Source organism: Azospirillum sp. A26 (assembly GCF_042604635.1).
Classification (GTDB): Bacteria; Pseudomonadota; Alphaproteobacteria; order Azospirillales; family Azospirillaceae; genus Azospirillum; species Azospirillum palustre.
Genome location: NZ_CP170473.1, coordinates 405968 through 461974, shown reverse-complemented (window position 1 = coordinate 461974; position 56007 = coordinate 405968). Strand labels below are relative to the sequence as shown.

Genomic DNA, 56007 nt, shown 5'->3' with positions numbered 1-56007 from the left:
ACGAAGGCGGAACAGATCGTCGCCGCCGCGCGGGAGGTGTTCCTGGAACTCGGCTATGCCGCCACGTCGATGGATCAGGTCGCGCAACAGGCACGGGTGTCCAAGACGACGCTCTACACCCGCTTTCCATCGAAGGAGGAGCTTTACACCGCGGTGATCTCCGCCGAATGCGAGCGGCGCGGCCTGCGCTTTGCGCCGGAGATGTTCGACGGGATGCCGTTGCGCGATGTCCTGATCCAGGTCGGCCGCCGTTTCACCGACCTGCTGTGGTCGGATGCGGCGATCCGCGTCCATCAGGCGGTGGTGGGGGAGGCGACGCGGATGCCGCTCGCCGCCCAACTCTATTTCCAGGCGGGGCCGGAGCAGGGGATCGCCAATTTCGTCGCCCTGTTCACCCGGCTGAACGACCGCGGTGCGATCGCCACCGACGATCCGGCCTTCGTCGCCCGGCAGTTCCTGTCCGCCATGCAGGGCGGCGCTTATTGCCAGCTGGTACTCGGCCTCTGTCCCGTACCGACGGAGGAGGAGCGCCATGCCTTCGTCGACAAGGCGGTTGACCTGTTCCTGCGCGGACTCGCCGCGTGACTCTGTTTACGCCAGCTTGAAATAGCGCGTCACCAACCCGCGCAGCTCCTCCCGAACCCCATCGTCGCCAAGGGCGGTCAGCCGCTCGTGCAGGCCGGCGGCGATGGCGGTGAAGCGGGCGAGCACCGCCGGGTCGAAATGCCGGCCGGCGCCCTCGGCCAGAATGTCCATGGTCGCGGCGTAGGACATCGGCTCCTTGTAGGGGCGGCGCGAGGTCAGCGCGTCGAACACGTCGGCGACGGCGAAAATGCGGGCGGCAATCGGGATCGCCTCTCCCGTCAGACCGTTGGGATAGCCCGACCCGTCGAATTTTTCGTGATGGCCGCCGACCACATCGGCCGCGTCGGCCAGCCAGTCGGACGAGCCGACGATGTCCAGCCCATGGACGACATGGGTCTTCATCACCGCGAACTCCTCCGCATCCAGCTTGCCGGGCTTCAGCAAGATGCTGTCGGGAATGGCGATCTTGCCGACATCGTGCAGGAAGGCGCCCTTCACCAGCTTGCGGATCGCCGCGTCCTCCACCCCCAGCGCCTCGGCCAGACGGATGGCGAGGACCGTCACCCGGTAATTGTGGGCGTTGGTGTCGCTGTCGCGCTTGGCGATGGCGCTGCCCAGCGCGCTCAGCATGCCGATGTTGGCATCGAGCAGGCCGCGCGACAGCCGCAGGATGCCCCGGTTGTAGGAGCTGAAGATCGGCAGGAGGACGAGCGCGGTCACAAGAACCGACAGGGAAGAAACGGCGACGACGGTGGCGGTGTCACGCAGGATCTCATGGGACCGGCGGGATGAAAGCTGGAAAACGCTTTCGAAATAACCGAGCAGCCGGCCGTCGGAATCGAGCAGCGGTTCCATCGTCTGGATGAAGATCTGTCCGTCCATCGTGAAGCGGTCGTAAATGGAATCCCCGTCGGTTGGGAAGCCATGCCGGGTGGCGGACATCCGCTGTTCCGCCCACTCCGCCCCGGACGCGATGTATTCGGCCGTCTTTCGCTGTTCCGGGGTGTAAAGCTCCGCGACGATGAAGCGGCCGTCACCATGGTTCAGGCGCAGTCCGTTGCGGCTGGCCATGAAATGTTGCAGCGACGCCTCCAGATCGGAATCGGCGACACCGGCGGCCAGCGATGTGCGGGTTTCGGTGAGAAACGCCGCCGATTCTTCCCGCGCCAGTTCTACCACCCGGTTATCGGCAATCTCGACTTCGACCAGAAAGGCGATGCCGCCGACCGCGAGCGCCAGGAACAGGGCAATGCCGGCCAGACGCAGCAGAACCGCGCCGGGGGTGGGCAGGCGCATCGCCGCCACGTCGGAATGGCGGTCGGGCACTGTTCTGAAAAGCAGGCTGAGACGCCGCCGCTCGCCCTTTGCCGTCATCGTCATGCCCGTCCGCAACTTTCCTGTCTGCAACGTCTCTGTCTGCGCGCTCATCGCCATAATCCGTTTGCGGCATATCCAGGTCGCAAGGCAGGCCGATCTGGACGATGCCGATGCCAAGCGTCACTATTGCCGGCCATGCCGTGCAGGGATCGAGACCTGGTTCCCCCTGCGCGAATCCAGCCTCCGCCCCAGAATCCGGCGGGAAATGTTGAGACGGCGTTAAGTTTTGCCGGGCACTGTGCCGCAGGCCGTTTCTCGATGCTCATGGAAGGAGCCGTTTCGTGATGTCCGTCTGCCCCTGCGGTTCCGGTCTGGCCTTCGACCGCTGCTGCGGCCCGATCCTGGCGGGGGAGCCAGCCCCCAGCGCGGAAGCGCTGATGCGGTCGCGCTACACCGCCTTCGTCCGCCGCGACATCGACCATATCGAGCAGAGCTGCGTGCCGGAAACCCGTGCCACCTTCAGCCGTGCCGATGTGGAGCGGGTGGCGGACGAATGCGACTGGGGTCCGCTGACCGTCATGAAGGCGGAGGAGACCGGCGACGACGGGATGGTCGAGTTCTTTCTGACCTTCCACCGCGATGGCGAGGAGTGGCCGCTGCACGAGCGGTCGCGCTTCCGCCGCGTCGACGGCCGCTGGTTCTATGTCGACAGCGTCCTGAACCCGAAGGACCCGCCGCGCCGCGTGGTGAAGGTCGGCCGCAACGATCCCTGCCCTTGCGGCTCGGGGAAAAAGCACAAGGCCTGCTGCGGGCGCTGACCCGACGCCCGCAGCGGTCACCCCTCAGCTGATGCCGAGATAGCGGCCCGGCTTGTGGTTGATCGCCAGCGTGACGTTGACGATGGTCGCCCCCAGCACCGACAGCAGAAGCCGATCCGGCGCCAGGACGAAGAAGGCGCCGGCCAGGATCGCGAAATCGACGCCCAGCTGGAAATAGCCGGCGCGGATGCCGTAGGTCTCCTGCAGATAGATCGCCAGGATGTTGACGCCGCCCAGACCGGTGCGGTGGCGGAACAGCATCAAGAGGCCGGTGCCGCACAGGCCGCTGCCCACCACGGTGGCATAGACCGGGTCCAGATGGGTGAAGCCCACCCACTGGTCGGTCAGGCGTGAGAACAGCGTCACCAGCGCCACGGCGATGAAGGTGCGGGCGGTGAATTTCCAGCCCAGTCGCTTCCAGGCCAGCCAGTAGAAGGGCAGGTTGATCGTGAAGAAGATGATGCCGAACTGGACCTTGGTGACATAGCTCAGCAGCAGCGCCAGCCCGGCGGTGCTGCCGGTCAGCAGCATCGTCTTGGAATAGATCAGCATGCCCAGCGCGATGAACAGCGTGCCCATCAGCATGGCGAGCGCGTCTTCATAGAGCTGGTGACGCTCCGCCGCGGCGGGCGGAGCCTGGAGGGTCGCGGCCATCGTCGTCTGTCCCCGGATCAAACCACAGGGCTCAACGGAGAGCGGCGAACTTCGCGACCACATCGTCCACCTCGGCCGTCTTCAGGCCGGCGATGTTGATGCGGCCGGAGGTCGGCATGTAGATGGCGTGGTCGGCGCGCAGACGCAGCACCTCCGCCTCGGTCAGCGGCAGCAGCGAGAACATGCCCTCCTGCTCCGCCACCGCGGCCAGGGCGGGGAAGGCGCCGGCCAGGCCGGCGGCCAGCTTGCGGCGGATGCCGGCGATGCGGGCGCGCATGACGTCCAGTTCCGCAATCCAGTCGGCGGTCAGGGCGGCGTCGCTCAGGATGGTGCGGACCACGGCGGCGCCATGGTCGGGCGGCATCGAATAGCTGGTGCGGGCCAGCGCCATCAGGTTCGATTTGGCGAGGTCGGCGGCCGCCGGTGCCGCAGCGACGGCGAAGATGGCGCCGGTGCGCTCGCGGTAGAGGCCGAAGGACTTCGACGACGACACGGCGACCAGCGTTTCCGGCACGACGCCGATCAGGTGGCGCAGCCCCTCGGCATCCTCGTCCAGACCGCGGCCGAAGCCCTGGTAGGCAAGGTCGACCAACGGCAGGACGCCGCGCGTCTCCAGCACCGTCGCCAGTTCCTTCCACTGGTCGAGCGACAGCGGCGCGCCGGTCGGGTTGTGGCAGCTGCCGTGCAGCAGGGCGACGTCGCCGGGCTGCGCCGCCTCGAACGCCGCGATCATGCGGTCGAACAGCACGGTCTGGCCGGCGGTGTCGAAGAAGGGATAACTCACCACCTCAAGGCCGGCGGCGGCGAAGATGCCGACATGGTTGGGCCAGGTCGGCTGGCCGACCAGCATCCGCTTCGACCCGCCGCGCAGGACGAGGTCGGCCGCCAGCCGCAGCGCGCCCGATCCGCCGGGGGTCTGCACGCCGGCCGTGGCGACCTTGGTGCCGGCGCCCCCGCCGACCAGCGACCACAGCCGCTCCAGATAGCCGGCGTCGCCTTCCAGCCCCAGGTAAGCCTTGCTGTCCTGCCCGTCGAGCAGCAGCCGTTCCGCCGCCTTCACCGCGCGGAAGACCGGGGTGCGCCCTTCCTCGTCCCGGTAGACCCCGACGCCGAGATCGACCTTGCCCGGCCGCGGATCCTGCTTGTACAGCCCGATCAGGGCGAGCAGGGCATCGTCGGGCTGGCGGGAAAGCGCGTTGAACATGGCGGTTCGTCCGGTCCTTGGTGATGGGGAAGGCAGGGGTGCGGCCGGCTGGTCCGGCCGGTGCGATCCTCCACTTTCGCGGCCGCCGGGACAATGATGAATTCATATCGTCTGATACGCTTAAGCATCGCAACAATTTGCAATGGCAGCGATGGGCGGGCATCCTTTGCCGGGGAAGGAGCAGTCAGATCGATGACCGATTTTCAGAAGACCCGTGCCCGGTTCCGCATTCCCGACGGCGTGATCTATCTCGACGGCAACTCGCTGGGACCGCTGCCCATCGGGGTGGAGGAGCGGGTGGCCCGCACCCTCGCCCAGGAATGGGGCGGCCAGCTGATCCGCGGCTGGAACGGCGCCGGCTGGATGGTGCAGCCCGGCAAGGTCGGTGACCGCATCGCCCGGCTGATCGGCGCGCCGTCCGGCAGCGTGGTGGTCGGCGATACCCTGTCGATCAAGGTCTATCAGGCGCTGGCCGCGGCACTGGCGATGCGACCCGACCGCCGGGTGATCCTGTCCGACAGCGGCAACTTCCCCACCGACCTCTACATGGCCGAGGGGCTGATCGAGACGCTGGGCCGCGGCCATGTCCTGAAGACGGTGGCGCCGGAGGAGGTGGAGGCGGCAATCGGCGAGGACGTCGCCGTCCTGATGCTGACCCAGGTCGATTACCGGACCGGCCGGCTGCATGACATGGCGGCGCTGACCGCCAAGGCCCATGCGGCGGGGGTGGTGACGGTGTGGGACCTCGCCCATTCCGCCGGTGCGCTGCCGGTCGATCTGGCCGGTGCCGGAGCCGACTTCGCGGTCGGCTGCACGTACAAATATCTGAATGGCGGACCGGGAGCGCCGGCCTTCATCTATGTCGCTGCGCAGCATGCGGCGACGGCTCGGCCGGCCCTGTCCGGCTGGATGGGGCATGAGGCGCCCTTCGCCTTCGATCCCTCCTACCGTCCCGGCGCAGGGGTGGAGCGCATGCGCGTCGGCACGCCGCCGGTGATCGCGCTGGCGGCACTCGACGCAGCGCTGGATGTGTGGGGCGAGGTCGGGATGGCCGACATCCGCAGCACCTCCATTGCGCTGTGCGACCTGTTCATCGAACTGGTCGAGGCGCAGTGCCCGATGCTGGAGCTTGTCTCCCCGCGCGACGGCAACCGGCGCGGCAGTCAGGTGTCGTTCCGCCATAGCCAGGGCTACGCCATCATGCAGGCGCTGATCGACCGCGGCGTGATCGGCGACTTCCGGGCGCCGGACGTGCTGCGCTTCGGCTTCACCCCGCTCTATATCGGCGAGGCGGAGGTGCGCGGCGCCGTCGCCGTGCTCAAACAGGTGATGGATGGCGGGCTTTGGGACCGGCCAGACTACCACAGGAAGGCGATGGTGACATGAGCGGGCAGGATACGAAGAAGCCCTACGATCCGGCGGCGGAGGGGGCAGAGATGGCCTTCGACGGGCGGATGTCCTATGGCGACTATCTGCAGCTGGACCGCATCCTGGGTGCGCAGGCTCCGCGCTCCACCGCCCATGACGAGATGCTGTTCATCGTCCAGCATCAGACGTCGGAGCTGTGGATGCGGCTGGCCGTCTACGAGATCCGCGCCGCCCGCGAGGCGGTCCGCGAGGACAGGCTGTCGCCCGCCTTCAAGATGCTGACCCGTGTCGCCCGCATCTTCGAGCAGCTGAACTCGGCCTGGGACGTGCTGCGGACGATGACGCCCAGCGAATACACCCGCTTCCGCGACGATCTCGGCCAGTCCTCCGGCTTCCAGTCCTACCAGTACCGGGAGATCGAGTTCCTGCTGGGCAACCGCAATCCGGCGATGCTGCGCCCCCATGCCCACCGGCCGGACATCCATGCCCTGCTGGAACAGGAGCTGTCGCGACCCAGCCTGTATGACGAGGCGCTGCGCCTGCTCGCCCGCAACGGCATTCCGGTTCCGGCCGACGTGCTGGAACGCGACGTGTCGCAGACCCACCAGCCCCATGACGGCGTGACCGAGGCATGGCGGATCATCTATCAGTCGCCCGAAACCCATTGGCCGCTCTACGAGCTTGCCGAGAAGCTGGTCGATTTCGAGGATTACTTCCGGCGTTGGCGCTTCAACCATGTCACGACGGTGGAACGGGTGATCGGCTTCAAGCGCGGCACCGGCGGGACCGGCGGCGTGTCCTATTTGCGTAACATGCTGGCGGTGGAGCTTTTCCCGGAACTCTGGCGGGTGAGGACGGTGCTGTGACGGATTTGCGCAGGATCACTGATTGGGACGACGCCTACAGCAACGGTGCCCACATCCCCGGCGGCGACGCCTACCCCGCACGCTGGGCGGAGCGGGCCGCGGCCTTCCGGACCGAACTCGCCGCCGATGGACGGGCGGAACTGGACCTGCCCTATGGCGAGGGGGAGCGGGAACGCTACGACCTGTTCCGGCCGGAGGGGGCCGCCAAGGGCACCGTGGTCTTCGTCCATGGCGGCTATTGGATGGCCTTCGACAAGGCGCGCTGGTCGCATCTGGCCGCCGGGCCCCTCGCCCAGGGGTGGGCGGTCGCCATGCCCAGCTACACGCTGTGTCCCGAAAAACGGATCGCCGGCATCACCCGGCAGATGGCGCAGGCGGTGGAGGCCGTCGCGGGGGCGGAGGCCGGGCCGTTGCGCCTGACCGGCCATTCCGCCGGCGGCCATCTGGTCAGCCGGCTCGTCTGTGCGGACGCCCCGCTGTCGGATAAGGTTCGGGCGCGGGTGGAGCATGTCGTCTCCATCAGCGGGCTGCACGACCTGCGCCCGCTGCTCAACACCCGCATGAACGCCACGCTGCGCCTGGACGAGGCGGAGGCCGTGGCGGAAAGCCCAGCGCTGCTGCGCCCGCAGCCCGGCATCGGCATCACCTGCTGGGTCGGGGCGGACGAGCGGCCGGAATTCGTCCGCCAGACGGAGCTGCTCGCCAATGTCTGGCTCGGGCTGGGAGTGGCGACCGGGTTGCAGCTGGCCGTGGGGAGGCATCACTTCGACGTCATCGACGATCTTGCCGATCCGGAGTCCGATCTGGTTGCGGCGTTGCTTGGCCTTTAACGCATTCCGCCGGGGCGGAGAGAAGCCGGGCTATCGCTCCAGCCCCCATAGCCGGTAGCAGTCCTTGATCGCGCGGATGGAGGGCAGGCGAATTTTCGGCAGGTCGGCCTGATCGAACCGGGCGGCATTGCGGCTTCGGTTCCGGGGGGTAACGACGGCGATGTGATGGATCATGTCCCATTTGACGCTGTCGCGCCCGCCATCCAGTGCGCCGAGCCGTTCGCGCTCGAACCAGGTTCGGCGGAAATACCGCAGCAGGCTGGCCGGCATGGCGATGTCCAGCATGATCAATCCGGTCGCCCGCGCGAAACGCTGCTGCATACAGACGGAGTAGTTTCCATCCATCACCCACCGGTCGCCGCAGATGGCGTCGTCGTGCAGGCGGACGAACTCTTCCCTGGGGCGGGGCTCCCAGTCGGTGCCGGGTCGATGGTAAAGCTGATCGAGGTGAATGACCGTCAGGCCGCACTTCCGTCCGATGGCCGACGCTAGGGTGGATTTGCCGCTGTTGGACGGTCCCAGGATGCAGATGCGCTGTCCCAAATCCTCAAGCTGCATCATTTCCGCTTTTCCCGCCCAACGCCGATCCGAACCGGCGATCTTACGCATACGGATCGTCGGGTCCAGCGTGGACGATGGCGGGCGGGTTCCGATTATTGGGTGAAGAACATCGCGGCGAACACGGCGGCGGTAGCGGCGATCACCGTCACCAGCCCGTTGCGTCCCAATGCGCGCTGGCGGTAGAGCGCCACCGCCATGGTGATGACGGCGATGCTGGTCAGGATCAGGCCGAGCTTGGCTTCGGTCATGGCGGCTTCCCCCGGTCTTTGTTCAGTGCTGGCCGACCCAGCCCAGGGCGCCGGCGGCGGTGATCAGCAAGATGGCTCCGCACAGCAGGACCAGCCATCCGGTCATCAGAAACCGCCAGCCCGGACCGGCATGGTCCAACTCCAGATAATGCAGCAGGATTTCCCGCCCCTTCGTCACCGCCAGCGCCAGCAGCAGCGCCGTCCCGGCGATGCCGACGCTGCCGCCCGCATCGCCATGGCGCGCGAACAGCAGGGTGACGGCGGTCAGCCCCATCAGGATCAGCCAGGACAGCGTCAGCCGGTCGATCTTCTTGAGAAATGTCATGGCCTGTCCTCTCAGCGGATCAGATAGACGAGCGGATAGAGGATCACCCAGACCAGATCGACCATGTGCCAGAAGGCCGCTCCCGTCTCCAGATTCTCCACCAGCGTGTCGGGGCCGGAGCGGCCGACCAGCAGCAGGATGACGATGCCCAGCACCACATGCAGGGCGTGGAAGCCGGTCAGCAGGAAATAGAGGGTGAAGAAGCTGTCGGTGTCGATGGTCAGCCCGGCGCCCAGCGTCGCCGAATATTCCACCGCCTTCACCGCCAGGAACACCGACCCGACGGCCGCCGCCATCAGCATCGCCCGGCGGGCCTGCGGTACGGCACCGCACCTGCCGGCGGCAACCCCCTTGGCGGCCAGATAGCCGCTGGTCACCAGAACCATGGTGTTCAGCGCACCGGCGGTTCCGTTCAAATGGGCCTGACCGGCGGCAAAAATCGCCGGATCCAGCACGCGGGCGACAGCGAAGCCCAGGAAGGCGACGCCGAACACAGCCAGTTCGCTGAAGATCAGGATCCACATCATCAGGTTGCCGGGCAGGGCGGCAAGGCCGCTTCCCCGCACCATCGGACCCGCGGCTTCCGCACCGCCGGTCTCCAGGCCCGTCATCTCAACGTCGGCCATGTCCACTATCCAAAGCTTGTCATCATGTACGCGAATGATAAAGCGGCGATCCGCGGACCGGCTTGACCGCGGTCAAGGAATGCCCTCCTGCCACGGTCAATTATTCGCCCGACCCGTGGCGGTAGGACGCTGCGACGCCCGGCTTCCCGCCTCCGGCTTCGCGCACCCGACGCCCTTCCGAACCGACCCCCTCTCGACCGACAGATCGAGATTTCCAGGGATCCCGAGCGATGACCGAACGCTTCACCAAGGCGGCCGCGCGAAACATCTTCTATGGCGGATCGCTGTTCTTCTTCGCGACCTTCGTCGCGTTGACCGCGCTCAGCCACAACTACATCGTCAATACCAGCACCGATAAGAAGACGCTGTCCGAAGCGGTCGTGCGCGGCAAGCATGTGTGGGAGAAGAACGCCTGCATCAACTGCCACACGCTGCTGGGCGAGGGCGCCTATTTCGCCCCCGAGCTGGGCAATGTCTGGCTGCGCTACGGCGGCGACAAGGATCCTGAGGGTGCCGTGATGGCGCTGAAGGGCTGGATGGCGGCACAGCCGTCCGGAATCGAAGGCCGGCGCCAGATGCCGCAGTTCCACCTGACCGAAGGCGAGGTCGAGGATCTCGCCGCGTTCCTGGAATGGACCAGCCGGATCAACACCCAGAACTGGCCGCCCAAGCTGTCGGGCTGAGGAGATTTCCGTCATGAAGTACGAATCGCAAAAAGTCGCCATCTATTACTTTGCGGCGGCCATGGGGCTGTTCGGTGTGCAGATCCTGGTGGGTCTCCTGGCCGGTACCGTCTATGTCCTGCCCAACACGTTGTCGGAGCTTCTGCCCTTCAACATCATCCGGATGATCCACACCAACTCGCTGATCGTCTGGCTGCTGATCGGCTTCTTCGGCGCCGCCTACTATCTCGTGCCCGAGGAGGCGGAGACCGAGCTGTACAGTCCGAAGCTGGCGCTGATCCAGCTCGGCCTGTTCGTGTTCGGCGCGCTGGCGGCGGTCGTCGGCTATGTCTTCCGCATCCATGAGGGGCGGGAGTTCCTGGAACAGCCGCTGTGGATCAAGGCCGCCATCGTCGTCGTCGCGCTGATGTTCCTCTACAACATCACGATGACGGTGATGAAGGGCCGCCGCACGGTCATCACCAACATCCTGCTGGTGGGCATGTGGGGCATCGCGCTCTTCTTCCTGTTCTCCTTCTACAACCCGGCGAACCTGTCGCTGGACAAGATGTACTGGTGGTACGTCGTCCATCTGTGGGTCGAGGGCGTGTGGGAACTGGTCCTGGCCTCCATCCTCGCCTTCCTGATGATCAAGATGACCGGCGTCGACCGTGAGGTCGTCGAGAAGTGGCTGTACGCCATGGTCGGTCTCGCTCTGTTCAGCGGCATCCTCGGCACCGGCCACCATTATTACTGGATCGGCACGCCCGGCTACTGGCAGTGGATCGGCTCGCTGTTCTCCACGCTGGAAGTCGCCCCCTTCTTCACCATGGTCGTCTTTGCCTTCATGATGGTGTGGAAGAGCGGCCGCCGTCACCCGAACAAGGCGGCGATGCTGTGGTCGCTGGGTTGCGCGGTCTTCGCCTTCTTCGGCGCCGGGCTGTGGGGGTTCCTGCACACGCTGGCCCCGATCAACTACTACACCCACGGCACCCAGGTCACCGCGGCGCACGGGCACCTCGCCTTCTACGGCGCCTATGCGATGATCAACCTCGCCATCATCACCTACGCCATGCCCTATCTGCGCGGCAAGCAGCCCTACAACCAGATCCTCAACATGTGGAGCTTCTGGCTGATGAGCGGCGGCATGGCCTTCATGACCTTCGCCCTGACCGTGGCCGGCGTGGTGCAGACCCATCTGCAGCGGGTCCTGGGCATGAGCTACATGGAGGTTCAGGAGCAGATCGCGCTGTTCTACTGGATGCGGCTGGGTGCCGGTTTCGCCGTGGCGGTGGGCGTCGCGCTCTACCTCTACGCCGTCTTCGGCCCGGCCCGCGAGGAACGGCCCGCTTCGATCCCGGCCAGCTACCAGCCGGCCGAGTGACGTTCCCTCCGGCCCCTGCGACCCACCGGATGTCCGGTCGGCGCAGGGGCCGTCTCTTTTACGGAGTTCCCTCGCGATGCCCGACAGCGCCGTCCCCATCCTGCCGTCCCTGCCGTTCTACCAGCCGACCGCCGACGAGTGCGCGCTGTTCGAGCATGCCTACACTCACCGTCTGCCGCTTCTGCTGAAGGGGCCGACCGGCTGCGGCAAGACCCGTTTCGTCGCCCACATGGCGGCCAAACTCGGCCGGCCGCTCTACACCGTGTCCTGCCACGACGATTTGACCGCCGCCGACCTGACCGGCCGGTATCTGCTGAAGGGCGGCGACACCGTCTGGGCGGACGGCCCGCTGACCCGTGCCGTGCGCGAGGGCGCCATCTGCTATCTCGACGAGGTGGTGGAGGCGCGCAAGGACGTCACCGTCGTGCTGCACCCGCTGACCGACGACCGCCGCATCCTGCCGCTGGACCGCACCGGCGAAACGCTGGAGGCGCCGCCGGGCTTCATGCTGGTGGTGTCCTACAACCCCGGCTACCAGAATGTGCTGAAGGCGCTGAAGCCCAGCACTCGCCAGCGCTTCCTGGCCGTCGAGTTCGATTTCCCGCCGCCGGAGCGCGAGATTCCCATCGTCGCGACCGAAAGCGGCCTGCCCGAGAACCGCGTCGCTCCGCTGGTCCGCCTCGCCAATGCGCTCCGCGCCCTGAAGGGCCAGGATCTGGAGGAGGGCGTTTCGACCCGCCTGCTGATCTACTGCGCCACGCTGATCCGTTCCGGCATGAAGCCCGAGCGCGCCATTCGTGCCGCCCTGATCGAGCCGCTGACCGACGACCCGGACATCCGCGCCGCCCTGCTGCGCGTCGCCGAGGTCACGCTGGGCTGATCGGAAAGGGCGGAGGGCAATCGCCATGCTGGAGTTTTTCGAGCCGGAAGAGACCGTCGGCCGTTTGTGGCACCGCCTGATCGGCGGGCGGTCGAGCTATCCGCACCATCCCGACGCCGCGGTAACGCTGGAAGCGATGCGTCCACGGCTGGCGGTGTTCTTCCGGGCGCTGGGCGGCGACCGCGGCGTTCGGCTTGCCGCCGGAAGCGCGTCGGTGTCGGGGCACCGGCTGTCGCTGCTCGGCCGCATCGGGCTGGGGGAAGAGCGGGTGGAGCGGGCGGCACTGGACGGCAATGTGCTCCAGTTGCCCACCGCCATCGACCTGTTCCCCGACACCGCCCTGAACGAGCGGCTCTATGAATGGCTGGCCGCCTTCTTCGCCCATGCCGAGGCCGAGCCGGCCCCCGCCGACCCGTTGCAGGCCGATGTGCAGGCGCTCCGCAGCGCCGCCGCCGCCACCGCACGGGTTCTGACGCGCTGGCCCGGCCTTTCCCGCATGCATGCGGAACTGGCCGCCGCCGTCGCTGCCATCCGCCCCGCCCGCCGCCTGCCGCCGGTCGAGGCCGATGTCGAGCGCGCCGTCCTGGCGCTGCTCGGGGCCAGTGCTGTCACCGGCGACGGCGCACGCATGCTGGCGCCGGGCGCTCCGCTGTCGGATTTCACCGCCCCTTACGGCTATGCCCGCATGTTGCCGGTGCCGCTGTGGGGGCTGGTGTCGCCAAGCGTCGGCCGTGACGCTTCCGCTGCCGTCGAAAGCCCCGGCGAGGGCGGACAGGCGGCCGAGGGCGACCAGCGCCGCCGGGCCGCGACGCGCCGGCAGACGGACCAGATACAGCGCAACGACCCGCTGATCCTCAACCGCTTCGAAAAGATGCTGAGCCTCGCCGAGGCGCTGAACATCCCGCGTGCGGTCGATGACGACGATGCGGAGAATGCCCGCAAGGCCGCCGACGATCTGGACGAGATCGCCGTCGGCGCCCACCAGCGCAAGGCATCGACCACGCTGAAGCTCGACCTCGACCTCGGAGCGCCGGTGGTCGACGACACGCCACTGGCGGCGACCCTGACCTATCCGGAATGGGATCATGGCCGGCAGGCCCATCTGCCCAACCACTGCCGGGTGATCGCTGAAACCGCACCGGCCGACGGCGAGTCCTGGCAACCCGATGCCGCCGCCCTGCGCCGCATCCGTCAGGTGCGCCGCCAGTTCGAGGCGTTGCGCCCACGCCGCATGCTGTTCACCGGCCAAGCCGACGGCGACGATCTGGATCTGGCCGCCCTGGTGCGCAGCCGGGCCGATCTCCAGGCCGGCGGCTGCGGCAGTGACCGCGTGCACCAGCAGGTGCGCAGCGCCGCCCGCGATCTGGCGGTGGCGGTGCTGGTCGATGGCTCGCTGTCCACCGACGGCTGGATCGAGGGCCGGCGGGTTCTGGATGTCGAGAAGGAGGCGCTGCTGGCCCTGAGCCATGGGTTGACCGCCTGCGGCGACGACCATGCGCTCTATTCCTTCACGTCGCGCCGGCGCAACTGGGTTCGGGTCCAGACGCTGAAAGGCTTCGAGGAACCGCTGGGCCCCACCGTCACCCGCCGGATCGGTGCGCTGAAGCCCGGCTATTACACCCGCATGGGGGCGGCGATCCGTCACGTGACCAGCCAGCTTGCCGACCGGCCGAACCGGCACCGGCTGCTGGTTCTGCTGACCGACGGCAAGCCGAACGACGTCGATCATTACGAGGGCCGTTACGGCATCGAGGACACGCGGCAGGCGATCCGCGAGGCACGGCGCGACGGGCTGGCGGTCTTCGCCATCACCGTCGATGCGCAGGCCCGCGACTATATCCCGTATCTGTTCGGACGCGGCGCCTATGCCATATTCCCGCAGGTTTCCCACCTGACCAAGGCGTTGCCGGCGCTCTACCGCCAGGTCGCCTGCGCCGCCTGACCGAAAAGGACCTTCAAACATGACCGCACCGGTGAAGATCGGCCCCGTGAAGATCGGTATCGTCACCATCTCCGACCGTGCCAGCCGCGGCATCTACGAGGACAAGGGCGGCCCGGCGATCAATGAGGAGCTGTCGCGCATCATCTCCTCCCCCTGGGTGGCGGAGGCGCGGGTGATCCCGGACGAGCTGGACCTGATCGCCTCCACCCTGGTCGAGCTGTGCGACGTCGCCGGCTGCGGTCTGGTGGTGACCACCGGCGGCACCGGCCCGGCCCCGCGCGACGTGACGCCGGAGGCGACGGAACGGGTCTGCGACAAGATGATGCCGGGCTTCGGCGAACTGATGCGGTCGGTCAGCCTCCGCGTGGTGCCCACCGCGATCTTGTCGCGCCAGACCGCCGGCATTCGCGGGAGCAGCCTGATCGTCAATCTGCCGGGCAAGCCGTCCGCCATCCATGATTGCCTGGACGCGGTGTTCCCCGCGATCCCCTATTGCCTGGATTTGATCGGTGCCGGCCGGATCGAAACCGATCCCGAGATCTGCGTTTCCTTCCGCCCAAAATCCTGATTTTTAAAGTCATTACACTTAGTGTGGAAATAAAAGGGGCATGCGACAAAATAGCGTTCGGTAGTTCCACTTGACGGCGGTCAAGCATCGATCTCGGGGGCAGGAGGAATATTCCCTCACAAGAAACATTCAACCGAGACGACGCCATGAAGACCAAGCTCTCTCTCGTCACCGTCAGCGCCGCCGCCCTGATGATCCTGTCCGGCATCGGCGCCGCTTCGGCCGCCGACACGCTTTATGCCGACCCGAAGGTCAAGCAGCCGACGGTCAGCGTCGTCCAGGATCCCGCTTCCGTGCCGGCTCCTGAAAAGGCCGGCAAGCGGGCGCCGAAGACCCACAAGGTCTCGCTGATGACGACCGAGGTCGAATCCAAGCTGGACGATGGCACGACCTACACCTACTGGACCTTCAACAACACGGTCCCGGGTCCGATGGTGCGGGTGCGGGTCGGCGATACGGTGGATGTTTCGATCTCCAACGCGCCGGAATCGACGATGAACCACTCCGTCGACTTCCACGCCGCGACCGGCTTCCTTGGCGGCGGCCAGATCACCCAGGTGGAGCCCGGCCAGACCAAGGCCTTCAGCTTCAAGGCCCTGACCCCTGGCGTCTATGTCTATCACTGCGCCACGCCGATGGTCGCCCACCACATCTCCAAGGGCATGTATGGCCTGATCGTCGTGGAGCCGGAAGCCGGTCTGCCGCCGGTCGATCACGAATTCTACGTGATGCAGCAGGAAATCTACGCGACCAAGGCCAAGAACCTGGCGAATGCCGAGGACGACTATGACGGCCTCGTTAACGAGCGTCCGAGCTATCTGGTGTTCAACGGCACCGTCGGCGCCCTGACCAAGGACAAGCCGCTGAAGGCCAAGGTCGGCGAGACGGTTCGCCTGTTCTTCGGTGTCGGCGGTCCGAACCTGACCTCGTCCTTCCACGTCATCGGCGAGATCTTCGACAAGGTCTACACTCTGGGCGGGCTGGAAAGCGAGCCGGCCAAGGGCATCCAGACCGTCACCGTCGCCCCCGGCGGCGCCACCATGGTGGAATTCAAGGTCGACTACCCCGGCAAATACGCTCTGGTCGACCACGCGCTGAGCCGCGCCACCAAGGGCCTGATCGGCATTCTGGAAGTCGAGGGCAAGGCCGACGACAGCATCATCCACGACAAGACCGGCGACAGCCGCAAGCAGCTGGGTGAGATGCAGCACTGACGCTGCTGGTTGGCTATAAAAAACCCCTCTCCCGCAAGGGGAGAGGGGTTTTCAGGAAAGACGACAGATAAAAACTCAAAACAAAGAAGGGCCGCCGTTTCCGGCAGCCCTTCCATTGTCAATCCGTGTGTCGTCGACACCACGGCGCAGTCCTTAGCGGACCGAAATCCCTTCCGCGAAGAAAGAGACCTCGGCCTTGGCGCTCGACGACGAGTGAGACGGACAATGAGACACGAGATCACCTCCTTTCAGTTGTTGACTTACGACACCCTATATAAGCGGCTTGCCGAGGGTCGCAAGTCCTGTTCCTGACCGCTCCGTTGTGACATTTACCGGTGGGTTGCCCGGCTCATCATGAAGCCCAGCCCGCCCGCCAGGATCAGCCCGGCGGCCATCGCCAGACCTCTGGCGGCGCCGCTGGGTGCCGTCAGGCGCAGGCTGTTGTGCGGCAGTCCGAAGCGCCCGCGGATGCGGTGCAGACCGTCGACGGGGTGGTAGAGATTGTCGGACCGGCCGGGGATTTCCCGCTCCTCCGTCATCTGGCCCTCCACCGCTGTGTCGGCGAGGTAGCGGTCGGCAAAGCCCGGAGCCAGGAAATTGCCGAGGATCGCCTGCATCGCCGATCCGCCCAGCCAGTATTCGCGGCGGGGGTTTTCAGCGGCGTGCAGGATCGCGCGGGCGATGTCCTCCGGCTGGAAGATGGTCCCCATCGGCCGGGCCCGGCGCGGCATATGGCTGCGTGCCCACTCGAATTGCGGGGTGTTGACCGCCGGCAGATGCACGGTGGTCAGCCCGATCCGGCTGTGATCATGGATCAGCTCGGAATGCAGGCTGTCGATGAAGCCGGTGATCGCATGTTTTGCCGCGCAATAGGCGGATTGCAGCGGGATCGACCGGTAGGCCAATGCCGAGCCCACCTGCAGGATCGTGCCGCTGTCCCGCAGCCGCATCCGCCGCAGGGCCGTCTGGATGCCGTAGGCGGAGCCGAGATAGGTCACCTCGGTCACCCGCTTCAGCTCTTCCGGCGTCACGGCATGGACAGGGCCGAAGACGGTGACCATCGCCACGTTGATCCAGACATCGATGGGGCCGAAGGTGGTTTCCACTTGGTCGGCGACGGCCTCCAGCGCGTCGGGGTCGGCAACGTCCAGCGGCAGGACCAGCGCCCGGCCGCCCAGCCGTTCGACCTCGGCCTTCACCTCCTCCAGCGCATCGGACGATCTGGCGATCAGGCCGATGGAGGCTTTGCGATAGGCGGCGAAGGCCAGCGCCGTTGCGCGGCCGACCCCGGCGGAAGCGCCGGTGATGCAGATGACGGGGGACTTCTGAACGCCGTTGGTCGGTTGCATGGCGAGGGTCCTGTCTCGGGAATCTGGGCGTCAGGCCGCCGGCGGGGTGCGCCGGCTGCTCCATCCTGTCCAACCCCCGGCATCGCTTGCGGTTCCGTCGCGTCCTTTCAGGGCCCGTTCTTCCACCCGGATGCGATGGACGGTCAGTGGAATGTTCAGCAGGCTTGCCGCGACCGCGATCCACAGCTCGCCGAAGACCAGCGGCAGCACCGCGAGCTCCCCGGCGACCACAAGGTAGTTGGGATGCCGGACCCAGCGGAAGGGGCCGCGGCGGACCAGAGGCGCGCTGTCCAGCGTGATGATCCGCGTCGTCCAGAAGCGGCCGAGCGTGGCGATCACCCAAACCCGCCCGGCCTGGAGCAGCCCGAACAGCGCAAGCAGCCAGCCATTGACCGGCGCGTCGGCCGGGACGGCCAGAAACAAGGCCAGCAACCACCCGGCATGCAGTGCGACGAACAGCGGGTAATGCCCGGCCCCGGCCTCCCGCGCACCGTCGGCCAGCAGGCGGGCGGTGTTGTGGCGGGCGACCGCCAGTTCCAGCAGACGCTGCGCCGCGACCGCGGCCAGGATGATCTGCGGCCAGCCGAATGCGTCGATCGTCACTCTTTCAATCCTCAGAGGTCCAGCAGGGTGAGGCCGGCGGTGAAGCCGGGGCCGAGCGCCAGCATCAGATGCGGTCCGGTGGCTCCGCTCCGCAGCCGCCGTTCCAGCACGAACATCACGCTGGCCGCCGACATGTTGCCGCAGTCGCCCAGCACCGCCCAGGACTCGTCCATGCCGGCGGTGGCTGGTGCCAGCACCTCGGTCAATGCGTGCAGCACCTTGGCGCCTCCGGGGTGGCAGATCACGCCGCCCAGATCGGTACGGGTCATGCCGCGTCCGGTCAAGAAGCCGTCCATCACCGGTGCCAGCCGTTCGCGGATCAGGCGGGGAATGTCCTGGCTGAAGACGACACCGAAGCCCTCGTCCTCGATCCGCCACCCCATGATCCGCCGGGTGCCGGGCCAAGTGTGCTCGGCACTGTCGACGAGGCGCGGTCCTGATGTGTCGTCGCCTGTTACGGGGCTCCGCAACAGGGCGGCGGCGGCACCGTCGGCGAACAGCGCGCTCGCCACCACATTGGTGGCGGACGCCTCTTCCGGCCGGTGGGACAGGGTGCACAGCTCGACCACCAGGAACAGCACGGTACGGCCGGGCATCGCCCGTGCCATCATGCCCGCCCGTGCCAGCCCCAGCGCCCCGCCGGCGCAGCCCAGTCCGAACACCGGCAGCCGCAAGGTGTCGGGCCGGAATCCCATGCGGTCGAGCAGCAGCGCCTCCAGGCTCGGCGTTGCGATGCCGGTGGTGGTGGCGCAGACGATGGCATCGACATCGCAGGGGCGCAGCCCCGCCGCGCTCAGCGCCTTGCCGGCCGTCTCTTCCAGCAACGCCAGCGCCACCCGCTCGAAGACAGCGGCACGTTCGGCCCAGCCATGGGGCTCAAGATACCAGGACAGCGGGCAGGCGGCGTGGCGGGTGCGGATGCCGGTGTTGGCGAAGACGGGGGCCAACCGGTCGAAGTCGCGCAGCCGGTGGGCGAACACCGTCCGCGCGACAGCCAGAGTCTCGTTCTGTTCGAAGCGGTGGGGCGGCAACGCGGTGGCGACCGCCAACAGCTGCGGATCGGGTGACATCCTGCCTCCTGCATGCTGCCGTCGGTCGGGCGCGGGATGCGCTTCCGGTCGATGCGCAATCCAGCATCGTCCGCCCAGGCCCTTCAGCCAACAAGAAGCTGGTCCCGCCGTTGCGCCCCGTCTGCTCCCGCAAAAGGCGCTAGCCTTTCGAGGGGCGGCGTCGATCAGTGCGCCGGAGCGCGATCCCCGGCTCCCGGCTTGTCATGGGTCGCCAGCCGGTCGACGATGGTTTCGCTGGCCGCGTTCAGGCCGGCAAGCCGCACCTCGGTCCCGGCGCGGCGGAACTTCAGCACGACGCCGTCGAGAGCCGCGACGCTGGAGATGTCCCAGATATGGGCACCGGAAACATCGATCACCGCCATGTCCAGAGCCTCCCGCACATCGAAGGCCGCGGAAAAATCGTCGGCGGAGGCGAAGAAAAGCTGTCCCTCGACCCGATAGGTGCGGGTGCGGCCATCCTCCGACAGGGTGGAGGTGACGCGGACCATCCGGGCGACCTTGCCGGCGAAGAAAATGCCGGACAGCAGAACGCCGATCAGCACCCCGATGGCGAGGTTGTGGGTGAAGACCACGCCGGCGACCGTCGCCAGCATCACGGCGCTGGAACTGCGCGGATGCGTCACCAGGCTTTTCAGGGATTGCCAGCTGAAGGTGCCGACCGACACCATGATCATCACTGCCACCAGTGCTGCCATCGGAATGCGCTTCACCCAGTCGCCAAGCACGACGATCAGGAACAGCAGGAACAGGCCGGCGCAGAAGGTCGACAGTCGACCCCGCCCGCCCGATTTCACGTTGATCACCGATTGCCCGATCATCGCGCAGCCGGCCATGCCGCCGATGAAGCCGGACACCATGTTGGCGATGCCCTGGCCGATGCATTCGCGGTTCTTGTCGCTGCCGGTCTCGGTCATGTCGTCGACGATGGCCGCGGTCATCAGCGATTCCAGAAGCCCGACCACGGCGATGCCGGCGGAATAGGGCAGGATGATCCGCAGCGTCTCCAGGGTCAGCGGAATGTCGGGAAGCAGGAAGACGGGCAGGGTACTGGGCAGTTCCCCCATGTCGCCGACCGTGCGGACGTCGATCCCGAAGCCGATGGTGACTGCGGTCAACACCAGGATGCTGACCAGCGCCGACGGCACCGCCCTGGTCAGCCGCGGCAGCAGATAGATGATCGCCAGCCCGGCGGCGACCAGCGCATAGGTGACGGCCGGCACCCCCACCAGTTCCGGCAACTGGGCCAGGAAGATCAGGATGGCGAGCGCGTTGACGAAGCCGGTCATCACCGATTTCGACACGAAGCGCATCAGTGCCCCCAGCCGCAGGAAGCCGGCGCCAACCTGCAGCAGTCCGGCCAGCACGGTGGCGGCCAGCAGATATTGCAGGCCGTGCTCCTTGACCAGCGTGACCATCAGCACGGCGGTTGCGGCCGTAGCAGCGGAGATCATGCCGGGCCGGCCGCCGACGATGGCGATTGTCATGGCGATGGCGAAGGAGGCGTAGAGGCCGATCTTCGGATCGACCCCGGCGATGATGGAAAAGGCGATGGCTTCCGGAATCAGGGCGAGGGCGACGACAAGCCCGGATAGCAGATCGCCGCGCGTGTTGCCGAACCACTCCTGGCGGAGCCGTTGCAAATCGATGGTCATGGGTCTCGCAAGCTCAAGGCGGGACGGCGGCAGGGCGCACCGGCAAAGGCCGGGCGGGGGGCCGCCGTCGACGATGATCGGGAATGAAAGTCGGAAATTGGGGTCGCTGCGAAGCGGCGGCCGTCCGGTTGATCGGGCGGTCGGGCTTCAGGTCAATGCGTGGGGCAGGCCGTCAGGGCGGCGTGACGCGATGCAGCATGGACGCAGGCGTAACAGAATGTCGCAGGGCTTGGCAACCCCATGCCGTGCAGCGCCTCGCATGGCTGTCCGGCACGGATACGAAAAAGGCGGCGCCCCATTGGAACGCCGCCCTCATCGTCCGATGATCTTGACCGTCAGGCCTGACGGGGCCGCAGCGGCGGGCCGTCGCGGAAGGGCTTGTCGACCCCGCCCTTGTCGTTGGTCTGGTTTTCCACGTCGCCCTCGAAGGTGCTCTCTCCCTGGGCCAGATCCAGGTCGTCCGGCGTCATGCCGGCGGCACGGGCGCCCTTCGACCCGCCGATTTGCGGGTTGTTCTTCAGGTCGGCATCGGTCGGCTTGTCGGTCTTCTCGTGCTTGCTTGCGCTCATGGCGGCATCTCCGTTCCGGTTCCGCATGTCCCCCTGTCAACCGGCGCCGTGCCGGATGGTTGCGAAATCCCTTCTTCCTTTTGGGGAGATGGTTAGGATGCTTGGGTCGGCGCGGCCGACGATCATTCGACAGGCTCTCATGTCACACGAAGACGAACGGTTGAGGATCCGTGTGCGCGGGCGGGTGCAGGGGGTGGGGTTCCGCCCGCATATCCATGCGCTCGCCGGGCGTTTCGGCCTGACCGGCTGGGTGTTGAACGACCCGCAGGGCGTGCTGATCGAGGCGCAGGGCAGCGGCGTCGCCGCGTTCCGGGCGGCCCTGTCGGTGGAGGCGCCGCCGCTGGCCCGCATCGATGCTGTCGAGTGCGACGCTGTTCCGCCTGTATCCGGCGAGGTCTCCTTCGCAATCCGCCACAGCCTGTCCGCAGGCGCCGTCGCGACCGGCATCGGACCTGACGCGACAGTTTGCCCGGCATGTCTGGCCGAACTGTTCGACCCGGCCGACCGCCGCCATCGCTATGCCTTCCTGAACTGCACCCATTGCGGCCCGCGCTACACCATCACGCGGCAACTCCCCTATGACCGGCCGCAGACGGCGATGGCCGGCTTTCCGCTCTGCCCGGATTGTCTGGCCGAGTACGAGGACCCGGCGAACCGCCGCTTTCACGCCCAGCCGACGGCCTGTCCTGCCTGCGGGCCCCGCCTGTCGCATCCGCCGGAAGACATCGTCGCCGCACTCCGCGCCGGCAGGATCGTTGCCATCAAGGGGTTGGGCGGCTTCCACCTCGCCTGTGACGCCACGCGGGCCGATGCGGTGGAGCGGTTGCGGCGGGTCAAGCAGCGCAACGGCAAGCCTTTTGCCCTGATGGTCGCCAACACCGAATCCGCCACCCGGCATGTCCGGATGGATGCCGGGGAGCGGGCGTTGCTGGAGGGGGTGGCGCGCCCCATCGTCCTGCTGCGGCGGCGGGACGATGCGCCCGAACTGGCACCCGAGATCGCTCCCGGTCTGGCCTGGCTGGGCGTCATGCTGCCCTATACCCCGCTGCATTACCTGCTGTTCCACGAGGCGGCCGGGCGGCCGGACGGCACCGGCTGGCTGGAGGTGCCGCAGGATCTGACGCTGGTGATGACCTCCGCCAATCCCGGCGGTGAACCGCTGGCCATCGGCAACGCGGAGGCGCGGGAGAGGCTGGCCGGCATCGCCGACCTGATCGTCGACCATGACCGCGACATCGTCATCCGTGCCGACGACAGCGTCGTGCGCAGGCTGGCCGGCGCTCCCGCCTTCCTGCGCCGTGGCCGCGGCCATGTGCCGGAGCCGATCCGGCTGGCCCATCCGGTGCCGCCGGTCCTGGCGGTGGGCGGCCATCTGAAAACGACGGTCTGCGTCACCCGCGGCGACGTGGCTTTCCTGTCCCAGCATATCGGCGATCTCGACAACGCCGAGACGCTGGGCTTTCTGGAGGAGACCGTCGCCCATCTGCTGCACATCCTGGGGGTCGAGCCGGTTGCGGTCGCCCATGACAAGCACCCCGATTTCCACTCCACCCGCTTTGCCGAAATGAGCGGCCTGCCGACGGTGGCGGTCCAGCATCACCACGCCCATGTCGCCGCCGTGATGGCCGAACACCGGGTCGAGGGGCCGGCAATCGGGCTGGCGCTGGACGGCTTCGGCCTGGGGGAGGATGGCGGGTCCTGGGGCGGCGAGATGCTGCTGGTCGATGGGCTGCGGTCCGAGCGTCTCGGCAGCCTTGCGCCGCTCGCCCAGCCCGGCGGCGACGTGGCGGCCCGACAGCCCTGGCGCATGGCCGCTGCGGCCCTGGCCCGGATGGGACGTGCCGATGAGATCGCCTCCCGCTTCGCCGCGCACGGACCGGCCGAGGGTGTCCGGCGGATGATCGAGCGCGGCATCAATGCGCCGCTCACCAGCTCCTGCGGGCGCTGGTTCGACGCCGCCTGTGGCCTGCTGGGCGTCCGCGCGGTGGCCGGGTTCGAGGGAGAGGCGCCGATGGCGCTGGAATCCCTCGTGCGCCAGACCCGCGTTGCCGAGGGCGCGTGGCGGATCGACGGGAGCGAACTGGACCTCACCCCCCTGTTGGAGCGGCTGCCGACCGTCGCCGATGCGGTGGAGGGGGCGGAACTGTTCCACGGCACGCTGGCGGCGGCGCTGGTAGACTGGACGCTGCCGGTGCTGCGTGCCCATGGCCTGGGCCGAGTGGTGCTGTCCGGCGGCTGCCTGATGAATGCGGTGCTGGCGGAGGAACTGGTGGCTGGCTTCCGTTGCGCCGGGGTGGAGGCGCTGCTGCCGAGGCTGGCCCCGGCCAACGACGGCGGGCTCAGCCTCGGTCAGGCATGGGCGGCATCCTTCGCCCTGTAGTTGAACAGCGGCATCTGGACCGGTGCCCGGACCTTCCTGCGCAGGAGCGGCACTTCGATGGTGCGGTTGGCCTTGTCGAACTCGTACAGGCCGCGATACTTGCCGATATAGCCTTTGCGGCAAGCGCGGTGGAACCGTTGCGATGCGGTTTCCCAGTCGTCGCCCGGCCGCAGCCAGCTGACATGGGCGGTGCCGGTGCGCGGGTCGGTGCGCAGGAACCGGCCGCGTCCCTTCTCGCCCCGCACCCATTGGCCGGGGTTCAGCGTCAGCGCCCCGCGCGCCAGCAGCATCTTCACTTGCGGGGTCAGGTCGATGGTCGGAAAATAGGGCATGACGTCCTCCTGACGCACCCGCATGGGGTGGCGTCGCTCTGGGAGACTCCGTGGTTTCGGAACCTCCCAGATATGGGAACGCATACGGAACAATTCAAGGTTTCCAACGGGTGCGGCGTGCCGACGGGGACAGGCTCAGCCCACGCGCACCGCCTTCTTCGCCGGACGCTCATGCTCCTCGTCCGCCGGGGCTTCGGCATCCTTGAAGGTGCGCACGCCGCTGATCATGGTGGAGATGATCGACTGGCGGGACATGATGTCCTCACGCACCGCGGCATAGACGTGGACGATCACGAACAGCAGGATCGCCCACATGCCCAGATGGTGCCAGGTGTGGACGTCCATGCTCTGGCCGAACAGAGGGATGACCCAGCCGAACAGTATGTCCTGCCAGCTGCCCTGGCCCGCCCCTTCGCTGTAGAGCGCGAAGCCGGTGACGATCATGAAGACGCTGCCCACCGCAATGGCCCAGAACATCGAGAATTGCGCCAGCGGGTTGTGGCCGACATACAGCTTCGGCTTGCGCTCCAGGAACAGATACCAGCGGGCCTCCAGGAACAGCTCACCCCACCAGTGGCGGTCCCAGAAGGGAAAGCGGAACAGCTGCTTGGCATGATGGTTGCCGACCAAGGCCCAATAGAGCCGGCCGATGAAGCCGATGGCGAAGATGTAGGCCGCCGCGAAATGGACGAAGCGGATGTAGCCCATCAGGAAATTGGCGCTGGCCTCGCCCGGCATGGTCGGCAGCGGGTTGGCGATCAGGTAGCCGGTGACCGACAGAACCACGATCGCCAGCGCGTTGACCCAGTGCCAGATCCGCACCGGCACCTCGTACACATAGATCGCCTTCAGGAAGCGGCCGGCCGCCGGAGCGGCCGTCCCTTCCTCCTCCGGTGTCGCGACCGGCTTCGCATCGTCGAGAGGAGCCATGACTTAAATCCTCCTCGGTTGCCGGTCAGCGCACGGTGACGCGGGCCAGTTCGGCGCCGTCGGGCGCCATGACGTGGGTGGAGCAGGCAAGGCACGGGTCGAAGCTGTGCAGGGTGCGCAGGATCTCCACCGGCTCGTCCGGGCGGGCCATCGGGGTGTTCAGCAGCGAAGCCTCGAAGGCGCCGATGTTGCCCTTGGGATCGCGCGGGCTGCCGTTCCAGGTCGTCGGCACGACGCACTGGTAATTGTCGATCTTGCCGTCCTTGATCTTGATCCAGTGGCCGAGACCGCCGCGCGGCGCCGCGACGGTGCCGACGCCCTTGGCCTCCTTCGGCCAGGTCTTCGGATCCCACTTCTCGACATTGGCAGTCGCGGTGTCGCCGGCCTTGATGTTGGCGATCAGGGCGTTCCAGTCGTCCATCATCATGGTGCAGCAGTACTGGCATTCCAGCGCGCGGGCCAGCGTGCGGCCGATGGTGGTCGGCAACGCCTGCTGCGGCGTGAAGTTCGTGCCGGCCAGCGTGTTGAAGGCGCCCAGCGATTCGGTGATCTGGTCCTTCACGTAACCGACGCCCTGGGCATAGGCCAGGATGTAGCGGGGCAGGGGGCCGACCTCCACCGCATGGCCGCGCCAGCGCGGGGCCTTGATCCAGGAATATTTGGCGGCCTCGTCAAGCTCCTTGATGTCGGTGCGGGTGCCTTTGGTGTTGGCGCCCAGCTCGAACTTGGCCTCGGTCACGCCGTCCCACGGGTGCAAGCCCTTGCTCTCGTCCTCGTAATGGTACCAGCTGTGGGCGACAAATTCCTGCACCTGCGCCGGGTCGCGCGGGTCGATGGGATGGACCTCGTTCCAGTTGCCGTTCAGGATGACGCCGCCCGGCAACTGGCAGGTCGAATGGTCGTACGGCACCTTCTCGTAATCGCCATAGTCCATGACGTTGGTGGCCGACAGGCCGCCGCCGTAGAGCCAGTCCTTGTAGAAGCTGGCGATGGCCAGCACGTCCGGCAGATAGACGTTCTCGACGAAGGCGGTGGCTTCCTGGATGCGGGCGCGGATGAAATTCAGCCGCTCCATGTTCAGCGGCGCGCCCGACGACCCGGTGCCGTCCATGTTGATGGCGCAGGGAACGCCGCCGACCATGTAGTTCGGGTGCGGGTTCTTGCCGCCCAGGATGGTGTGGATCTTGACGATGTCCTTCTGGAGGTCGAGCGCCTCCAGATAATGGGTCACCGCCATCAGGTCGGCTTCCGGCGACAGCTTGTAGGCCGGGTTGTCCCAGTAGCCGTTCTTGAAGATGCCGAGCTGTCCGCTCTCCACGAACTTCTTCAGGCGGGTCTGGACGTCGCGGAAATAGCCGGGGCTGGATTTGGCATGGCGTGGCGACACTGCCTGCTGCAAGGCCGAGGTCGCCTGCGGATCGGCCTTCAGCGCGTTGACCGGGTTGACCCAGTCCAGCGCGTGCAGGTGATAGAAATGGACGATGTGGTCATGGACCTGCAGCGTCTTCGCCATGATCTCGCGGATCAGGTGGGCGTTCTTCGGGATGCGGATCTGGAGCGCATCCTCCACCGCGCGGACCGAGGTCAGCGCGTGGCAGCCGGTGCAGACGCCGCAGATGCGCTCGACGAAGGCCCAGGCGTCGCGCGGGTCGCGGCCCTTCAGGATCACTTCGAGCCCGCGCCACATGGTGCCCGTGGAGACGGCGTTGCGGATGATGTTGTCGCTGTCGACATTCACCTCGCAGCGCATGTGCCCTTCGATGCGGGTGACCGGATCGACGACGATGCGCTTGCCGCCGGTGTCGAGCGAGAACCCGTTCGGGGTCTGGACGATGCCCATGGTCAGACGTCTCCCTTGTGCTGTGCGCGCTTCAGGGCGCTGACCGCCGCGTGGGCGGCGATGATGCTGCCGACGCCGATGGCGGCGGTGGTGCCGATCTGGTCGGCGTTGGCCTCGATCCCGAATTGGAGGATGTCGGACTGGCGGGCGTACCAGGACCCCTTATCCCAGAAGCCGTCCTCCGAGCAGCCGATGCAGCCGTGGCCGGACTGGATGGGGAAGCTGGTGCCCTCGTTCCAGCGCACGGTGGAACAGGCGTTGTAGGTGGTCGGGCCCTTGCAGCCGACCTTGTAGAGGCAGTAGCCCTTGCGCGCGCCCTCGTCGTCGAAGGATTCGACGAACTGGCCGGCGTCGAAATGCGGCCGGCGGTAGCATTTGTCGTGGATGCGCTGGCTGTAGAACATCTTCGGCCGGCCCTGGCGGTCCAGTTCCGGGATGCGGTCGAAGGTCAGCATGTAGGTGATGACGCCGGTCATCACCTCGGCAATCGGCGGGCAGCCGGGAACCTTGATGATCGGCTTGTCGGTGATGACCTCATGCACCGGGGTGGCGCGGGTCGGGTTCGGGCGCGCCGCCTGGACGCAGCCGAAGGAGGCGCAGGAACCCCAGGAGATGATCGCCTTGGCGTCCTTGGCGACCTTGCGAAGCTGGTCGGTGAATGGCTTGCCGCCGATGATGCAGGACATGCCGTCCTGGTTCAGCGGCGGGTTGCCCTCCACCGCCAGGATGTAGTTGCCCTTGTACTTCTCCATCACCTCGTCGAGGATCGCCTCGGCATGGTGGCCGGCCGCCGCCATCAGCGTGTCGTCATAGTCCAGCGAGATCATCGACAGCACCACGTCCTTCACCAGCGGGTGCGCCGAGCGGATGAAGGATTCGGAGCAGCAGGTGCATTCCAGCCCGTGCAGCCAGAGCACCGGCGTGCGCGGCTTGGTTTCCATGGCGTGGACGATCTGCGGCACCAGTTCCGGCCCCAGCCCCAGGGCCGCGGCGGTCAGCGAGCAGTATTTCAGGAACGAACGGCGTGTGATCCCCTGCCGCCGCATCACCTCGTAGAAGGTTTCCAGCGTTGCCATCGGTTTGTTTTCTCCCGTCGGGCAGCACCGGCGTGCGAGGGTCCGGTGCGCTTCTCCCGCGGGCATAGGCAACAATCGTGCCGTGGTACGAACATTTGGCAAACCAACGGTCACAAGGCTGTAAGGGCTGTTGCCGCTGGCAACTCCCCGGCCGAAACGACGGCCGGGGTGGAAAGTCGGTTGCCGGTGGCGGTCAGGCCGTCCGGCCATCCTCTTCCGGCCGGCCGATCAGGCGGTGGAGCGCCCAGCCGATAGCCACGCCGGCCGCATGCAGCCCGGCGGTGCTGGCGAGGAAGCCGGCGGCATAGCCGAGCGCCGCGGCGTCGGCCGGCATCTCCGCCCCATGGGCGAAGCCGTGGAACAGGCCGAAGCCGGCCGCGAAGACCACGCCGATCAGGCTGTTGCGTGACATCGGCATGACGCACAGCAGCGCAAGCACGACGGTGGAGGCATAGATGGCCGGTTCGACCAGCGGCAGCGCGCCGCCCGCCAGCGCGAACAGCCCGCCGGCCAGCATGGCGGCCAGGAAGGCCCCCGGCAACGCCAGAACGGCACGGCCGCCGATGGTGGCGCCGTAGACGCCGACCGTGACTATCGCGATCAGATGGTCGAGCCCGCCCAGCGGATGCGCGGCACCGTCGAGGAAGCCGGCCCCGGTGAGATGGCCGGGATGGGCCAGCGCCGGGGTGGCGGCAAGCGCTATGGCCGCGGAGACGGCGGCGAGGCGGGTGAAATTCGACATATCGAACGGCTCCTCGGGGTTCTTGTGGTTTTGAGTGATGGGGGAATGTGCCCTTTCCCGTCCCGGGAGAGGGCAATTGAATGGCTCAGTGCCGCTGCGCCGGCCCGCGCTCGATGCCGTAGCGTTCCAGCTTGGCACGCAGGCCCATGCGCGACAGACCCAGCTCGTCGGCGGCCTTGCTCTTGTTCCAGCGGCAGCGGACCAGCGTTTCCATCAGGATGCCGGCCTCCACCCGCTCGATCCGCGACTTCAGCGGTCCGCCCTGGCCGATCAGGTCGAGCGGCGGCAGCGGTCCGTCCTCCGGCGAGGCCGGGTGGGCGTTCAACGCCGCACCGCGCAGCACAGGATCGGACAGCAGATCGGCGCCCAGCGCGTCGCCTTCGCACAGCACCAGCATGCGCATGATCTCGTTCTGCAACTCGCGCACGTTGCCGGGCCAGCCGTAGGATTCCAGGCAGGCCAGCGTGTCAGGGGCGAAGCCGGCCACCGGCTTGCCGTGGGCAGTCGATAGCCTCTCCAGGATGTGGCGGGCCAGGACCGGAATGTCGTCCGGCCGGTCGCGCAGGGGCGGCATGGTCAGCGTCATGGTGCTGAGCCGGTAATAGAGATCCTCGCGGAAGCGGCCGGCCTTCACCTCGGCGGTCAGGTCGCGGTGGGTGGCGGCGACGACGCGGACATCGACCCGCCGCGTCTCGTTGGATCCGACCGGCCGGATCTCGCCCTCCTGCAGGAAGCGCAGCAGTCGGACTTGGAAGGCCGGGCTGATGTCGCCGATTTCGTCCAGGAAGATGGTGCCGCCGTCGGCCTGCTCCAGCAGGCCGACGCGGTTGCTGTGGGCGCCGGTGAAGGCACCCTTCTTGTGACCGAACAGTTCGCTTTCCAGCAGCTCGTCCGGGATGGCGCCGCAATTTTCGCAGTAAAATGGCTGGTCGGAGCGCGGGCTGCCGTAATGGATGGCGCGGGCCAGCAGTTCCTTGCCGGTGCCCGTCTCCCCCAGCACCAGAACCGGGACGTTGAAGCCCGAAACCCGTTCGGCCTGCCGGCAGACCTCGTCGACCGGGCTACCCTCTGCACGGATCAGCCCGTCGAAGCGGTAGGACTGCCGGACCCGCTCGCGTCTGGTCGCCACCCGCGTCTCGGCCAGCGGCGGCAGCAGCTTCAGCTCGCTGGTCAGACGGTCATGCTCGCGCTGAAGCTGGTAGAGCCTCGCGGCGTTGCGGGCGGTCAGCAGCAGATGGTCGGGATGCCAGGGCTTGGTGATGAATTGATGGATGCCGGCGGTGTTGATGGCGCCGATGATGTCCTCGGGGTCGATGTAGCCTGTGATGACGATGCGCACCACGTCGGGCCAGCGCGCGCGGACCTGGGTCAGGAAGTCCACGCCGCTGACCTCCGGCATCCGCTGGTCCGAGAAGACGACCTGGATCCATTCGGTTTCCAGCAGGCGCAGGCCCTCCGCCGCCGACAGGGCGGTGAAGACCTCGAACTCCTCGTCCAGCAGGCGGGCGATGACCTCGACGGAGCGCGGCTCGTCATCCACAACCAGGATGCCGGGGCGGGCGGGATCGGTCATCGCGCGCTGTCCTTTGTCATCGGGCCTGCCTCTTTCGACCTCGCCTCACTCAACCTCAAGATCCTTGATCGTCATTTCGGTGCCGCCGTTGGGATGCAGCCGGCTGCCGCCGCAGTGTGGGCAGGACGACAGCCGGTCGTCCAGATCCACCGTGTCGTTGCAGTCGAAACACCAGCCGCGGCCCGGCACCTCCAGCACCACCAGCTCCGCCCCGTCGGCCAGCGATCCCCGCGTCACCACGTCGAAGCCGAAGCGCAGCGCCTCCACCTCCACCCCGGCGAAGCGGCCGATCTCCAGACGGACCTTGGTCACGCGGCGGAATCCATTCGTCCGCCCGGCCTCCTCCATCGCCTGGAGCAGGCTTTCGCAGAGCGCCATTTCATGCATCCGGAGCGTCTCCGGTCCCCATCCCCAGCAGCGCTCGGCGCGACGGGCGCACCGGCTCGGCCTGGACCGGAGCGGATTCGGGCGGGGGCGCAAGGTCCTCCTCGCGCCGGCGGCGGATCTCGGCGGTCTGGGCACCGTCTTCGCGGATGGAGGGATCGAAGAGGGAGACCAGAGCCGCCGAGGCCGTTTCCGTCGCCTGGAGCATCGAGGCGAACTCGAACATCGGCGAAAAGAGCGAACAGGCCTTGTAGGCGCCGACGCCCTTGCGGTTGGCATGGACGAACTCATACCAGCCGGACGGAAACTCGATCAGTTCCTTCGCCCCCGGCACCAGACCCGACCAGTCGTCGCCCTCGCCCGGCAACAGGACGAGGTTGAGGAACCAGGGGGTCACCAGGGCGCCCAACCAACGCTCGTCATGGCGGCGGAACCCTACGGCCTTCACCGCAAGCGCGTCGTTGACGATGGGCATGCCGCGCATCTGTGCGGTGTGGATTTCGCGGAAGGCCGCCTCCAGCCGCGCGATGGCCTCGGTTGGCAGGGCCGGACCGGTCACCGGCGCAACGGCGGCCTGCAAGGCGGCGGTTTCCGTGGCCGCCGGCTCGCCGTCGAGCGCCATGAACTGGTCGCGGGCGCCGTCGCAGACCGGGCAGCGCCAATGGTCGGGCAGGGCGGCGAAGGCTGTGCCGGGCGGCACCTGCCACTGTTCGCAGCCCTCCGCCGGGTCATAGACATGCCAGCAGATCTTGCATTCCATCCGCGTCGCCGCGCCGATGCGGCTGGCGTCGCCGAGATAGGAGCCCTCGAAGCGGGAAGCGGCGGCGCTCATCGCACCCGCTCCAGGTCGGTTGCCAGCGCATCGAGGATCTCGGCCAGCCGTTCGGCGCTGTCGGCGATGTCCTCCACCGCGGCGCAGACCACCGCCGGCACGTCGACGATCTCCACCGTATCGAGGATCAGCGTGTCGACCGAATTGTAATAGCGCACCCACCAGACATTCGGCGTCGCCGTGGCGGTGACGCGGCAATTGCCGTACCCGCGCGACAGGATGGTGGTGGCCCCGACGCCCAGACGCTGTTCGACGAAGGCCAGATCCTCCGACGTGTGAGGCAGTAGGCTGAAATTCACTGCATGAGGGCCGTCGCCGCGGCGCCAAGCGGCGCTGCGGTCCAGCAGTTCGGTCAGGATCGGCTGGCCGTTCATCAGGCCGGCGGGTGCCGGACCCGTTGCAGCCGGGGCGGTGGTAGTGAAGGCGCGGTTCAGCGCCACCCTTGGGAAGCTGCCGACCAGCAGGCTTTCGCGCGTCGGCCCATCGCCGAATCCACGGACGCGCCAAACGCCGGCCAGCGACGCCTCCTGAATCTCCAGCCGGTCGCCGGCCCGCTCCACCTTGACCGCGACCTCCCCCTCGCCCAGCGCCTCGTCGACCAGGGCCAGGACAGGAGCGTCGAGTTCGTCGACCGGAATGCGGTTTTCCTCGCCGGGCGACCAGTTGGCAAGCGCCCTATGGATGCGGACGAGCACCTCGCGGGCCGCCGCCGCGCAGGCGGGATCGGCGACCTCCGGCAGATGCGGTTCATAGACGCGCATGCCGGACGGCATCGGCAGATATTCCAGCCCTTCCTCGCTGGCGTCGGGCTGGCTGCCGGGGCCGAAGCCGACCGGCGGATGGGTCATGCCGAACAGGGAACTCATGCCGCACCGCCTTCCAAAGAGCCTTCCAGGATCTCGCCGATCCGTTGTAGATAATCGTCCCAGTCACGCACGCGCGGGATGCTGCCCAGCAGCCGGTCGCCGCGCAGGAAGACCAGCGACGGCAGGCTCATCATACCGGCCAGGGCCAGGATCGCGCGCTCCGCCGCCTCGCCCGCCACGGCCGGAGACAGGCGTGGGCGCAGCGCGCGGACCAGTTCTGGCAGGATGACGGCCACGTCGGCGGTCTCCGCATTGCCCTTGCCGTGGCCGGGCAGGAAGACCACCCAGCTTTTCTTCGGATCGTCCAGCCACGGCCGGTCGTCGGCATGGTCGAGCCGCAGATAACCGTGCACATCGGTCAGCAGATCGACCAGCGGCGGCAAGGGCAGGCGCGGCTTGGCGGGAGGGGGGGCGAGGTCGGTCATGGCGTCAGGCCTCCGTCAGGCCGGCCGCGCGGGCCGCCTCCAGGTGGGGGGGAAGGGTCGGCTCGCGGCCGGTCAGGTCGGCGAAGGCGCCGTCGAGAGTTTCCCCATCCAGTGCCGCGGCCATCGCCGCCAGCGCATCGAGGATCTGGGCGGCTTCGTCCGGCTCCAGCATACGGCGCGCTGCACCGAGGAAGCCGAGCACCCAGTCGCCGGCGGCGGCCTCCGGAACCAGCGACAGGTCGACGGCCGACCCATCCTCGACCCGGCCGACCACGCCGTCGACGTCGGTCAGGCGCAGGGGAATGCCGATGCACATGCTCCGGGCGCTCCCGGCTCAGGCTTGGCCGGCGGACAGCGCCGCCAGGATGCGGGGATCGCCGACGCGGCAGGCCTCATCGGCACTTGGGCGTCCGCCTTCATAGGCATCGCGGGCGATGGCCGGGGCGGCGAGGTCGGCGGCGGCATTGCGGCGCGTGCCCTCCACGCCGAACTCATCGCGCAGAAGCGTGAGGATGATCTCGATGGTCGGGGCGACCTGGGCGGCGATGGTGTCGGTCAGGCCGCCGCCGTAATCCTCCAGGCATTCCGGCTGAACGCCGACCAGGATCAGATTTTGCGGGCAGCGGCCCAGCAGCATGGCGCTCGCCAGCACCTCCTGAAAGCCGGTCTGATGCAGGCTCATCTTCTTGGCGCCAAGGAACGTGGGCACGTCATCGCCATGGAAGACGCGGCTGGTGCCGGGCGGCAGCCCATAGTCGATGGCGTCGACCACGATCAGCGCGTCCGCGCATTCCAGATGCGGCAGCAGATACAGCCCCTGGGTGCCGCCATCCATCACGGTGACGGTGTCGGGGAAGCGCCAATCGGCAGCCAGACGCTCCACCGTGCGGACACCGAATCCCTCGTCGGCCCACAGGATGTTGCCGATGCCCAGCACCAGGATTCGCACCGTTCCGCGACCGCCCTCGTTTCCAGCCAACTTCATTTGCGCCCCGGCATCCGTCCAATGATGCGGCGTCCTGCCGCCGAACCATCGTTCGTACAAGTTCCATGCCAGGAACGCCGGTTTGGTCAGACCATTGATTGGATTGCATATTTCGACGACCATCGCTCGATATAGCAGCGATTGTGGACATCAACATTACAGCATGCGTGGAAACTGGCAACCAACTTGCCAGTATGGCTGGAAGCTTGCCGGTCAGCGGTGACGGGTGGTTTTGGCGGATTTCTGGATCAGTTCCCGTTCGGTCATGCGTTTCATATGCCCGGGCACGTCGGTGTCCCGGCCGATCAGCGGTCCCGCCACATAGGACGCCCCGGCGTTCTCGGCGATGCGCAGCATGGCTGCCGACCTGATGCCATCGACGAAGAAGATCATGCCATGGCGCCGCACATGGGTTCCAAAGCTATGGAGGCGATTGGTTGCCCGTGCATCCGGTTCGCCGGCCTGAACCGTTATCCCCATGCCGCGGACGCCCGCCTGGGCGAAGGCCGCGAGATTTGGCGCTCCGTCGTCGAGCAGGACAAGGACGGCGCGCGAGTATGGTTTCAGGGTCGTCGTGATTTCGGAGATTCGGCTGTAGGGGACGCCGGTGGGAACCCCCTCTATGACGAACACGATGAAGGGTATGAGATACGACGGGATCGAATGGCAGCGAGCGAGGTATTCCCGCCGATGCCGGCCAATCGAGAGGGTCGATAAGCTCACCGTAAGATTTTGGATATAGCGGAAGCTGTTTTTGTACAGCTCCTCATAGATTTCTATCGACTGGCTCAGGAGTTCCATATCGATTCTGAATCTGTAATCCTCGCTTTGCGCATCATCGGTCGACAGGGCATTCAGGATACGTTTCGTTTCCTCATCGGCGTGGCACACATAGGTGGACAGCACCTTGTGGGATGTATCGAATACCGGGCGATAACAGATGGTCGGGTGGAAACTGCCGCCCCCGTGCGCATCGGCCGCCCGACCCGTCTGGGCATCGCCGGCATCGGCCGCATCGCTTTGCAAAGAAGCGGCGCCCTGCTGGGCGGCCCTCGCAATCAACTGATCGAGCTGCATCGCTTCGACGGCGATGTTGCCGTCGAGTTCGGTCACGATGCTGCGCACGGTTATCTGGCTCGTGTCGCTGTTTCCCAGCATCATCCGATGCAATTCCGACACGATCCTGCCGCAGATCAGTTCGGCGGCCTGCCGGTCGAGCGTCGCGAAAACCACCAGATAATTCGCGTCGTCGGCCCGCAGCCAGACATCGGAGGGAGGCAGATGCCTGTCGAACAGCCGTTCGGTCTGCTCGTAGATGCGCTCCTTGACGATGTCCCAGCGTTTGCCCAACCGGTCGCGCAGGGTGCCCAGTCCGATCAGTTGAATCGCACCGGCCGAGTGACGCGGCCCTCCAGCCAGAATGTGCCGCAGGCGCGCCTTCGTCTGTTCCGGGATAGCGGGTGCCTTTTCAACCGATGAGGCCGGATCGGCGAATGTCTGGTCAGTCATGGCAGCATCCCCTTTTTTCAAAACACGGGAACGGGGCCTTTGATCGATGCTAATTTTTAAATACAACTCTTCAGTATTATGGATTTACAATAACGATAACGTATAGAGGCGGTTTTATTTCTGATCGAAGTCAGTTTTATCCGTCATCTGATTTAGCATTCCAACATATGTTGAAAGAAATTCTCTAAAAATCTGAGGCGGTCGGCATAGGTGAAAACCTGTATCCTCCGGGGACGCCGACTTTGGAGCGCAGGATTCTTTCTTTTTCATGATTTCGCGGGCTTCGGCGAACGGGAAGCGCAACGGACAACCGAGCGTCGGCCGCCGTCAACAGGGCGGCGGCAAGCGCCATCCATTGTTCGAAAACTCCGAACGGTGAATCCGGGAACGGGCCATTTATTCCGATGCGGACGAGGCGTAGATCCTTTGGAAAGGAATGAACCACCCAGTCCGATGGAGATTGAAAATGGCCCCGATGGTCTCTCTGTTGATGTTTGTCAGTGTAATGTCTTACGCGGCCTTCATCATTTCGTAAATAAATCAACAACGTTGATTTCTAAAAATCTCTGATATTCAATTTATGAAAATAATCAATGTACAGTACAAACCATGCAGGGATCGAAAGATCTTACGATGTGTTGTACAGAAATCGGTGTGCGCTCTTCTTCCATTACTGGCGCTCCGACAAGGGCCTGTTCTAAGGGGCCGGGCACTCCGTCCAAGTCGCGCGGTGAAAAGTTCCAAGTTGTCGGAGCGATGATCTGGTAACCGGCGATCTTTCCGCGTTCAACCCGCAGCCAATGCCCCAATGCTCCGCGCGCGGCCTCCGTCAGCCCAACCGCCTGCGCGCTGTCCGGCATTTCCGAAGCCGCGCACCATGGGGCGGACGGATCGATGGCACGCAGCCAGCCTTCCATCGCGTCGGTTGTGCGGGCCAGTTCAAGCAAACGGGCGATCACGCGGCTGCGCACCGAACCGCCATCCTGTGCCGCCAGCGCCCGGATCAGCGGATGGCCGTCCACCAGTTGCCGGGCAATGGCACCGGTCTCATAGGGCAGGCCATCCAGACGCGGCGCCTTGCACCAGCTGTAACCGGTCTCGTCCATGCCATCCGGAACGGTCGAACCGGAGAAGGGTGGATGCGGGCGGTCCTGTCCGGCCATGCGGCTGAACCGGTGATGCTCCGCCACCCGATCCGGATCGAAGGGGCCGTCCTGCCCATCGGCAAAGGTGCCGCGGCGGTAGAGATGTCCGCCCTCCGGGTTGGCATAGGCGCCGTGGCTGAAGAACCGGCCATAGGAGCGGCCGAGGCCGGCAAGCTCCAGATCGTCGGCGATCTTCAGGAACAGGCGGAAATCTCCGGCCGGACCGGAGATGCGCCAGCGCTCCAGATCCTCCGTTCCCGCGAGGGCCAGCACCCGGTCGAGCGGTGCACCGAACAGGCTGTCCTCCAGGAAGCGGCGGAAGCTGCGGACGGTGGCGAGCAGCCGCACCCGGTCGCGCGCATCGACCGCACGGGTGACGCCGCCGGGCTGAAGCGTCAGGGTATGCGGCCACTTGCCGCCCAGAATGCCCAGCACATGGAACAGCTCCGCCCGTGCCGCAGTGGCACTGCGCACCGCAATGCCCTCGGCGGCCTTGAACCGCGCCTCCGCCCTCTCGAACCACGGTCGGCCCCGGTAGGCGGGGCGGGCGAAGTCGGGCATGAAGAACAGGTGGAAATGGGTCAGATGGTCGGCGACATTCTCGGTCGCCGTCATCAGGTTGGTCGCCAGAAGCCCGTTGCGTGGCACCTCCAGCCCCATGACGCCGGCAAGCGCCAGCGCCGCCGCATGGCTCTGCGAGACGGAGCAGATGCCGCAGATCCGCGGGGCCACCACCAGCGCATCCATCGGGTCGCGTCCCTCCAGAATGCGCTCGAAGCCGCGGAAGAGTGGCGAATTTACGTAGGCGGCAGAAACACTTGTACCGGTTATCTCAAGCCGGACTTCAAGATCGCCTTCCACGCGGTTGAACGGGCCGACGATCAGGCGGCGGTTTGGGGCTTCGCTCACCGGATCAGCCTTTCCGGATGGGTCGGACGGTAGGGGCGACGACGATGCGGTCGGCGGCGGCGTTGCGGCGCACCCGTTCCGGCGTCGCCGCCTTGGCGAGGGAGGCCAGCGCGACGAACCACGCCTTCGGCATGTCGGTGGGCAGGCCAATGGGGATGCCGGCGAATTTCGGCGTCTGCTGGAACGGATGTCCGGGCTCCTCGAATCCCGGTGCCGTGCAGTTGATGCAGGCATAGCCGCCACGGGTGCAGGAGCCTTCGCCATTCCACAGGCGGGTGTTGCAGTCGGCATGCGCCTGGGTGCCGAGGCAGCCCATATGCTCCATCAGGCAGCCGAGATCGGATGGCTTCTCCGCACTGGCCTTGTATTCGTAATACTCGTTGCGCGGACAGCCATGGTGGACCAAATGGTCGGCATAGAAGCGCGGGCGCTGGTAAAGGTCGAGGTCGGAGGCGGCGAGCGCGTTTTCGGCCAGCAGCATCAGCGTTTCGGTCACCCAGTTCGGATGGGTCGGGCACCCCGCGACATTGACCACCGGCAGGCCGCCATGTGCGTGGAATTCCGCACCCAAGGCGCCGCCGCGCTGCGTGCCCTCATACTGAAGGCCGCAGGCATCGGCGATGTTCTCGCCGCCCGCTGTGATGCCGCCGAAGGCCGCGCAGGTGCCGACGGCGACCACGGTGCCGGCGACCGCCGCCAGATCGCGCGCCCAATCGATGGTCGGCCGGCCGGTCCCGGCCAGAACATGGAAGCGCCCGCTGCCGTTCGGTCCGCGCAACAGCGATCCCTCGACGCACAGCACATCCAGCGGCTCCGCTCCCGACAGGATGCGTTCGAACAGCTCGACCGCCTCTGCCCCAGTCTCTTCCGACAGGCTGGGGTGCCAGAGCAGGCGGATGCCGGCGGTCTCCAGCAGCATCAGCAAATCCGGGGATTCGGCGCAGAGCAGCGACATGGTGCAGCCGCCGCAGCCGCCCGATTGGAGCCATAGCACCGACAGCGGGCGTTCTCTCATCGTCCGGCTCCCTCGCGCTGACCGGCGGCCGGCAGGGTCAGGGTGAACTGCGCCCCGCCGTCCGGATGATTGGCGGCGGACAGCGCGCCGCCATGATCGTGCACCAGCTGGTAGCTGATCGACAGGCCGAGACCGGTACCCTTGCCGACGGGCTTGGTGGTGAAGAAGGGATCGAAGATGCGGGCCAGGATCGCCTCGGGAATGCCGTGGCCGGTGTCGCGGATGGTGACGATGACCGTCCCAGCCTCTTCCCGCCCATGCAGCTCCAGCCGCTTGACCGCAGCACCGGCCATGGCGTCGATGGCGTTCTGGACCAGATTCATCGCGACCTGATGCAGATGGCCGGGATGGCCGGCGATGTCCAACGTGTCGGGCAGGTCGAAGACGACGGTCAGGTCGGGCATCTGCGCCTTGGCGACCCAGGTGACCGCGGAGCGCAAAAGTCCCGTCAGATCAAAGCGTTCCGAGGCGTGTTTCTGTTCCGACGAGAAGCGGCGAAGCTCCGCCACGATGTCGCGCACCCGCTCCGTCCCCTCCAGCATGCCGTCCAGCGTCGCCGCGGCGTCGGCACGGGCGCGGTCGATGCGCAGGTCCTTGCGCAAACCCGCCAGTTCTGCCGCCGCAGCGCCGTCATGCACGCGGTCGAGATAGGCGGTCATCCGGTCGACATAGCGCCGCATGGCATGGGCGTTGCCGTAGACGAAGGAGATTGGGTTGTTCAGCTCATGCGCCACCCCTGCCACCAGCCGGCCGAGCGAGGCCATCTTTTCCGAATGGACGAGCTGCTGCTGGGTCTGCTTCAGCCCTTCATGGGCGGCGGCAAGGTCGCGGTAGGCGCGGCGCAATTCCCCGATGGGCCGACCGACCAGAACCATCCCGATGGCATGGCCGCGCTGGTCGTAGCGCACCGTGCTGTTGACCGCGACCGGGAAGGGGCCGGTGGGGCCACGCAGCGACAACTCTACATCGCTGACCTCCTCGCGCTGGAGGGCGGCACTGCACAGCCGGGCGAAGGCGGGATGGAAAGCCGGGTCGAGGAAATCGCGCAACGGCCGCCCCGTCAAATCGCGCCCGGCGCAACCGAGCGCCCGTTCGGCCGCCGGGTTGGTCTGCTCGATCCGGCCATCGCGGTCGCAGGCGATCAGGACATCGGTCATCGAGCCGAGAACGCTGGCGATGAAGGTCTGCGCCTCCTCCAACTCCGCGTTCTTGCGCTCCAGCTCCACCTGTTGCGTCACCAGATTGGCGTAGGTCTCGTCCATCTTCCGGATCACGTCGATCCAGGCGCTCTCGGCGTCGGCATCGGACGGGATGCCGGGGATGGAGAAGGGCTGCGACAGGGGGGCGGTCATGGCGGCCAGACTAGCATGCCGGATGGCCCGCGGTGTGGACGATTTCAGCCGGAACGGGTCAGGCCGACCAGACCGACCACAGGCCGGCGAGCCCGCTCAGCACCAGCACATAGAGCGCGAAGTCGAACAGCGGCGCGTGCCACACCCAGCCATAGGCGCCGACGGCCCGCAGCCCCCGCCGCAGCAGCGCCGACACCGCCCAGGCGACCACGGCCATGATCAGCAGCGGCGGCAGGAACAGGCCGTAGACATCGATTTCGCCGATCATGCGCGTGCCCTTTCCTGATGCATCGTCTGGGGGATCTCCTCATTGGCCAGGGGCGGCGGTTGCAGGGCCGCACCCGGGAACAGGCTGCGCCGCAGCGAGGCGAGCGCCACCACGGCGCGGTCGCGCTCGGGGCAGGGCGGGGCGGTGCCGATGGCGGACAGAAGCTCGTCCATGCTGCCCAGCAGATCGGCCGGCGCCGGGTCGGGCCGTTTGGCCGACAGGGCGCGGAAATGGACGGCGATGCCACGCAAAAGCCGGTCCAGCGCCGCTCCGCCTGCACGGCCCAGCACCGGGCGCGCCCGCTGAAGCTCGACGATGTTCAGCCCGACCCGCAGGTCGCGCACCGCATCGATGGCGTCCACATCCACCGACCCGCCGGCCTGGGCCAGCCGGGCGGACAGCAGGCCGACACGGTCCAGCATGCGGCTTTCGAAGCCGTCATTGGCCGGCACCCAGCGTGTCCGCGCCATATCGGCGATCTCGCGCCAGCCGATGTGCAGCAGGCGCCGGGCGCTCCACGCCGCGCCGACCGACCGGCACATGCGGGTGACCAGCATGGCGCCGACGATACCGACGATCTGTCCGATGCTGCTGTTCAGGAAGGAGGCGAAATCGCCGTTGCCGGTGTCGAGCAGGCTGAGCGAACCGCCGACGCCGAAGATCAGCGCCATTGCCTTGCCCATCGTCGCCGGGCGCGCAACGAAGATGCCCAGCGTCACCAGCGTCGGCGCCAGACAGAGCACCAGCATCGGGAAGCTGTCGAAGGACGGCAGGACCACCAGCAGGTAGAAGGCGGACAGCGGCAGCGAGGCCATCGTATAGACCAGGAACAGACGGATGCCCGGCACCGGATCGTCGAAGGACGCGAAGAAGCAGGTGAAGACCGCCACCATCATCGCCGCCGCCGATCCGGACGACCAGCCGGTCAGGATCCAGAAGGCGCAGACGCTGGTGATACCCAGCAGGGCCGCCGCCCCCGACCATGCCGCCATCCCGTAATCCAGATGGAAGACGCCGCGCGAGCGCTTGCGGGCCAGCGGATCTAGATAGTCGGGCAGAGCTTGGTCGCCCGTCGCCAGATGCGCCCGCAGGTCCCGGCAGTCGCGGTGGATTTCCACTAGCGACCGCAGACGGCGGATGAAGCTGAAACGGGTCGCGGCCTCCCAGCCGTCCGTCGCCTGCGAGGAGTCCGCCGCTTCCAGCCGGTCGAGCCGGTCGATCAGCCGGGCGGCGTCCGCCGGGTCGGCGGCGGCACCGGCGCCGATCCAATCGCGGACCGCGGCCACCACCGGCGCCAGATCCGTCGGCATCGCGCCGTCCGGGCGGCGCAACGCGCCCAGCCGGTCATGCACGGCGGTCAGCACCGGCAGCAGATAGACCATGCGGTCCTGCAAGGCCCGCATCGGCCGGGTCATCCAGCGCAGGTCGGAGGTGTCGTAGGGCAGGTGGGTGGTCATCACCCGCAGTTCGGTCAGATCGGTCGCCATCTTGTGGCGGTCGCGCAGCCGCGCGTCGGTGGCGACCTGCTCCAGCGCGTCGAGCGTCCAGCGTTCCGCGTCGCGCAGCGAGGCGTCGAGCTTGCCGAGCAGGACCGGCCCCATGCCGCGCGGCAGGATGACGCTGTGGATGACGGTGGCGCAGACGATGCCGAGGATGATCTCCTCGACCCTGGCCAGCCCGGTGTCGAAGATGGCCTCCGGATTGGCGACGCCGGGGAAGACGATCAGGCCGGCGGTGTAGCCGGCCAGCATGAAGGCATAGCTGCGCGGCGTGCGGTCCAGCAGCGAGATGAACAGGCAGCCGCCGACCCACAGCCCGACCGCCAGCGACAGCAGTTCCGGCGCATTGACCAGTTCGACCGTCAGGACGATGGCGGCGATGCAGCCGACGACCGTGCCGGCGACGCGGTACACCGCCTTCGACCGCACGGTTCCCGACAGCGGGCTCGACACCACATAGGCGGTCAGCATCGCCCAGAAGGGCCGCGGCAACCCCATGCCGAAGGCGATGTAGAGCGCCAGCATGGAGGCGGCGAAGGACTTCAGCGAGAAGACCAGCTCGTTCAGGGACGGGGCCCAGGAGGATGCTTTTGGCATGGCCGTGCGCTCACTGCCCGGCCGGCAGTTGGGCGACCTTCGGCGTGCCGTCGGGAGACCCGATCACCGACACGGTCGCGGTGCGGCCGGCGACCAGTTGCAGGCCGTCCGGCACCTCGTCCAGCGCGATGCGCACGGGGATGCGCTGGGCCAGTCGGACCCAGTTAAAGGTCGGGTTGACGTTGGCGACCAGCCCGGTGCCCTCCGCCCGGTCGCGGTCGACGATGGCGCGGGTGATGCTGTCGACCCGGCCGCGCAGATCGGCAGCGGCCCCCATGATGCGGACCGAGACCGGAGCGCCGACATGGATGCGCGGCAGCTTGGTTTCCTCGAAATAGCCCATGACATAGAAGGACTGGCTGTCGATCAGCGCCACCACCGCCTGACCGGCGGCGACATAGTTGCCGGTCTTCATCTGGAGGTTGGTGACATAGCCGTCGACCGTCGCCTTGACCTCCGTCCGCTCCAGGTTGAAGCGGGCGAGATCCAGCGCCGCCTCGGTCTGCTTGGCGGCGGCGGCGGCCTTCGACATTGCCGACGCCACCTCCTGCTTCTGGGCGGTGGAGACGACGTTGGTGCCCAACTGCTCGTACCGGCGGGCTTCGGCGGTGCGGTAGGCCAGTTCCGCCTTGGCGCTGTCGAGGTTGGCCTGGGCCTGTTCCACCGCCAGCTTGTAGCGGCCGGGATCGACGACGAACAGCAAATCGCCCTTGTGGACCAGCTGGTTGTCGGTCACGCGCACGTCGGTCACCAGACCGGCGACGTCGGAGGACACCTGGACGATGTCGGCACGGACGCGGCCGTCACGGGTCCAGGGCTCGTTCATGTAATAATCCCACAGCCACAGCCCGCCGCCGGCCGCCGCCACGGTCACCAACAGGGTCACGGCGATCCGGACCACCGTCCGGAAGGAAGGAAAGAGTGTCACAGTCTTGGTTCCTCAATCACCGCACCGATGCGACCGGAGGTCGCCGCGGCCGGAACCGGCCATGGCGCGCATCCCCGGAGAACACGGCACGATCAGGTCTGTTCACGCTTGGCGTTGGCTTCGATGATCGAAAGCACGCGATAGCAGGCCTCGACATCGGCCTCCGCCGCCTCCGCCATCAGGCGCTGGCGGACGTCGTTCAATGCCTCGTTCACCTGCACCAGCAGGTGCCGGCCGGCATCGCTCATGTGCAGGGTCTTCGCCCGGCGGTCGCAGGGATCCTCGCGCCGCTCCAGCAATCCCGCGCTTTCCAGCCCATCGAGAACACGCACGAGAGACGGGCCTTCGACACCCATCTCCTCCGCCAGTTCGCGCTGGCGCAGCCCGTCGCCGAGTTCGGCCAGAAGCATCAGCGGCGTGATGGCCGATGCGGAAAAGCCGCTGTCCGCCAGCACCTTGTTCGCTGCCCGCCGCCACAGATGGGAGGCGCGGAACAGGTGCAGGCCAAAATTCGGGGGAAGGCGCAGAGCCTTATCTTGTAGCATTCCTATTTAATAGGTTTGCTATCTAAATTCGGCAAGAGGCAGATGTGGTCCCGAGGCCCCGTTCGCCGCATGGCTGGATTGCCGCAGTGCAAAAATACGACGGCCCCGCCGGTCGCCTGCGTGGCGACCGGCGGGGCCGGGAGATAACTCCCCTCCGGGCGGATCGGTTGAGGATGTAATGTTCAGGCGGCCTCGACCGTCCGGGTGCGGACGCCGAGCAGGATGGTCAGGACGGCGATCAGCAGCACCGCTCCGGCCATGGTGAAGACCCCGGTCACGCCGCTGACACCGAAGATGGCTCCCCCCGCCGCGGCTCCCGTGGCGATGGCGAGTTGCACCGCGGCGACGATCAGGCCGCCGGCGCTCTCCGCCTCGTCGGGCACGGCCCGGGTGATCCAGGTCGACCACGCCACCGGAACCGCCCCGAAGGCAAGCCCCCACAGCGTCACCAGCACCGTGTCGATGGCCGGCGTGCCGCCCATGCTTGCCAGCCCCAGCCCGAGCAGCGCCATCAGCAGCGGCATGGCGACCAGCGTCAGGCGCATGTTGCGCTCCAGAAGCATCCCGCCCAGCGCGGTTCCGACGAAGTTGGCGAGTCCGAAACCCAGGAGAATGCCGGAAACGCCGTCGAGCCCGACGCTGGTCACCGTTTCGAGGAACGGCCTGATGTAGGTGAAGAAGGCGAAATGCCCGGTGAAGACCAGCACGACGGCCAGCATGCCGATGCCGATGCCCGGCCGCGTCAGCACGTCGAGCAGGGTGCGCAACCGTGCATCCCCGCTCGGCGCCATGCGCGGAAGCGTCGCCGCCTGTGCCGCAAGGGCAAGGAGCCCGAGGACGGCGCCAAGCAGGAAGACGGGCCGCCAGCCGATCAACCCGCCGACATAGCTGCCGAGCGGAGCCGCGAACACCGTTGCCGCCGACACGCCGCTGAAGATGATCGACAGGGCGCGGGGCACCAGTTCGGGCGGAACGAGCCGCATCGCCGTCGCCGCGGCCATGGTCCAGAAACCGCCGATCGCGATGCCCAGCAGCACGCGCCCGATCAGGAGGACCGGCAGATTCGGCGCGAAGGCGACTGCGAGATTGGAGGCGATCAGCAGCACGGAAAATGCCAGCAGCACGGTCCGCCGGTCGACCCTGCGGGTTGCTGTAGCGATCAGCAGGCTGGTCACCAGCGCAACGGCTGCCGTGGCCGTCACCGCCTGTCCCGCCAGCCCTTCCGAAACGCCGAGATCGGCCGCCATCGGCGTCAACAGGCTGGCGGGCAGGAACTCCGCTCCCACCAGCCCGAACACACCCATGGACATCGCGAAAACCGCGCCCCAGGCCGGCTTCGTCACATCACTCATGTCTCATTCCCCTCGTTCGAAGGTGTTTTTGCTGCGTTGCAGGCTATGCTTGAAGGGCCGGACGATCCATGCCATACCGTCCGTAGTTTTTGATCGAAAGTCTGGATATGCCCCTATCCACCGCCAGACAACCCTCCGCGCCTTCGCCGCGTGATGCCGTCAGCGAACTGTTGCTCGGCATGCGGCTTTACGGCGTCAGGTACCGCCGGTTGCAGTTCGCTCCGCCGTTCGGCATCCGCTTCGGCCGGGACGAGGGCAGGGCGCAGTTCCATTTCGTGGCCTGCGGAACCGCCATCCTGCGCGGCAGGGCGGGGATGTTGCATGAACTGCAGGCCGGCGACGCGGTTCTGCTGCCGCGGGGCGGTGCCCACGATCTGGTGTCGGATGCCGACGGGCAGGGGCTGGATCTGGGCGGCTTCGACGAAGCGGCGCTGTGTGAAACGGTCGGCAGCATCAAGTCCTGCCCGGCCGACACCTGCCGCAGCAAGGACACAGTGATTTTCAGCGGCTGCATGGAATTCGACCTTGGCGCCATGCACCCGCTGATCGGCCTCATGCCGGAGGTGATGCTGGTCGGCACCCTGCTCGACCGCTATCCGGAAATCCTTCCGATGCTGGAGGCGATGGAAAGAGAGGCACGGACCGAACGCGCCGGCTTCGCCGGAATCCTGGCGCGGCTGGCGGACGTCGTGTCGGCCTTCATCGTGCGCGGCTGGGTGGAGTGCGGCTGTGGCGACGCCCGCGGCTGGGTGGAGGCTCTGCGCGATCCCAGGCTGGGGCGTGTCATCGCCGCGCTTCACCGCGATCCCGGCCGCGATTGGACGGTCGCCCAGCTGGCCGCCGAAATGGGCAGTTCGCGGTCCGTCTTCGCCGAACGCTTTCTGGCGGTTACCGGCATGACGCCGCTCCAGTATGTCACCGAACTGCGGATGCGGCTCGCCGCGCAGTGGATCGGGCGCGAGAACATGCCGATAGAGACTGCGGCCTACCGCTTGGGCTACGGCTCTCAGGCCGCTTTCAGCCGCGCCTTCAAACGGGTGACCGGACAACCGCCGGGGGCAGCACGCAGCAGATTGCCCGGCCAATCGATGTAATTTCCATAATGCTCATTATGTGCTTTATTAGCGTGCAAAGTTAAAATTTCCGTCTATTGCAACGAACGGATGTCAATGATCGGCCGGAATTTCGACAGCATGGCCGGGTTGCATCAGACATAAGCAGATTTAACAAGAAGAACTGGCATTTCCGAAAACCCGAAGGCATACGGTCTCCCCATCCGGCTCTATGGAGGGTTCCGGTGCGTCCCTTCGGACTGTAGACGCTTCGGCGCAACTTTAACTCCAGCCTTTTTGCTCAACCGCTTATCTGTGGTGTTCTAAACCTCGGCCATCGAAATACTCCTGCCGGTCTGGAAATGACATGTTCATTGGGTCTATAAGAAAATCCATAATGAATATCTGGGGCGGTATGGGTCTGCGTGTCCGGCTCGAAATTTTTATTGTCATTGCATTCCTGCCTTTGGTTGGTCTTGTTCTGTCGCTCTACCTGCAGAAATGGAACGCCGACATTGAACATGCCCGTCAGCGTGTTCTGACGCTTGCCGAACAAGGGGCATCCCAGCAGGCCGAAGCCCTCGCGCGGGTTCGCGAGACCTTGCAGACGCTGGCTTTGATCCCCGAGGTCCGGGGGGACCGGTCCGAGGATTGCGGCCCGGTCCTGCGCAGGGCCATGTCGTTCCAGCCCTGGAGTACAGGGTTCGGGGTGGCCGCGCCCGATGGCCGGATCCTCTGCCGGACGGGACTTGGCAGCAGCCCGGTGACGACAGTGGCGGATCAGGATTACTTCATGCTGGCGCTGGCCACAAAGTCATTCAGCACCAGCAATTTCCGCATCGGACGCGCATCCGGCAAGCCCCTTCTGGCCGCCGCCCTGCCCTTGCTCGATGAGGATGGAACGGTCAAAGCGGTTCTGCTGTCGGGACTGGATCTGAAATGGCTCGGCGACCTGACGAGGGAGGCGGCGGAGGCTCCCGGCACCACGGTGACCCTGTTCGACGCCCAGGGAACCATTCTGGCGCGTGAACCGGGGCCGAGCGCCCTCGTTGGCAAGCATGTGGCCGACCATCCGGTCACCCGTGCGATGTTCCAGGCCGACCGCGGGATCGTCGAGGGTCCCGGCTTCGCAGATCAGCCACGGATCATCGGCTTTGCGAAGCTGGAGGACACCGGCGGGCGGATCGCTGTCGGGGTGCCGCGCAATCTCGTCCTCGACGGAGTGAACGGCAAGATCATGTGGGGAATCGCGATCCTGGCCGGCGTCGTCGCGACGATCGTTGCCGGCGTCTGGTTCCTGCTCGACGTCCTTGTCCTGCGCGGGCTGCGTGATCTCCAGCGCTCCGCCACCGACCTGTCGGCGGGGCGGATCGATTCCGTCGCGAAGAGTGCCGCAGCCGGATTCCGGACGCGGGAGATGGGCAACGCCGCGCAGGCGATCCACGACATGGGCGCCACCCTGCACGGCTTCGCCTACAAGGACCAGCTCACCGCCCTGGGAAATCGCCGCTATCTCGAAGCCAGGGTTCGGGAACTGGCCGACCTGCCGCCCGGCAGGCGCCCGACGGTGGCGGCGCTCTGCATCGACCTGGATGGCTTCAAGCCGGTGAACGACCGCCACGGGCACCATGTCGGCGATGCCGTGCTGGCGGAGGTCGGGCAACGGCTGCTCAACTGCGTGCGTGAGGGCGACGAGGTCATCCGGCTCGGTGGCGACGAGTTTCTGGTCTGTCTAGCGCTTCCGCAGGCCGACTGGCTGACGCCGCAGGAGGTCGCGGCCCGCATCATCGCCTCGCTGTCGGCTCCGATGAGGCTGGAGCAAGCGGAAATCGGCATCGGGTGCAGCATCGGGATGGCGCTGTGGCCGGTGGACGACACGGATTTCGACACGGTCCTGCGCTATGCCGACCAGGCATTGTATGCCGCCAAGCGCAATGGGCGCGGGCAGGTCGGCCTGCATGGGCGTCCGATGGCGTCGGCCGATGCAGTTGGCGCTGGCTCCGCCTAGGTTACCCAGTCTAAGACGGCGTCCGCCCTCGCCGCTTCCACCGTCCGCTCCGCTCGGTTATCGTCGCGGACTTTCACCTCCCCGCAATCGGAGACCGCAAGACATGACCCGCAACATCGACCGGCTGCTCGACGTGATGGCGCGGCTGCGGAATCCTGACGGCGGATGCCCGTGGGATCTGGAGCAGACCTATCGCACCATCGCGCCGCACACGATCGAAGAAGCCTATGAGGTCGCCGACGCCATCGAGAAGGACGACAAGGCCGCCCTGCGCGAGGAGCTGGGCGATCTGCTGTTCCAGGTCGTCTATTACAGCCAGATGGCGCGCGAAGAGGGACTGTTCGATTTCGACGAGGTCGCCGGCGTCATCACCGACAAGATGATCCGCCGCCATCCCCACGTCTTCGGGCCGGAGGAGGTGAAGTCGTCGGACCAGCAGACCTCGCGCTGGGAGGACCACAAGGCGGCCGAGCGGGCGGCCAAGGCCGCCGAGGAGGGCCGGGCGCCGTCGGCGCTGGAGGGCGTCATCGCCGGGCTGCCGGCGTTGACCCGTGCGCTGAAGCTGCAGAACCGTGCCGCGCGTGTCGGCTTCGATTGGACCGACGCCCGCGACATCCTCGACAAGATCGAGGAGGAGGTACGGGAACTGCGGGCCGAGATGGATGCCGGCTCAGGGCAGGAGCGGGTGGCGGACGAGCTGGGCGACCTGCTGTTCGCGTTGGTCAACCTCGCCCGCCGGATGAAGGTGGAGCCGGAAACGGCTCTCCGCGGCACCAACGCCAAGTTCGAACGCCGCTTCCACCGGATTGAGGCGCTGCTGTCCGCCGAGGGGCGCAAGCCGCAGGATGCCACGCTGGACGAGATGGAGGCCATGTGGCAGCAGGCCAAGCGCGAGGAGCGTGGCGAAGCCTGACGCCTCAGTAGCCCCAGCGCTCGAAGGCGAAGGCCCACCGGCGGCGCACCGCGCGGCGGGCCGTATCCTCGAGATCGTGCCGGGCCCCGCGATAATCGCGCACGCTTGCCAGATAGCCTTCCATTTTCGGTCGAACCGGCGCGAAGGGACCAAGATCGAGCCCGTCATAGATCCCGGCCAGCGTCTCCAACGGATCGGCGACGAAGCGGTCGTAACGGATCTCCAACAGCCGGCCGGTCGGCAGCAGCGCCCGGTCGCGGTCGAACCGGGCCATCATCGCCGGATAGAGATCCAGCACCAGATCGTCCACCGCCCGCGGATCGTAGGATTGCAGCGAGAATTCCCGCAGCAGGGTCAACAGCATGCGCCGGGTCGAACTGAACACCTCGTAGGGGTCGCGGTGGATGTGGACGAAAACGGCATCGGGCCGCAGCGCCAGCAGTTCCGCCAGCTTCGGCGTGTGCGCCGGATTCTTGATCAGCAGCCGCCGTCCGCCGCACTGGATCTGCATCTTGCTCAGGTAATGGTCCATCCGCCGGCGCCACAGCGCGATGGCCTTTGGCCGGCACCCCTCGAACAGCACGCCCTGGCGGAAGGTACGGTGCAGGTGCCTGGGGAAGAAGATGCCGTGATAGTAGGACAGCGGCTGCATCAGGGCCAAGGCCAGTTCGTCCTCCTGCGGAGAGGTCGGATCGACCGGCATGGCGTCGATGATGCGGTCGGGCGGCAGCCACTCCTCCAGCCGCGCGCGCCAGAAGGAATTCAGGCCGAGGAAGCCCCAGGGCAGGCCGACCGCCAGCGGGTCGGGGGCGGCGAACCGCTCATCCTGCGCCAGCAGGTTCAGCAGATGGGTGGTGCCGCTGCGCCAATGGCCGAGGATGAACAGCGGCGGTGGCCCGGCGGCCCTGCCCTGCCCGACCAGCCCCGCCACTCGCCGCCGCTCCATCAGGTCGAGCGGTGCGCGGATCGCGGCGGCGCCCAGCGCGGTCGCGACGCGATGCAGGTGCAGCGGCCCGACACCGCCGCCGTCGCGCAGCACCATGGCCAGCGTGGCGGCATCGGCCCCGGCCAATGGGTGGAAGATGCGGTGGCCATGGCGGCGCAGCCAGGGCGTCATGGAGCACCTTGTCCCGGCTCAGGCCCCGGCTCCGGTGCGGCCGGATAGGCTCTGCCGCGCCATTCCGACGGCTTGCCATGGCGCGCGCGCAGCAGCGCCGACCATTGGATCGCCAGCATGATCAGCACACCGACCGGGTGCAGCAGCGCGCCGACGACGCTCTGGCGGAAGCGGACGGCCAGCAGGAGGCGGAAGAGCAGACCGGAGAGCGCAGCCAGCCCCGCCAGCACGACCACCGAAATGGGCAGCGGATGGAGCGCCGCCCAGCCGAGCAGAATCCAGGGCAGCACATGGCCGCCGAACAGCAGCAGGGTCCAGACCGGCAGGGCGGCCGGGGTCGCCATCCCTTCCGTCGCGTTCTTGGAGAAGCCGGACCACACTTCGCGCCAGCCGCGATACATCCGGCAGCGGGCAAAGCCGGCGGCGTCGAACAGGTCGGTGCCCTGCCCGGCCCGGCGGAAGGCGCGCGGCAGCGTCACCCCGTCATGCAGCGACGTTGCGATGGCCGCATGGCCACCAGCCTTCAGATAAGCATCCCGCCGGACCGCGATCAGCTGGCCGCAAGCGGCGCCGAAGCGCGGGTCGGTCGAGCGCCGCATCGCCGCCATCGGCAGAAAGCCCAGCAACAGGAAATGGATCAGCGGGATCACCAGGGCTTCCGCCAGCGTCCCGGTCTCCTCGCGCGGGAAGCCGCTGACCAGACCGCACTCACCCGCCAGCAGGGCGCCGCCGACCCGGCGGGCCGCCGTTGGCGACAGCCGCACATCGGCGTCCTGGAACAGCAGAACCGGATATCGTGCCAGACCGGCGAGCATCTGACAGGCATGCTGCTTGCCCGACCAGCCCGGCGGCAGCGGCCGCGCGCTCTCCAGACGGACGCGCGGGTCGCGGGCGGCGATGGCTTGGACGATCTCCGCCGTGCGGTCGGTGGAGTGGTCATCCAGCACAACCACCTCGACATCGACACCACGGCTGAGCAGCGCGGCATCGACGGCGGCGGCGATGCCGGCTTCCTCGTTGCGGGCGGGGATCAGGATGCTGACGGCGGTGCCCGGCGGCGGTTCGGCGGTCGGGCGGCGGTAGAGGAACAGATTGACGATCCCCTGCCCGAGCGGCAGCAGGGCCAGGATCAGCGACAGCGCGGCGATCAGGACGACGACGCTCATGGCCCCTCGATCTCCTGCGGCATCTTTCGCCGGGCCGGATCCTGCCGGCTGCTCCCGTGCCGGGCGTCCTCCTCCCGGCTGCCGTGGGCCGGAGAGAAGCTCTGTCCGCCGGCCAGGGCGCGCAGCCGGCGCCACAGGTCGTAAATGCCGCCGACCCCGACCGTTCCCTCGATCAGCGTCAGGAAACGCGCCGGGTCACGGCTCTGCGCATCGAGCGCCAACTGGTCCATCACCGTCTCCAGCCGCCCTTCCAGCTCCGCCGCGATGTCCTGCACCGGCAGACCGGCAAGGGCGGCGGCTTCGAAAGGTTGGCCGAACCGCATCAGTGCCTCCGGCGTGCGCTCGTCCCAAAACAGGTATTCGACCGCCAGCGGCACCACCAGGGCGGTGGGCATGCGGCGGACCAGATGGGCGATGCCCGGCCGCAAGGTCACCGGGCGGCGGCGCGGGTCGGTGAAGGCGCCCTCCGCCGTGATCCACAGCATGGCGCGCGGGTCGCTCAGGATGTGTTCGGCGTTGCGCAGGAAGGAGACGGCCCCGGCGCGGCCGGGCTCCAGCCCGAACAGACCGATGCGGCGCATGAAGCGGTAGCGGCGCAGCATCTGCGCAGCGATCGGCCCATAGCCCGGCCGGCCGCGGAAGCGGGTGGTGCCCATCACGATCAGCAGAGCCGGATCCCACCAGGATGGGTGGTTGAGATAGACGATGACCGGACGGCCCGGTGGCAGGGCGGGCCAGCCCGGCCGCGCCAGCCGCACCGCATGGAAGCCGCGCCGCAGCCGCCGGGCCATGACGCCGCCGAAGAACCAGCAGAGCAGCCGGGACCGTAACGCAACCGGATCGTCCGTCATCCTCCCGCCGCCTTCCGTCAGGCCACGGCGCGCGCGGAGCCTGCCCCGGCACCACCGTGGACGCCGTCGCGCATGTCCTGATCGAGGCTGTCGGCGGCGATCCAGCCCGACATCAGCACCATCGGCATGCCCGGTCCGGGATGGGCGGCTCCGCCGGCCAGATAAAGCCCCTCCACATCGCGGGAGCGGTTGCCGGGCTTGAAGGCGCCCATGAAGCGGCCATGGCTCGCCAAGCCATAGATGGCGCCGTTCAGCACATTGTAGCGGTCGTTGATGTCCTGCGGCGTCAGCACATGCTCGACCCGGATGCGGTCTTCCAGATCGGGCATGCCGGCGGTGCGCTTCAGCTTGTCGAACACCACGCGGCGATAGGCCGGCAACATGCGGTTCCAGTCGTGACGCTCGCGCAGATAGGGGGTGTGGACCAGCACATACAGCGCCTCGCCGCCCGCCGGTGCGACGCCCGGCTCGGTGCGGGCCGGGGCGGCGATGTAGCAGGTCGGATCGGGCGCCGGCTCGCCCTGGCGATAGATCCAGTCGAACTCCTCCTCCGGATCGCGCGAGAAGACGAAGTCATGGTGCAGCAGATGATCGTAGGCGCGGTCCAGGCCCAGATAGAACACCACGCCGGAACAGGCCGGCTCGTAGCTGCGGCGCTTGGCGAAGCGCTTGGCCGGGGGGCCGCCGACCAGCTCCTGATATGTGCGGACCGAATCCATGTTCGACACGGCGGCCGAAACCGGGATGCGCTCGCCGCCGTCCGTCTCGACCGCCACCACCCGGCCGCGTTCCACCTGAAGACGGCGGACGCCGGTGTTGGTGCGGATTTCCACGCCCAGCCGCCTCGCCACCCGCTCCAGCGCCGTCGGCACGGCACGGGTGCCGCCCATCGGATACCAGACGCCGTCATTGGTCTGCATGTGGGCGATGGCGCACAGCACCGCCGGAGAGCCGTAGGGCGAGGAGCCGACATACTGGGTAAAATGGTCCAGCATCTGCGCCGCCCGCGCATCCGGCACATGGCCGCGGATGGTGCCGGCGACCGTGCTGCCCATGCGGAGCGCCAGCACGTCCGACAGGGTGCTGGCGTTGAAGCTGTTGCGGAAGTTCAGCGTGTCGCCGAGATCCTCCACCGACTTCCAGAAGAAGAAGCGTTCGGAGATGCCGTGCAGCCGTTCCGACATCGCCTGGAAGCGGCGGTAGCCCTCCCCCGCCCCGCGGCCGGGCGCCAGCTTGTCCAGCTCCGCCGCCATGGTTCCGACATTCTCCGACAGGTCCAGCACCGTGCCGTCGTCGAAGAAGCAGCGCCATTGCGGCTCCAGCCGGACCATGTCCAGCTCCTGGTCCAGATCGCAGCCGGCCTCCTCCAGGATGCGGCGCAGGACGCGCGGGACCGTCAGGATTGTCGGCCCCATGTCGAAGCGGAACCCGCCTTCCTCCAGAATGGCCGCCTTGCCGCCGACCCAGCCGTTCTTTTCCAGCAGGATCACCTTGTGCCCGCGCGCCGCCAGCACCGCCGCCGCCGCCAGTCCGCCAAGGCCTCCGCCGATCACCGCGATCCGATCCGTCATGCCATTCCCCCTGCAACGGCCTGCCGCAGCATGCCGGACAAACCCATGGTCTTTGTGCGCCAGGGCGTCGGCAGGCCCAGTTCCTGGGCCAGCAGCCGCGCCGTGATGCGTGCGCCTTCGAAAATGACCGGCAGGCCGCTGCCGGGATGGGTGCCGCCGCCCACCAGATAGACGCCGTCCAGATCCTCGAACCGGTTGCGCGGACGGCGGTGAAGCATCTGATCCAGGCTGTGCGCCAGATTGAAGGTGGCGCCGCGATGCACCGCGAACTGGCTGTCCCAGTCGGCCGGCGTCACCACCCGCTCCACCCGGATGCGGCGCTCCAGATCGGTCAGGCCGAAGTCGGCCAGCCGGTCGAGCACCAGCCGGCGGTACTGCGGCGCCTCCGCCTTCCAGTCGATGTGGCCGCGCTGGTGGCCGACCGGCACCAGGATGTAGAGCGTGCTGCCGCCCGGCGGCGCCAGATCGGGATCGGTGACGCAGGCATTCTGCACATAGATCGACGGGCTGCGCGGCAATTCCCGGCACTCCTCGATCTCCGCGAGGTTGCGGGCGTAATCCTCCGCCAGATAGACGGTGTGGTGGTCCAGCCCGTCCACTTTGCCGTCGATGCCCAGATACATCATGAAGGTGGAGCAGGAGAATTTCTTGGTGGCGAGGCGGGCGTCGCTCCAGCGCCGGCGCAGATCGTCGGGCACCAGCGTGGTCATGGCGCGGGCGAAGTCGGCGTTGATGACCAGCGCGTCGGCCGGATAATCGCCGGCATCCGTCCGCACGCCGACGGCGCGTCGGCCCTGGAACTTGATGTGGCGTACCGTCTCGTTCAGCCGGACGGTGACACCCAGGCTTTCCGCGACCCTCCGCATCGCCTCCATCACCGATTCCGTCCCGCCGCGGGGATGGAAGATGCCGTGCTCATGCTCAAGGAAGGACAGGATGGTGAACAGGCTGGGGCAGCGGAAGGGCGACATGCCCAGATATTTGCTCTGGAACGAGAAGGCGAGGCGGATGCGCGGATCCTGGAAATAGCGGGACAGGTCGCGGTCCACCGAACGGTGGGGCGCCAGCCTGCCCAGAGCCTTCAGCATCGGCAGCGAGGCGAGCGCCCAGGGGCTGGAGAAATCGGATTCCAGAACCGGGCGGAAGCGCTCCATCTTCGCCCGGTTGTCGGCCAGGAAGCGCGGAAGTCCGTCGGCGTCGCTTGGGCTGAGCCTGGCGATTTCCGCCATCAGCGCCTTCACCTGGGCATGGACACGCAGTTCCCCGCCACCTTCGAACACCAGCCGGTAAAGCGGGTCGAGGCGGATCAGGTCGACCTCGTCCGACAGGCGCCGTCCGCAGGCCTCGAAGATTTCCTCCAGAATGCGGGGATAGAGGAAGAAGGTGGGACCGCTGTCGAACCGGTAACCGTCGAGCGAGAAGCCCGCCGACCTGCCGCCGATGCGGTCCTGCCGTTCCAGCACCGTCACCTTCGCTCCGGTGAGCGCGAGGAGCATCGCGGATGCCAATCCGCCCGGTCCCGCGCCGATGATCACGACTTGTCGTTCCATCCGCTTGCCAAACGCTCCTGCGCTGCAAAATTCAGTCGTGATCTCTACGAAGCTGGGTCGAAAATGGATCGCAACAACAACCCCTCTCCTGACGTCTTATCTCCTTGGATAAGAAAAGCGATCCCTCGGGGGGCGGTCGGCTTTACGGCATGGTCCGAACGGGATATTTCCATACGCCTTTCCACTATTCGTGGACTTCGCCACCGGATCGCCGCCGGTGCGGAAGATCTCGTCGACGCATTGGAAACGCGGCCCAGCCGAACCGCGGCCGAGAGCGTCAGCGCCGAAATCCTGCCGCTGGCGGAGGCCTGCCGGTTTCTGGAGCGGGAAGCATCCAGGCTGTTGGCGCCGAAGAGGCTGGGCCGGCGCGGGCGCCCGGCTTGGCTGTTCGGGGTCGAGGCGGAGGTGCGGCGGGAGCCGGTCGGCACCGTGTTGATCGTCGGTCCGTCCAATTACCCGCTGCTGCTGCCGGGCGTTCAGGCGGTCCAGGCTCTGGCGGCCGGAAACCGGGTGCTGGTCAAGCCGGCGCCGGGGTGCAGCGCGCCGATGATCCTGCTTGGAGCCTGGCTGGAAGAGGCCGGACTGCCGCCGGGGCTGTTCCGGGTGCTTGACGAGTCCGCCGCTGCGGTGGCGGAGGCCATCGAGGAGGGCATCGACAAGCTGGTGCTGACCGGATCGGCCGATACGGGACGGGCGGTGGCGAAGAAGCTGGCCCGGCATCTGGTGCCCTCGACGATGGAACTGTCGGGCAACGACGCCGTCTTCGTCCTGCCGGGTGCGAACCTGGAGCAGGTCGCCCGCGCGCTGGCCTTCGGCCTTCGGCTCAACGGCTCCGCCACCTGCATCGCGCCGCGGCGGGTGTTCGTCCCGTACGACATGGCGGCGGGCCTGGAGGCCGTACTTCTCCGCCATGTCGGCGCGATATCGGCGGTGCCGGTGTCCCCACCGACCGGACGCCGGCTCGCCGCCCTTGCCCGGGATGCGGTGTCGGGCGGAGCCC

Annotated in this window: 54 protein-coding genes (2 of these 54 only partly in view); 16 read left to right on the top strand and 38 right to left on the bottom strand. The window is 67.2% G+C overall.

The features are described 5' to 3' along the window. Positions 1-585, top strand: the 3' portion of a protein-coding gene (locus ABNQ39_RS16635; protein ID WP_376961800.1) for a TetR/AcrR family transcriptional regulator. It extends 48 nt beyond the left edge of the window; only the last 585 of its 633 coding nucleotides appear in the window; the start codon falls outside the window, past its left edge; it ends in the stop codon at positions 583-585. A gap of 6 nt (positions 586-591) precedes the next feature. On the opposite strand, the gene ABNQ39_RS16630 is transcribed toward ABNQ39_RS16635, so the two are convergent. Further along, positions 592-2013: an HD-GYP domain-containing protein gene (locus tag ABNQ39_RS16630; protein WP_376961798.1), complete on the bottom strand. Its 1422-nt coding sequence runs from the start codon at positions 2011-2013 to the stop codon at positions 592-594. 233 nt (positions 2014-2246) lie between these two features. On the opposite strand from ABNQ39_RS16630, the gene ABNQ39_RS16625 reads away from it, so the two are divergent. Next, the gene (locus tag ABNQ39_RS16625) at positions 2247-2720 is read left to right on the top strand and encodes a YchJ family protein (RefSeq protein ID WP_376961796.1); all 474 of its coding nucleotides are present in this window, start codon (positions 2247-2249) and stop codon (positions 2718-2720) included. Positions 2721-2744: 24 nt separating this feature from the next. Here ABNQ39_RS16625 and ABNQ39_RS16620 read toward each other — a convergent pair whose 3' ends face one another. Next, a complete protein-coding gene (locus ABNQ39_RS16620) occupies positions 2745-3374 on the bottom strand; it encodes a YitT family protein (protein ID WP_376961794.1) in 630 nt (209 codons plus the stop codon). A 31-nt stretch (positions 3375-3405) separates the two neighbouring features. Further along, positions 3406-4578 (bottom strand): amino acid aminotransferase, encoded by a 1173-nt coding sequence (locus tag ABNQ39_RS16615; RefSeq protein WP_376961791.1) that lies wholly within the window; start codon positions 4576-4578, stop codon positions 3406-3408. A gap of 192 nt (positions 4579-4770) precedes the next feature. On the opposite strand from ABNQ39_RS16615, the gene kynU reads away from it, so the two are divergent. From kynU to ABNQ39_RS16600, 3 genes are read left to right on the top strand one after another with little or no spacing between them, the layout of a single operon-like run. Then, positions 4771-5964 carry a kynureninase gene (gene kynU / locus ABNQ39_RS16610; protein ID WP_376961789.1) on the top strand — a complete coding sequence of 398 codons (1194 nt, stop codon included), beginning with the start codon at positions 4771-4773 and terminating at the stop codon, positions 5962-5964. After that, complete coding sequence (gene kynA / locus ABNQ39_RS16605; protein ID WP_376961787.1) at positions 5961-6812, top strand: tryptophan 2,3-dioxygenase; 852 nt, start codon at positions 5961-5963, stop codon at positions 6810-6812. Before kynU ends, kynA begins: the two co-directional genes overlap by 4 nt. After that, complete coding sequence (locus tag ABNQ39_RS16600) at positions 6809-7642, top strand: alpha/beta hydrolase (RefSeq protein ID WP_376961785.1); 834 nt, start codon at positions 6809-6811, stop codon at positions 7640-7642. The genes kynA and ABNQ39_RS16600 overlap by 4 nt, the downstream gene beginning before the upstream one ends. A gap of 30 nt (positions 7643-7672) precedes the next feature. Here ABNQ39_RS16600 and ABNQ39_RS16595 read toward each other — a convergent pair whose 3' ends face one another. From ABNQ39_RS16595 to ABNQ39_RS16580, 4 genes are all read right to left on the bottom strand, one after another. Continuing rightward, positions 7673-8203 carry an AAA family ATPase gene (locus tag ABNQ39_RS16595; protein ID WP_376961783.1) on the bottom strand — a complete coding sequence of 177 codons (531 nt, stop codon included), beginning with the start codon at positions 8201-8203 and terminating at the stop codon, positions 7673-7675. Between the two features lie 92 nt (positions 8204-8295). Further along, on the bottom strand, positions 8296-8451 hold the full coding sequence (locus ABNQ39_RS16590; RefSeq protein WP_199235282.1) for a hypothetical protein: 156 nt from the start codon (positions 8449-8451) through the stop codon (positions 8296-8298). Positions 8452-8473: 22 nt separating this feature from the next. Then, positions 8474-8776 carry a cytochrome C oxidase subunit IV family protein gene (locus ABNQ39_RS16585; RefSeq protein WP_376961781.1) on the bottom strand — a complete coding sequence of 101 codons (303 nt, stop codon included), beginning with the start codon at positions 8774-8776 and terminating at the stop codon, positions 8474-8476. Positions 8777-8787: 11 nt separating this feature from the next. Further along, entirely contained in the window at positions 8788-9402 is a 615-nt protein-coding gene (locus ABNQ39_RS16580; RefSeq protein WP_376961779.1) for a cytochrome c oxidase subunit 3, read from the bottom strand. 230 nt (positions 9403-9632) lie between these two features. Between ABNQ39_RS16580 and ABNQ39_RS16575 the strand changes: the two genes are divergently transcribed. The 6 genes from ABNQ39_RS16575 (at position 9633) to nirK (ending at position 16052) form a co-directional block, all read left to right on the top strand. Continuing rightward, positions 9633-10085: a c-type cytochrome gene (locus ABNQ39_RS16575; RefSeq protein WP_098738670.1), complete on the top strand. Its 453-nt coding sequence runs from the start codon at positions 9633-9635 to the stop codon at positions 10083-10085. Positions 10086-10098: 13 nt separating this feature from the next. Then, positions 10099-11448 (top strand): cbb3-type cytochrome c oxidase subunit I, encoded by a 1350-nt coding sequence (locus ABNQ39_RS16570; protein ID WP_376961776.1) that lies wholly within the window; start codon positions 10099-10101, stop codon positions 11446-11448. Between the two features lie 76 nt (positions 11449-11524). Beyond that, a complete protein-coding gene (locus ABNQ39_RS16565) occupies positions 11525-12328 on the top strand; it encodes an AAA family ATPase (protein WP_376961774.1) in 804 nt (267 codons plus the stop codon). Between the two features lie 25 nt (positions 12329-12353). Next, complete coding sequence (locus ABNQ39_RS16560) at positions 12354-14270, top strand: nitric oxide reductase activation protein NorD (RefSeq protein WP_376961772.1); 1917 nt, start codon at positions 12354-12356, stop codon at positions 14268-14270. Between the two features lie 19 nt (positions 14271-14289). Then, positions 14290-14838 carry a molybdopterin adenylyltransferase gene (gene mog / locus ABNQ39_RS16555; RefSeq protein ID WP_376961770.1) on the top strand — a complete coding sequence of 183 codons (549 nt, stop codon included), beginning with the start codon at positions 14290-14292 and terminating at the stop codon, positions 14836-14838. Between the two features lie 146 nt (positions 14839-14984). Beyond that, positions 14985-16052, top strand: a complete 1068-nt coding sequence (nirK, locus tag ABNQ39_RS16550) for a copper-containing nitrite reductase (protein ID WP_376961768.1) — start codon at positions 14985-14987, stop codon at positions 16050-16052. Between the two features lie 329 nt (positions 16053-16381). Here nirK and ABNQ39_RS16545 read toward each other — a convergent pair whose 3' ends face one another. The 5 genes from ABNQ39_RS16545 to ABNQ39_RS16525 all read right to left on the bottom strand — a co-directional run bounded on the left by ABNQ39_RS16545 (position 16382) and on the right by ABNQ39_RS16525 (position 21295). Next, positions 16382-17401, bottom strand: coding sequence for an SDR family oxidoreductase (locus tag ABNQ39_RS16545; protein WP_376961766.1), 1020 nt, complete (start codon positions 17399-17401; stop codon positions 16382-16384). Positions 17402-17431: 30 nt separating this feature from the next. Beyond that, positions 17432-18004 (bottom strand): isoprenylcysteine carboxyl methyltransferase family protein, encoded by a 573-nt coding sequence (locus ABNQ39_RS16540; protein WP_376961764.1) that lies wholly within the window; start codon positions 18002-18004, stop codon positions 17432-17434. A gap of 11 nt (positions 18005-18015) precedes the next feature. Further along, a complete protein-coding gene (locus tag ABNQ39_RS16535) occupies positions 18016-19074 on the bottom strand; it encodes a type III polyketide synthase (RefSeq protein ID WP_376961762.1) in 1059 nt (352 codons plus the stop codon). 164 nt (positions 19075-19238) lie between these two features. Next, on the bottom strand, positions 19239-20726 hold the full coding sequence (locus ABNQ39_RS16530) for a SulP family inorganic anion transporter (protein WP_376961760.1): 1488 nt from the start codon (positions 20724-20726) through the stop codon (positions 19239-19241). Positions 20727-21061: 335 nt separating this feature from the next. After that, positions 21062-21295 carry a hypothetical protein gene (locus tag ABNQ39_RS16525; protein ID WP_098738662.1) on the bottom strand — a complete coding sequence of 78 codons (234 nt, stop codon included), beginning with the start codon at positions 21293-21295 and terminating at the stop codon, positions 21062-21064. Positions 21296-21434: 139 nt separating this feature from the next. Here ABNQ39_RS16525 and hypF point away from each other — a divergent pair, with 139 nt between their 5' ends. Beyond that, the gene (hypF, locus tag ABNQ39_RS16520) at positions 21435-23675 is read left to right on the top strand and encodes a carbamoyltransferase HypF (RefSeq protein WP_376961758.1); all 2241 of its coding nucleotides are present in this window, start codon (positions 21435-21437) and stop codon (positions 23673-23675) included. On the opposite strand, the gene ABNQ39_RS16515 is transcribed toward hypF, so the two are convergent. The 21 genes from ABNQ39_RS16515 to ABNQ39_RS16415 all read right to left on the bottom strand — a co-directional run bounded on the left by ABNQ39_RS16515 (position 23645) and on the right by ABNQ39_RS16415 (position 44779). After that, positions 23645-24007: a hypothetical protein gene (locus ABNQ39_RS16515; protein WP_376961756.1), complete on the bottom strand. Its 363-nt coding sequence runs from the start codon at positions 24005-24007 to the stop codon at positions 23645-23647. The two genes, hypF and ABNQ39_RS16515, sit on opposite strands and share 31 nt — an antisense overlap. 135 nt (positions 24008-24142) lie before the next feature. After that, positions 24143-24937, bottom strand: coding sequence for a Ni/Fe-hydrogenase, b-type cytochrome subunit (cybH, locus tag ABNQ39_RS16510; protein ID WP_376961754.1), 795 nt, complete (start codon positions 24935-24937; stop codon positions 24143-24145). 25 nt (positions 24938-24962) lie between these two features. Further along, positions 24963-26777, bottom strand: a complete 1815-nt coding sequence (locus ABNQ39_RS16505; protein ID WP_376961752.1) for a nickel-dependent hydrogenase large subunit — start codon at positions 26775-26777, stop codon at positions 24963-24965. A 2-nt stretch (positions 26778-26779) separates the two neighbouring features. Next, a complete protein-coding gene (locus tag ABNQ39_RS16500) occupies positions 26780-27853 on the bottom strand; it encodes a hydrogenase small subunit (protein ID WP_376961750.1) in 1074 nt (357 codons plus the stop codon). 193 nt (positions 27854-28046) lie between these two features. After that, positions 28047-28595 (bottom strand): HupE/UreJ family protein, encoded by a 549-nt coding sequence (locus tag ABNQ39_RS16495; RefSeq protein WP_376961748.1) that lies wholly within the window; start codon positions 28593-28595, stop codon positions 28047-28049. A gap of 85 nt (positions 28596-28680) precedes the next feature. After that, entirely contained in the window at positions 28681-30168 is a 1488-nt protein-coding gene (locus ABNQ39_RS16490; RefSeq protein WP_376961746.1) for a sigma-54-dependent transcriptional regulator, read from the bottom strand. A 45-nt stretch (positions 30169-30213) separates the two neighbouring features. Further along, positions 30214-30546 (bottom strand): hydrogenase maturation nickel metallochaperone HypA, encoded by a 333-nt coding sequence (gene hypA, locus ABNQ39_RS16485; RefSeq protein WP_376961744.1) that lies wholly within the window; start codon positions 30544-30546, stop codon positions 30214-30216. Between the two features lies 1 nt (position 30547). Continuing rightward, positions 30548-31384 carry a [NiFe]-hydrogenase assembly chaperone HybE gene (gene hybE / locus ABNQ39_RS16480; protein WP_376961742.1) on the bottom strand — a complete coding sequence of 279 codons (837 nt, stop codon included), beginning with the start codon at positions 31382-31384 and terminating at the stop codon, positions 30548-30550. Beyond that, entirely contained in the window at positions 31381-32250 is an 870-nt protein-coding gene (locus ABNQ39_RS16475) for a hydrogenase expression/formation protein (protein WP_376961740.1), read from the bottom strand. The genes hybE and ABNQ39_RS16475 overlap by 4 nt, the downstream gene beginning before the upstream one ends. Next, a complete protein-coding gene (locus ABNQ39_RS16470; protein WP_376961738.1) occupies positions 32247-32675 on the bottom strand; it encodes a hydrogenase in 429 nt (142 codons plus the stop codon). The genes ABNQ39_RS16475 and ABNQ39_RS16470 overlap by 4 nt, the downstream gene beginning before the upstream one ends. A 4-nt stretch (positions 32676-32679) precedes the next feature. Further along, positions 32680-32991 (bottom strand): HypC/HybG/HupF family hydrogenase formation chaperone, encoded by a 312-nt coding sequence (locus ABNQ39_RS16465; RefSeq protein WP_376961736.1) that lies wholly within the window; start codon positions 32989-32991, stop codon positions 32680-32682. 18 nt (positions 32992-33009) lie between these two features. Then, positions 33010-33660 carry a HyaD/HybD family hydrogenase maturation endopeptidase gene (locus tag ABNQ39_RS16460; protein ID WP_376961734.1) on the bottom strand — a complete coding sequence of 217 codons (651 nt, stop codon included), beginning with the start codon at positions 33658-33660 and terminating at the stop codon, positions 33010-33012. A gap of 213 nt (positions 33661-33873) precedes the next feature. Beyond that, on the bottom strand, positions 33874-35169 hold the full coding sequence (locus ABNQ39_RS16455) for a hypothetical protein (RefSeq protein ID WP_376961732.1): 1296 nt from the start codon (positions 35167-35169) through the stop codon (positions 33874-33876). Positions 35170-35759: 590 nt separating this feature from the next. Next, on the bottom strand, positions 35760-37223 hold the full coding sequence (locus ABNQ39_RS16450) for a nickel-dependent hydrogenase large subunit (RefSeq protein WP_376961730.1): 1464 nt from the start codon (positions 37221-37223) through the stop codon (positions 35760-35762). Positions 37224-37227: 4 nt separating this feature from the next. Further along, positions 37228-38238, bottom strand: coding sequence for a HupU protein (locus ABNQ39_RS16445; RefSeq protein WP_376961728.1), 1011 nt, complete (start codon positions 38236-38238; stop codon positions 37228-37230). Then, the gene (locus ABNQ39_RS16440; protein WP_376961726.1) at positions 38235-39590 is read right to left on the bottom strand and encodes a sensor histidine kinase; all 1356 of its coding nucleotides are present in this window, start codon (positions 39588-39590) and stop codon (positions 38235-38237) included. The genes ABNQ39_RS16445 and ABNQ39_RS16440 overlap by 4 nt, the downstream gene beginning before the upstream one ends. A gap of 58 nt (positions 39591-39648) precedes the next feature. Then, positions 39649-39858 carry a DUF1656 domain-containing protein gene (locus tag ABNQ39_RS16435; protein WP_109049054.1) on the bottom strand — a complete coding sequence of 70 codons (210 nt, stop codon included), beginning with the start codon at positions 39856-39858 and terminating at the stop codon, positions 39649-39651. Continuing rightward, on the bottom strand, positions 39855-41954 hold the full coding sequence (locus ABNQ39_RS16430; RefSeq protein ID WP_376961723.1) for an FUSC family protein: 2100 nt from the start codon (positions 41952-41954) through the stop codon (positions 39855-39857). The genes ABNQ39_RS16435 and ABNQ39_RS16430 overlap by 4 nt, the downstream gene beginning before the upstream one ends. Before the next feature lie 10 nt (positions 41955-41964). After that, the gene (locus ABNQ39_RS16425) at positions 41965-42882 is read right to left on the bottom strand and encodes an efflux RND transporter periplasmic adaptor subunit (protein WP_376961721.1); all 918 of its coding nucleotides are present in this window, start codon (positions 42880-42882) and stop codon (positions 41965-41967) included. A gap of 92 nt (positions 42883-42974) precedes the next feature. Further along, positions 42975-43427: a MarR family winged helix-turn-helix transcriptional regulator gene (locus tag ABNQ39_RS16420; RefSeq protein WP_376961719.1), complete on the bottom strand. Its 453-nt coding sequence runs from the start codon at positions 43425-43427 to the stop codon at positions 42975-42977. Between the two features lie 182 nt (positions 43428-43609). Continuing rightward, complete coding sequence (locus ABNQ39_RS16415) at positions 43610-44779, bottom strand: MFS transporter (protein WP_376961717.1); 1170 nt, start codon at positions 44777-44779, stop codon at positions 43610-43612. Between the two features lie 179 nt (positions 44780-44958). Between ABNQ39_RS16415 and ABNQ39_RS16410 the strand changes: the two genes are divergently transcribed. The 3 genes from ABNQ39_RS16410 to mazG all read left to right on the top strand — a co-directional run bounded on the left by ABNQ39_RS16410 (position 44959) and on the right by mazG (position 48752). Next, positions 44959-45873, top strand: coding sequence for an AraC family transcriptional regulator (locus tag ABNQ39_RS16410; protein ID WP_376961715.1), 915 nt, complete (start codon positions 44959-44961; stop codon positions 45871-45873). A gap of 355 nt (positions 45874-46228) precedes the next feature. After that, positions 46229-47839 (top strand): sensor domain-containing diguanylate cyclase, encoded by a 1611-nt coding sequence (locus ABNQ39_RS16405; protein WP_376961713.1) that lies wholly within the window; start codon positions 46229-46231, stop codon positions 47837-47839. A gap of 103 nt (positions 47840-47942) precedes the next feature. Next, a complete protein-coding gene (gene mazG / locus ABNQ39_RS16400) occupies positions 47943-48752 on the top strand; it encodes a nucleoside triphosphate pyrophosphohydrolase (protein ID WP_376961711.1) in 810 nt (269 codons plus the stop codon). Positions 48753-48756: 4 nt separating this feature from the next. Here mazG and ABNQ39_RS16395 read toward each other — a convergent pair whose 3' ends face one another. Genes ABNQ39_RS16395 through crtI form a run of 5 tightly spaced genes read right to left on the bottom strand, consistent with a single transcriptional unit; the run spans position 48757 to position 54953 of the window. Continuing rightward, positions 48757-49869: a sulfotransferase family protein gene (locus tag ABNQ39_RS16395; RefSeq protein ID WP_376961709.1), complete on the bottom strand. Its 1113-nt coding sequence runs from the start codon at positions 49867-49869 to the stop codon at positions 48757-48759. Beyond that, positions 49866-51035 (bottom strand): glycosyltransferase, encoded by a 1170-nt coding sequence (locus ABNQ39_RS16390; protein ID WP_376961707.1) that lies wholly within the window; start codon positions 51033-51035, stop codon positions 49866-49868. The genes ABNQ39_RS16395 and ABNQ39_RS16390 overlap by 4 nt, the downstream gene beginning before the upstream one ends. Continuing rightward, on the bottom strand, positions 51032-51886 hold the full coding sequence (locus ABNQ39_RS16385) for a lysophospholipid acyltransferase family protein (RefSeq protein ID WP_376961705.1): 855 nt from the start codon (positions 51884-51886) through the stop codon (positions 51032-51034). Before ABNQ39_RS16385 ends, ABNQ39_RS16390 begins: the two co-directional genes overlap by 4 nt. A gap of 17 nt (positions 51887-51903) precedes the next feature. After that, a complete protein-coding gene (locus ABNQ39_RS16380; protein WP_376961703.1) occupies positions 51904-53457 on the bottom strand; it encodes a phytoene desaturase family protein in 1554 nt (517 codons plus the stop codon). Then, entirely contained in the window at positions 53454-54953 is a 1500-nt protein-coding gene (gene crtI / locus ABNQ39_RS16375) for a phytoene desaturase family protein (protein WP_376961701.1), read from the bottom strand. Before crtI ends, ABNQ39_RS16380 begins: the two co-directional genes overlap by 4 nt. Positions 54954-55070: 117 nt before the next feature. Here crtI and ABNQ39_RS16370 point away from each other — a divergent pair, with 117 nt between their 5' ends. After that, positions 55071-56007, top strand: the 5' portion of a protein-coding gene (locus tag ABNQ39_RS16370; RefSeq protein ID WP_376961699.1) for an aldehyde dehydrogenase family protein. It continues 536 nt past the right edge of the window; the window shows 937 of its 1473 coding nt (coding positions 1-937); its start codon is at positions 55071-55073; its stop codon lies beyond the right edge, outside the window.

Coding starts and splice junctions, on each gene's coding strand:
- ABNQ39_RS16500 (WP_376961750.1), bottom strand. CDS start 27,853: ATGGCAACGCTGGAAACCTTCTACGAGGTGATGCGGCGGCAGGGGATC.
- ABNQ39_RS16505 (WP_376961752.1), bottom strand. CDS start 26,777: ATGGGCATCGTCCAGACCCCGAACGGGTTCTCGCTCGACACCGGCGGC.
- cybH (WP_376961754.1), bottom strand. CDS start 24,937: ATGGCTCCTCTCGACGATGCGAAGCCGGTCGCGACACCGGAGGAGGAA.
- kynA (WP_376961787.1), top strand. CDS start 5,961: ATGAGCGGGCAGGATACGAAGAAGCCCTACGATCCGGCGGCGGAGGGG.
- ABNQ39_RS16460 (WP_376961734.1), bottom strand. CDS start 33,660: ATGAAGTTGGCTGGAAACGAGGGCGGTCGCGGAACGGTGCGAATCCTG.
- ABNQ39_RS16530 (WP_376961760.1), bottom strand. CDS start 20,726: ATGACCATCGATTTGCAACGGCTCCGCCAGGAGTGGTTCGGCAACACG.
- mog (WP_376961770.1), top strand. CDS start 14,290: ATGACCGCACCGGTGAAGATCGGCCCCGTGAAGATCGGTATCGTCACC.
- ABNQ39_RS16495 (WP_376961748.1), bottom strand. CDS start 28,595: ATGTCGAATTTCACCCGCCTCGCCGCCGTCTCCGCGGCCATAGCGCTT.
- crtI (WP_376961701.1), bottom strand. CDS start 54,953: ATGCTCCTCGCGCTCACCGGAGCGAAGGTGACGGTGCTGGAACGGCAG.
- ABNQ39_RS16490 (WP_376961746.1), bottom strand. CDS start 30,168: ATGACCGATCCCGCCCGCCCCGGCATCCTGGTTGTGGATGACGAGCCG.
- ABNQ39_RS16560 (WP_376961772.1), top strand. CDS start 12,354: ATGCTGGAGTTTTTCGAGCCGGAAGAGACCGTCGGCCGTTTGTGGCAC.
- ABNQ39_RS16620 (WP_376961794.1), bottom strand. CDS start 3,374: ATGGCCGCGACCCTCCAGGCTCCGCCCGCCGCGGCGGAGCGTCACCAG.
- ABNQ39_RS16590 (WP_199235282.1), bottom strand. CDS start 8,451: ATGACCGAAGCCAAGCTCGGCCTGATCCTGACCAGCATCGCCGTCATC.
- ABNQ39_RS16390 (WP_376961707.1), bottom strand. CDS start 51,035: ATGAGCGTCGTCGTCCTGATCGCCGCGCTGTCGCTGATCCTGGCCCTG.
- mazG (WP_376961711.1), top strand. CDS start 47,943: ATGACCCGCAACATCGACCGGCTGCTCGACGTGATGGCGCGGCTGCGG.
- ABNQ39_RS16420 (WP_376961719.1), bottom strand. CDS start 43,427: ATGCTACAAGATAAGGCTCTGCGCCTTCCCCCGAATTTTGGCCTGCAC.
- ABNQ39_RS16575 (WP_098738670.1), top strand. CDS start 9,633: ATGACCGAACGCTTCACCAAGGCGGCCGCGCGAAACATCTTCTATGGC.
- ABNQ39_RS16580 (WP_376961779.1), bottom strand. CDS start 9,402: ATGGCCGACGTTGAGATGACGGGCCTGGAGACCGGCGGTGCGGAAGCC.
- ABNQ39_RS16415 (WP_376961717.1), bottom strand. CDS start 44,779: ATGAGTGATGTGACGAAGCCGGCCTGGGGCGCGGTTTTCGCGATGTCC.
- ABNQ39_RS16395 (WP_376961709.1), bottom strand. CDS start 49,869: ATGACGCCCTGGCTGCGCCGCCATGGCCACCGCATCTTCCACCCATTG.
- ABNQ39_RS16380 (WP_376961703.1), bottom strand. CDS start 53,457: ATGACGGATCGGATCGCGGTGATCGGCGGAGGCCTTGGCGGACTGGCG.
- ABNQ39_RS16440 (WP_376961726.1), bottom strand. CDS start 39,590: ATGACCGCCCCCCTGTCGCAGCCCTTCTCCATCCCCGGCATCCCGTCC.
- ABNQ39_RS16410 (WP_376961715.1), top strand. CDS start 44,959: ATGCGGCTTTACGGCGTCAGGTACCGCCGGTTGCAGTTCGCTCCGCCG.
- ABNQ39_RS16595 (WP_376961783.1), bottom strand. CDS start 8,203: ATGATGCAGCTTGAGGATTTGGGACAGCGCATCTGCATCCTGGGACCG.
- ABNQ39_RS16570 (WP_376961776.1), top strand. CDS start 10,099: ATGAAGTACGAATCGCAAAAAGTCGCCATCTATTACTTTGCGGCGGCC.
- ABNQ39_RS16435 (WP_109049054.1), bottom strand. CDS start 39,858: ATGATCGGCGAAATCGATGTCTACGGCCTGTTCCTGCCGCCGCTGCTG.
- ABNQ39_RS16630 (WP_376961798.1), bottom strand. CDS start 2,013: ATGAGCGCGCAGACAGAGACGTTGCAGACAGGAAAGTTGCGGACGGGC.
- ABNQ39_RS16545 (WP_376961766.1), bottom strand. CDS start 17,401: ATGCAACCGACCAACGGCGTTCAGAAGTCCCCCGTCATCTGCATCACC.
- ABNQ39_RS16455 (WP_376961732.1), bottom strand. CDS start 35,169: ATGACTGACCAGACATTCGCCGATCCGGCCTCATCGGTTGAAAAGGCA.
- ABNQ39_RS16465 (WP_376961736.1), bottom strand. CDS start 32,991: ATGTGCATCGGCATTCCCCTGCGCCTGACCGACGTCGACGGCGTGGTC.
- ABNQ39_RS16405 (WP_376961713.1), top strand. CDS start 46,229: ATGAATATCTGGGGCGGTATGGGTCTGCGTGTCCGGCTCGAAATTTTT.
- hypF (WP_376961758.1), top strand. CDS start 21,435: ATGTCACACGAAGACGAACGGTTGAGGATCCGTGTGCGCGGGCGGGTG.
- ABNQ39_RS16385 (WP_376961705.1), bottom strand. CDS start 51,886: ATGACGGACGATCCGGTTGCGTTACGGTCCCGGCTGCTCTGCTGGTTC.
- hypA (WP_376961744.1), bottom strand. CDS start 30,546: ATGGCGCTCTGCGAAAGCCTGCTCCAGGCGATGGAGGAGGCCGGGCGG.
- ABNQ39_RS16430 (WP_376961723.1), bottom strand. CDS start 41,954: ATGCCAAAAGCATCCTCCTGGGCCCCGTCCCTGAACGAGCTGGTCTTC.
- hybE (WP_376961742.1), bottom strand. CDS start 31,384: ATGAGCGCCGCCGCTTCCCGCTTCGAGGGCTCCTATCTCGGCGACGCC.
- kynU (WP_376961789.1), top strand. CDS start 4,771: ATGACCGATTTTCAGAAGACCCGTGCCCGGTTCCGCATTCCCGACGGC.
- ABNQ39_RS16625 (WP_376961796.1), top strand. CDS start 2,247: ATGTCCGTCTGCCCCTGCGGTTCCGGTCTGGCCTTCGACCGCTGCTGC.
- ABNQ39_RS16445 (WP_376961728.1), bottom strand. CDS start 38,238: ATGAGAGAACGCCCGCTGTCGGTGCTATGGCTCCAATCGGGCGGCTGC.
- ABNQ39_RS16565 (WP_376961774.1), top strand. CDS start 11,525: ATGCCCGACAGCGCCGTCCCCATCCTGCCGTCCCTGCCGTTCTACCAG.
- nirK (WP_376961768.1), top strand. CDS start 14,985: ATGAAGACCAAGCTCTCTCTCGTCACCGTCAGCGCCGCCGCCCTGATG.
- ABNQ39_RS16535 (WP_376961762.1), bottom strand. CDS start 19,074: ATGTCACCCGATCCGCAGCTGTTGGCGGTCGCCACCGCGTTGCCGCCC.
- ABNQ39_RS16470 (WP_376961738.1), bottom strand. CDS start 32,675: ATGACCGACCTCGCCCCCCCTCCCGCCAAGCCGCGCCTGCCCTTGCCG.
- ABNQ39_RS16525 (WP_098738662.1), bottom strand. CDS start 21,295: ATGAGCGCAAGCAAGCACGAGAAGACCGACAAGCCGACCGATGCCGAC.
- ABNQ39_RS16475 (WP_376961740.1), bottom strand. CDS start 32,250: ATGAGTTCCCTGTTCGGCATGACCCATCCGCCGGTCGGCTTCGGCCCC.
- ABNQ39_RS16615 (WP_376961791.1), bottom strand. CDS start 4,578: ATGTTCAACGCGCTTTCCCGCCAGCCCGACGATGCCCTGCTCGCCCTG.
- ABNQ39_RS16515 (WP_376961756.1), bottom strand. CDS start 24,007: ATGCCCTATTTTCCGACCATCGACCTGACCCCGCAAGTGAAGATGCTG.
- ABNQ39_RS16585 (WP_376961781.1), bottom strand. CDS start 8,776: ATGACATTTCTCAAGAAGATCGACCGGCTGACGCTGTCCTGGCTGATC.